At 45.3% G+C, this 57153-nt stretch carries 57 protein-coding genes (1 of these 57 only partly in view); 31 read left to right on the top strand and 26 right to left on the bottom strand.

Annotation, left to right across the window (positions count from 1 at the left end; genetic code table 11):
• Positions 1 to 382, bottom strand: the 5' portion of a protein-coding gene (locus JWV37_RS03140) for an RrF2 family transcriptional regulator (protein WP_205458202.1). 23 nt of this gene lie to the left of the window's left edge; 382 of the gene's 405 nt are visible here — the first part of the coding sequence; its start codon is at positions 380 to 382; its stop codon lies beyond the left edge, outside the window.
• Positions 383 to 564: 182 nt separating this feature from the next.
• On the opposite strand from JWV37_RS03140, the gene rpsO reads away from it, so the two are divergent.
• The 8 genes from rpsO to JWV37_RS03105 all read left to right on the top strand — a co-directional run bounded on the left by rpsO (position 565) and on the right by JWV37_RS03105 (position 8532).
• On the top strand, positions 565 to 837 hold the full coding sequence (gene rpsO / locus JWV37_RS03135) for a 30S ribosomal protein S15 (protein WP_205458201.1): 273 nt from the start codon (positions 565 to 567) through the stop codon (positions 835 to 837).
• A 232-nt stretch (positions 838 to 1069) separates the two neighbouring features.
• The gene (locus JWV37_RS03130; protein ID WP_205458200.1) at positions 1070 to 1318 is read left to right on the top strand and encodes a helix-turn-helix domain-containing protein; all 249 of its coding nucleotides are present in this window, start codon (positions 1070 to 1072) and stop codon (positions 1316 to 1318) included.
• The gene (locus JWV37_RS12790) at positions 1315 to 1446 is read left to right on the top strand and encodes a hypothetical protein (RefSeq protein ID WP_275898336.1); all 132 of its coding nucleotides are present in this window, start codon (positions 1315 to 1317) and stop codon (positions 1444 to 1446) included. Before JWV37_RS03130 ends, JWV37_RS12790 begins: the two co-directional genes overlap by 4 nt.
• A gap of 202 nt (positions 1447 to 1648) precedes the next feature.
• On the top strand, positions 1649 to 2446 hold the full coding sequence (locus JWV37_RS03125; protein ID WP_205458199.1) for an HrcA family transcriptional regulator: 798 nt from the start codon (positions 1649 to 1651) through the stop codon (positions 2444 to 2446).
• Complete coding sequence (gene grpE / locus JWV37_RS03120) at positions 2443 to 2997, top strand: nucleotide exchange factor GrpE (protein ID WP_205458198.1); 555 nt, start codon at positions 2443 to 2445, stop codon at positions 2995 to 2997. Before JWV37_RS03125 ends, grpE begins: the two co-directional genes overlap by 4 nt.
• A 201-nt stretch (positions 2998 to 3198) precedes the next feature.
• On the top strand, positions 3199 to 5082 hold the full coding sequence (gene dnaK / locus JWV37_RS03115; RefSeq protein WP_205458197.1) for a molecular chaperone DnaK: 1884 nt from the start codon (positions 3199 to 3201) through the stop codon (positions 5080 to 5082).
• 136 nt (positions 5083 to 5218) lie between these two features.
• A complete protein-coding gene (locus JWV37_RS03110; protein WP_205458196.1) occupies positions 5219 to 5884 on the top strand; it encodes a nitroreductase family protein in 666 nt (221 codons plus the stop codon).
• Positions 5885 to 5970: 86 nt separating this feature from the next.
• On the top strand, positions 5971 to 8532 hold the full coding sequence (locus tag JWV37_RS03105; RefSeq protein WP_205458195.1) for a bifunctional diguanylate cyclase/phosphodiesterase: 2562 nt from the start codon (positions 5971 to 5973) through the stop codon (positions 8530 to 8532).
• A 45-nt stretch (positions 8533 to 8577) separates the two neighbouring features.
• On the opposite strand, the gene ppk2 is transcribed toward JWV37_RS03105, so the two are convergent.
• Complete coding sequence (ppk2, locus tag JWV37_RS03100) at positions 8578 to 9477, bottom strand: polyphosphate kinase 2 (protein ID WP_369407644.1); 900 nt, start codon at positions 9475 to 9477, stop codon at positions 8578 to 8580.
• A gap of 115 nt (positions 9478 to 9592) precedes the next feature.
• Positions 9593 to 12436 (bottom strand): FAD-binding and (Fe-S)-binding domain-containing protein, encoded by a 2844-nt coding sequence (locus tag JWV37_RS03095; RefSeq protein ID WP_205458194.1) that lies wholly within the window; start codon positions 12434 to 12436, stop codon positions 9593 to 9595.
• 223 nt (positions 12437 to 12659) lie between these two features.
• Between JWV37_RS03095 and dsbD the strand changes: the two genes are divergently transcribed.
• From dsbD to JWV37_RS03080, 3 genes are read left to right on the top strand one after another with little or no spacing between them, the layout of a single operon-like run.
• Positions 12660 to 14363 carry a protein-disulfide reductase DsbD gene (gene dsbD / locus JWV37_RS03090; protein WP_205458193.1) on the top strand — a complete coding sequence of 568 codons (1704 nt, stop codon included), beginning with the start codon at positions 12660 to 12662 and terminating at the stop codon, positions 14361 to 14363.
• A 13-nt stretch (positions 14364 to 14376) separates the two neighbouring features.
• Positions 14377 to 14664 carry a hypothetical protein gene (locus JWV37_RS03085; RefSeq protein ID WP_205458192.1) on the top strand — a complete coding sequence of 96 codons (288 nt, stop codon included), beginning with the start codon at positions 14377 to 14379 and terminating at the stop codon, positions 14662 to 14664.
• A gap of 24 nt (positions 14665 to 14688) precedes the next feature.
• Positions 14689 to 15459 (top strand): inositol monophosphatase family protein, encoded by a 771-nt coding sequence (locus tag JWV37_RS03080; protein WP_240331989.1) that lies wholly within the window; start codon positions 14689 to 14691, stop codon positions 15457 to 15459.
• A gap of 18 nt (positions 15460 to 15477) precedes the next feature.
• Here JWV37_RS03080 and JWV37_RS03075 read toward each other — a convergent pair whose 3' ends face one another.
• The 13 genes from JWV37_RS03075 to JWV37_RS03015 all read right to left on the bottom strand — a co-directional run bounded on the left by JWV37_RS03075 (position 15478) and on the right by JWV37_RS03015 (position 26852).
• Complete coding sequence (locus tag JWV37_RS03075; protein ID WP_205458191.1) at positions 15478 to 15840, bottom strand: nitrous oxide-stimulated promoter family protein; 363 nt, start codon at positions 15838 to 15840, stop codon at positions 15478 to 15480.
• Positions 15837 to 16328 (bottom strand): hypothetical protein, encoded by a 492-nt coding sequence (locus JWV37_RS03070; RefSeq protein WP_205458190.1) that lies wholly within the window; start codon positions 16326 to 16328, stop codon positions 15837 to 15839. The genes JWV37_RS03075 and JWV37_RS03070 overlap by 4 nt, the downstream gene beginning before the upstream one ends.
• 1 nt (position 16329) lies before the next feature.
• Positions 16330 to 16905, bottom strand: a complete 576-nt coding sequence (locus JWV37_RS03065; protein WP_205458189.1) for a flavin reductase family protein — start codon at positions 16903 to 16905, stop codon at positions 16330 to 16332.
• A gap of 33 nt (positions 16906 to 16938) precedes the next feature.
• Positions 16939 to 17700 (bottom strand): amino acid ABC transporter permease, encoded by a 762-nt coding sequence (locus tag JWV37_RS03060; protein ID WP_240331988.1) that lies wholly within the window; start codon positions 17698 to 17700, stop codon positions 16939 to 16941.
• Positions 17701 to 17739: 39 nt separating this feature from the next.
• Positions 17740 to 18510 (bottom strand): transporter substrate-binding domain-containing protein, encoded by a 771-nt coding sequence (locus JWV37_RS03055; RefSeq protein ID WP_205458188.1) that lies wholly within the window; start codon positions 18508 to 18510, stop codon positions 17740 to 17742.
• Positions 18511 to 18545: 35 nt separating this feature from the next.
• Positions 18546 to 19265, bottom strand: coding sequence for a 3-deoxy-manno-octulosonate cytidylyltransferase (gene kdsB, locus JWV37_RS03050; protein WP_205458187.1), 720 nt, complete (start codon positions 19263 to 19265; stop codon positions 18546 to 18548).
• A gap of 3 nt (positions 19266 to 19268) precedes the next feature.
• Complete coding sequence (thrC, locus tag JWV37_RS03045) at positions 19269 to 20744, bottom strand: threonine synthase (protein WP_205458186.1); 1476 nt, start codon at positions 20742 to 20744, stop codon at positions 19269 to 19271.
• The gene (gene cutA, locus JWV37_RS03040; RefSeq protein ID WP_205458185.1) at positions 20741 to 21064 is read right to left on the bottom strand and encodes a divalent-cation tolerance protein CutA; all 324 of its coding nucleotides are present in this window, start codon (positions 21062 to 21064) and stop codon (positions 20741 to 20743) included. Before cutA ends, thrC begins: the two co-directional genes overlap by 4 nt.
• On the bottom strand, positions 21061 to 21912 hold the full coding sequence (gene argB / locus JWV37_RS03035) for an acetylglutamate kinase (RefSeq protein WP_205458184.1): 852 nt from the start codon (positions 21910 to 21912) through the stop codon (positions 21061 to 21063). The genes cutA and argB overlap by 4 nt, the downstream gene beginning before the upstream one ends.
• 82 nt (positions 21913 to 21994) lie before the next feature.
• Positions 21995 to 23914: an HD domain-containing phosphohydrolase gene (locus JWV37_RS03030; protein ID WP_205458183.1), complete on the bottom strand. Its 1920-nt coding sequence runs from the start codon at positions 23912 to 23914 to the stop codon at positions 21995 to 21997.
• A gap of 51 nt (positions 23915 to 23965) precedes the next feature.
• Positions 23966 to 24922, bottom strand: coding sequence for a tetraacyldisaccharide 4'-kinase (locus tag JWV37_RS03025; RefSeq protein ID WP_240331987.1), 957 nt, complete (start codon positions 24920 to 24922; stop codon positions 23966 to 23968).
• Entirely contained in the window at positions 24903 to 26036 is a 1134-nt protein-coding gene (locus JWV37_RS03020; RefSeq protein ID WP_205458182.1) for a DegT/DnrJ/EryC1/StrS family aminotransferase, read from the bottom strand. Before JWV37_RS03020 ends, JWV37_RS03025 begins: the two co-directional genes overlap by 20 nt.
• Before the next feature lie 12 nt (positions 26037 to 26048).
• Positions 26049 to 26852, bottom strand: coding sequence for an NAD+ synthase (locus JWV37_RS03015; RefSeq protein ID WP_205458181.1), 804 nt, complete (start codon positions 26850 to 26852; stop codon positions 26049 to 26051).
• A 152-nt stretch (positions 26853 to 27004) separates the two neighbouring features.
• On the opposite strand from JWV37_RS03015, the gene JWV37_RS03010 reads away from it, so the two are divergent.
• Positions 27005 to 27598: an MBL fold metallo-hydrolase gene (locus JWV37_RS03010; RefSeq protein WP_205458180.1), complete on the top strand. Its 594-nt coding sequence runs from the start codon at positions 27005 to 27007 to the stop codon at positions 27596 to 27598.
• Here the strand turns inward: JWV37_RS03010 and JWV37_RS03005 are convergent.
• From JWV37_RS03005 to JWV37_RS02995, 3 genes are read right to left on the bottom strand one after another with little or no spacing between them, the layout of a single operon-like run.
• A complete protein-coding gene (locus tag JWV37_RS03005; protein ID WP_205458179.1) occupies positions 27595 to 28119 on the bottom strand; it encodes a hotdog domain-containing protein in 525 nt (174 codons plus the stop codon). The two genes, JWV37_RS03010 and JWV37_RS03005, sit on opposite strands and share 4 nt — an antisense overlap.
• Before the next feature lie 37 nt (positions 28120 to 28156).
• Positions 28157 to 29056, bottom strand: a complete 900-nt coding sequence (cmoB, locus tag JWV37_RS03000) for a tRNA 5-methoxyuridine(34)/uridine 5-oxyacetic acid(34) synthase CmoB (RefSeq protein ID WP_205458178.1) — start codon at positions 29054 to 29056, stop codon at positions 28157 to 28159.
• Entirely contained in the window at positions 29053 to 29247 is a 195-nt protein-coding gene (locus JWV37_RS02995; protein WP_205458177.1) for a hypothetical protein, read from the bottom strand. Before JWV37_RS02995 ends, cmoB begins: the two co-directional genes overlap by 4 nt.
• Before the next feature lie 49 nt (positions 29248 to 29296).
• Between JWV37_RS02995 and JWV37_RS02990 the strand changes: the two genes are divergently transcribed.
• From JWV37_RS02990 to JWV37_RS02980, 3 genes are read left to right on the top strand one after another with little or no spacing between them, the layout of a single operon-like run.
• Positions 29297 to 30595 carry a M20/M25/M40 family metallo-hydrolase gene (locus JWV37_RS02990; RefSeq protein WP_369407643.1) on the top strand — a complete coding sequence of 433 codons (1299 nt, stop codon included), beginning with the start codon at positions 29297 to 29299 and terminating at the stop codon, positions 30593 to 30595.
• The gene (locus JWV37_RS02985) at positions 30582 to 31145 is read left to right on the top strand and encodes a thioredoxin family protein (protein WP_205458176.1); all 564 of its coding nucleotides are present in this window, start codon (positions 30582 to 30584) and stop codon (positions 31143 to 31145) included. The genes JWV37_RS02990 and JWV37_RS02985 overlap by 14 nt, the downstream gene beginning before the upstream one ends.
• A 3-nt stretch (positions 31146 to 31148) precedes the next feature.
• A complete protein-coding gene (locus JWV37_RS02980; RefSeq protein WP_205458175.1) occupies positions 31149 to 31859 on the top strand; it encodes a response regulator in 711 nt (236 codons plus the stop codon).
• A gap of 2 nt (positions 31860 to 31861) precedes the next feature.
• Here JWV37_RS02980 and JWV37_RS02975 read toward each other — a convergent pair whose 3' ends face one another.
• Positions 31862 to 33229 (bottom strand): sensor histidine kinase, encoded by a 1368-nt coding sequence (locus JWV37_RS02975; protein ID WP_205458174.1) that lies wholly within the window; start codon positions 33227 to 33229, stop codon positions 31862 to 31864.
• Complete coding sequence (nth, locus tag JWV37_RS02970) at positions 33229 to 33876, bottom strand: endonuclease III (RefSeq protein ID WP_205458173.1); 648 nt, start codon at positions 33874 to 33876, stop codon at positions 33229 to 33231. Before nth ends, JWV37_RS02975 begins: the two co-directional genes overlap by 1 nt.
• Positions 33877 to 33985: 109 nt before the next feature.
• Between nth and JWV37_RS02965 the strand changes: the two genes are divergently transcribed.
• The 7 genes from JWV37_RS02965 to JWV37_RS02935 all read left to right on the top strand — a co-directional run bounded on the left by JWV37_RS02965 (position 33986) and on the right by JWV37_RS02935 (position 39849).
• Entirely contained in the window at positions 33986 to 34801 is an 816-nt protein-coding gene (locus tag JWV37_RS02965) for a peptidylprolyl isomerase (RefSeq protein WP_205458172.1), read from the top strand.
• Between the two features lie 17 nt (positions 34802 to 34818).
• Positions 34819 to 35889 (top strand): class II fructose-bisphosphate aldolase, encoded by a 1071-nt coding sequence (gene fbaA, locus JWV37_RS02960; RefSeq protein ID WP_205458171.1) that lies wholly within the window; start codon positions 34819 to 34821, stop codon positions 35887 to 35889.
• A 33-nt stretch (positions 35890 to 35922) separates the two neighbouring features.
• Positions 35923 to 36621, top strand: coding sequence for a DUF445 domain-containing protein (locus JWV37_RS02955; RefSeq protein WP_205458170.1), 699 nt, complete (start codon positions 35923 to 35925; stop codon positions 36619 to 36621).
• Between the two features lie 203 nt (positions 36622 to 36824).
• Positions 36825 to 38084, top strand: a complete 1260-nt coding sequence (locus JWV37_RS02950; RefSeq protein WP_205458169.1) for a MotA/TolQ/ExbB proton channel family protein — start codon at positions 36825 to 36827, stop codon at positions 38082 to 38084.
• Positions 38084 to 39259, top strand: coding sequence for an OmpA family protein (locus JWV37_RS02945; protein ID WP_205458168.1), 1176 nt, complete (start codon positions 38084 to 38086; stop codon positions 39257 to 39259). Before JWV37_RS02950 ends, JWV37_RS02945 begins: the two co-directional genes overlap by 1 nt.
• Positions 39259 to 39648, top strand: coding sequence for a flagellar assembly protein FliW (fliW, locus tag JWV37_RS02940; protein ID WP_205458167.1), 390 nt, complete (start codon positions 39259 to 39261; stop codon positions 39646 to 39648). The genes JWV37_RS02945 and fliW overlap by 1 nt, the downstream gene beginning before the upstream one ends.
• Positions 39649 to 39849 (top strand): tautomerase family protein, encoded by a 201-nt coding sequence (locus JWV37_RS02935; RefSeq protein WP_205458166.1) that lies wholly within the window; start codon positions 39649 to 39651, stop codon positions 39847 to 39849.
• Here the strand turns inward: JWV37_RS02935 and JWV37_RS02930 are convergent.
• The 4 genes from JWV37_RS02930 to JWV37_RS02915 are packed head-to-tail and all read right to left on the bottom strand — an operon-like array spanning position 39846 to position 44280.
• Entirely contained in the window at positions 39846 to 41300 is a 1455-nt protein-coding gene (locus tag JWV37_RS02930) for a TrkH family potassium uptake protein (protein ID WP_205458165.1), read from the bottom strand. The genes JWV37_RS02935 and JWV37_RS02930 overlap by 4 nt on opposite strands.
• A complete protein-coding gene (locus JWV37_RS02925) occupies positions 41282 to 42595 on the bottom strand; it encodes an NAD-binding protein (protein WP_205458164.1) in 1314 nt (437 codons plus the stop codon). The genes JWV37_RS02930 and JWV37_RS02925 overlap by 19 nt, the downstream gene beginning before the upstream one ends.
• 9 nt (positions 42596 to 42604) lie before the next feature.
• Positions 42605 to 43279 (bottom strand): response regulator transcription factor, encoded by a 675-nt coding sequence (locus JWV37_RS02920; RefSeq protein ID WP_205458163.1) that lies wholly within the window; start codon positions 43277 to 43279, stop codon positions 42605 to 42607.
• The gene (locus tag JWV37_RS02915) at positions 43276 to 44280 is read right to left on the bottom strand and encodes a sensor histidine kinase (RefSeq protein WP_205458162.1); all 1005 of its coding nucleotides are present in this window, start codon (positions 44278 to 44280) and stop codon (positions 43276 to 43278) included. The genes JWV37_RS02920 and JWV37_RS02915 overlap by 4 nt, the downstream gene beginning before the upstream one ends.
• Before the next feature lie 246 nt (positions 44281 to 44526).
• Between JWV37_RS02915 and hisD the strand changes: the two genes are divergently transcribed.
• Both hisD and JWV37_RS02905 read left to right on the top strand, forming a co-directional pair.
• Positions 44527 to 45816 (top strand): histidinol dehydrogenase, encoded by a 1290-nt coding sequence (hisD, locus tag JWV37_RS02910; protein ID WP_205458161.1) that lies wholly within the window; start codon positions 44527 to 44529, stop codon positions 45814 to 45816.
• Positions 45817 to 45941: 125 nt separating this feature from the next.
• Entirely contained in the window at positions 45942 to 47747 is a 1806-nt protein-coding gene (locus JWV37_RS02905) for a diguanylate cyclase (protein ID WP_205458160.1), read from the top strand.
• Here JWV37_RS02905 and tgt read toward each other — a convergent pair.
• A complete protein-coding gene (tgt, locus tag JWV37_RS02900; protein ID WP_205458159.1) occupies positions 47744 to 48862 on the bottom strand; it encodes a tRNA guanosine(34) transglycosylase Tgt in 1119 nt (372 codons plus the stop codon). The two genes, JWV37_RS02905 and tgt, sit on opposite strands and share 4 nt — an antisense overlap.
• 33 nt (positions 48863 to 48895) lie before the next feature.
• Between tgt and JWV37_RS02895 the strand changes: the two genes are divergently transcribed.
• From JWV37_RS02895 to JWV37_RS02865, 7 genes are all read left to right on the top strand, one after another.
• Positions 48896 to 50308: a COG3400 family protein gene (locus JWV37_RS02895; RefSeq protein ID WP_205458158.1), complete on the top strand. Its 1413-nt coding sequence runs from the start codon at positions 48896 to 48898 to the stop codon at positions 50306 to 50308.
• 57 nt (positions 50309 to 50365) lie between these two features.
• Positions 50366 to 51412, top strand: a complete 1047-nt coding sequence (gene aroB / locus JWV37_RS02890) for a 3-dehydroquinate synthase (protein ID WP_205458157.1) — start codon at positions 50366 to 50368, stop codon at positions 51410 to 51412.
• Positions 51409 to 53016 carry a mechanosensitive ion channel domain-containing protein gene (locus JWV37_RS02885; protein WP_205458156.1) on the top strand — a complete coding sequence of 536 codons (1608 nt, stop codon included), beginning with the start codon at positions 51409 to 51411 and terminating at the stop codon, positions 53014 to 53016. The genes aroB and JWV37_RS02885 overlap by 4 nt, the downstream gene beginning before the upstream one ends.
• Positions 53016 to 54260: a tRNA (N(6)-L-threonylcarbamoyladenosine(37)-C(2))-methylthiotransferase MtaB gene (mtaB, locus tag JWV37_RS02880; RefSeq protein WP_205458155.1), complete on the top strand. Its 1245-nt coding sequence runs from the start codon at positions 53016 to 53018 to the stop codon at positions 54258 to 54260. The genes JWV37_RS02885 and mtaB overlap by 1 nt, the downstream gene beginning before the upstream one ends.
• A complete protein-coding gene (locus JWV37_RS02875) occupies positions 54244 to 55908 on the top strand; it encodes an AAA family ATPase (protein ID WP_240331986.1) in 1665 nt (554 codons plus the stop codon). The genes mtaB and JWV37_RS02875 overlap by 17 nt, the downstream gene beginning before the upstream one ends.
• 163 nt (positions 55909 to 56071) lie before the next feature.
• Positions 56072 to 56977, top strand: a complete 906-nt coding sequence (locus JWV37_RS02870; protein ID WP_240331985.1) for a Fic family protein — start codon at positions 56072 to 56074, stop codon at positions 56975 to 56977.
• Positions 56974 to 57153: hypothetical protein (locus tag JWV37_RS02865; RefSeq protein ID WP_205458153.1), on the top strand; the 180-nt coding region annotated here is incomplete at its 3' end. The genes JWV37_RS02870 and JWV37_RS02865, both read left to right, overlap by 4 nt.

The following is a 57153-nucleotide window of genomic DNA, read 5'->3' as shown; positions in this document are numbered from 1 at the left end:
GCGTCATGGTATCTAAAAAGTCATCAATTTTTGTTTGGAGCTTATTAAGAAAGGGCCAAATCTTACAAAATTCAGCACGGTTGTTGGGACAGTGACCTGGAGAGGGAGAGCATTCAAAGACATTCATAGCGCGCTTTTCGGCACATTCAATGATGTGTTTGATGGTCATTTTTCTGGCTTCTGGGGTAAGTAAGAACCCGCCGTGCGCCCCTTTGAAGGAGCGAAGCACGCCTTCTTTGGCAAGGCTTTGGAGGATTTTTGCCAAAAAACTTTTAGAAATGCCCAGTTGGGTCGAGAGGGTGTCTACATCTTGTGGCGTCTCTTTTTGGGAGATAGCAATCAAGGAGAGCAGGGCGTATTCACTCGCTTTGGTTAATAGCATCAGGACTCCTAGTGGATCTGCAAATAAGAGTATAATAGTACTAAATCTACACTGCACTTTCGTTTAAAGAAGCGACCTAATGTAAGGTTTTGAGAGAAAAGAGAGGCTAAGAAATACTTCAGCAGTTTTTTGGTTTATTTGGATAGAATACCGCTCCAAATATTACCAATCAGGAGGTCATTATGGCTTTGGATTCGGCGAAAAAACAAGAAATTGTTGCTAAGTTTGCCAAAAAAGAGGGAGATACCGGTTCTCCAGCGGTTCAAATTGCACTCATTACTGAGCGCATCAAGTATTTGACAGAACACTTAAAAGTAAGCAAAAAAGATCACTCTTCACGCTTAGGACTTTTGAAACTTGTTGGTCAGCGCAAGCGCCTCATGAAATACCTTAAACGTAAAGATTATGCAACTTTTACGACAGTGATTGCTGAGTTGGGACTTCGAGACAAATAATTTCAGGCGGCCTTTTGCCGCCCCTTCTTCTTTTTTTACCTTCCCTTACCTTCTTCTTTCATATTTTTTCCCTATCCATATAAGCCTAATATAAAAATTTTATACGTTTTTCTGCATGAAAGATATGTTTTTTTACTTTTTTTGTTGTAATTATTGCTTTATTCTGGTAGTATTTTACTTTTAGAGTGAAAGATTTGTGGTATTTAATTCAATCTAGGCTATAATCTCCACCATGAAAACGAGCGACATTTTCAATTTGCTTCACAATGCGGTGGAGTCGAAACATTTTGGCAAAAAGATTTCTCAGAAAAAGATGGCCGAGCGACTTGGGGTTTCCATGCGCACCTATCAAGACTGGAGACTTGGCAACTCGGACCCGCAAGCCGCTAAGGCTGTGTTTGAATTGCTGTGCGAGCTAGAAGATGAAGATGCCTTGCATTTAATTCGACGCATTCGTCGAGGACTAAAGGAAAAGGAATGACCCGCTTAACCAACCAAGAGCGCCAAGGACTTGACGACCTTTTCTCCTGCTTGTGTTCCAAGCCAACCCCTTTTTACCTCCGTGTGTTTTACAAACTTCGTTCGTTTTTTCTCTCTCCTTACATGTAAGGATTTTTTGCTTACATGTAGAGCCTCCTCTAGTCCTTTTTTCTAACTTTCGTTGAAAATTCCTTCCCGCGCAACACTCCTTCCAAAGATTGAGTCTATTAGACTAAAGAATCTTTATTTAAAGCATTGCATATAAACTCTTGACATCTATTCACTCAATGCTGTATAATACACCTAGCAATCAGAAAGGAAGAGTGCTAATATGCCACGAGTAAGTAAGCGCGATTTAATCCTTGACTCCATTATCAAAGCCTATTTGGAAGAGAATCTTCCGATTGGTTCTTCTGAACTTGGCTTGCGTATGCCAGGAGACATTCCCGCCTCAACCATTCGTGTCTATTTTAAAAAACTCTCCCAAGAAGGCGTACTCACCCAGTTACATGTAAGTGGGGGACGCGTGCCTACGGATGTTGCGATGAGGCAGTATTGGGAAGAACGCTTGCGTTTTGACCGACCACTCAAACTTGGCGACAAGCTTGCCCCTGCAGTGGATGCCTTTGGCTTATACTGCCTTGTGCTCTCAGCGGTGCCTTTAGCACTCCAAGAGATTGTGAATATTGAAAACCGCTATTTATTGTTAGTTTTAGGCGGCGAAGAGATAGTGTTGGGGTATTCAAGTCCCCTGGAGCGTTTTTTGACGAGCCTCATAGGCGCAACGCCAAAAGACCTTGAGAGCATTGGCACTCAGGTTGGCTTGCATGAACTACGCGACAAAGCAGCGCGTGTCAAAGAGGCAAAAGTGCTGTTTAAACGAGGAGAAATGAGCGTGTATGAAATGGCAAAAGCTGAGGAAAACCCGACCATGTTTCGCCTCTTTTTAGACCCTGGATTTCCAGATGCGCTCACCGAGGGACTTTTTTTTGAAGATTTGGTGCCAGAGGGGTACGTCGCCATGAAACACAAAGCGATTTACCAAGGTGAAGATGCGCATGTGTTTTGTTTGGGCGGCTTGTATGCCGACTATGAACGGTTTTTTATAATGACAAAGGAGGATGCGTGAGTAAAAAAAATGCAACCGATACGCCACAGGAAGAGACGCCTGTGTGTGAGCAACCACTAGAAGAAGAAAATGTCCAAGAGGTGTTAGAAACGCCCTCTTGTGAGGAAGAAGTGGTGGCACTAAAAGAGCAAGTGAGCGTTCTTGAAGACCGCTACCTTCGCGCGAATGCCGAGTTTGAAAACTTGCGCAAGCGCCTTGAAAAAGAGAAGTATCAGGCCATCGCTTATGCACACGAGCAGTTTGCGCGAGACCTTTTGCCTGTTATCGACGCCCTAGAGATCGCGGCAAATACGGGCAGTCAAGGCGACGAAGCGGCTGGCAAGATTCAAGAGGGCATTGCGCTAACGATTGAACAGTTTAAAAAATGTTTTGAAAAACACGGCGTGAGTGCAGTGAATGGCGAAGGGGAATTTGACCCCAATGTCCACGAAGCGGTCATGCAAGTAGAAAGTGAAGAACACGAGAGCGGTCAGATTGTTCAAATGTTTCAAAAAGGATATACCATTAAAGACCGCGTTTTACGGCCTGCGATGGTGAGTATTTCAAAGTAAAAATCAAAGCACCAAGGGTGCGCGGGCTCTGCGCCGAGCAGAACTCAGCGTTAGCGTAGTTTTTGGAGCTTTGCTTCAAAAGCGTATTAAAAGTAAAAGCAAGGGTGCGCGGGCTCTGCGCCGAGCAGAACTCAGCGTTAGCGTAGTTTTTGGAGCTTTGCTTCAAAAGCGTATTAAAAAATTAACTAAAAGGAAAAAACAATGGGAAAAGTAATCGGAATCGACCTTGGAACCACTAACTCATGTGTTGCAGTCTATGAGCGTGGCGAGAGCAAGGTTATTAGCAACAAAGAAGGCAAAAACACAACACCCTCAGTGGTAGCATTTACCGACAAAGGTGAGGTACTCGTAGGCGACACCGCCAAGCGTCAAGCAGTCACAAACCCTGAGAAAACTATCTACTCTATCAAGCGCATTATGGGGTTGATGAGTAACGAAGATGCGGCAGTGGAAGCGAAGAAACGCTTGCCTTACCACGTGGTTGACCGCAATGGCGCCTGCGCTATTGAGATTGCGGGCAAAGTGTATACGCCCCAAGAAATCAGCGCAAAAGTACTCATGAAACTCAAAGAAGACGCGGAAGCGTTTTTGGGCGAGAGCGTCACCGACGCGGTTATCACCGTGCCTGCGTACTTCAACGATGCGCAACGTAAAGCGACCAAAGAAGCAGGAACCATCGCGGGACTTAATGTGCTTCGTATCATCAATGAGCCAACAGCGGCGGCACTTTCTTACGGACTTGACAAAAAAGAAGCCGAAAAAATCGTTGTCTACGACTTGGGCGGCGGGACTTTTGACGTGACCGTGCTAGAAACTGGCGATAACGTGGTCGAAGTTTTAGCTACTGGCGGTAACGCATTTTTGGGTGGGGACGATTTTGACAACCGCCTCATCGACTGGCTTATCAAAGAGTTTAAAGAAGCCAATGGCATCGACCTTAAAAACGACGTGATGGCACTCCAACGCCTCAAAGAAGCGGCAGAAAACGCGAAAAAAGAACTTTCAAGTGCGAGCGAAACGGAGATTAACCTACCGTTTATCACCGCGGATGCAAGCGGCCCAAAACACTTGGTCAAGAAACTTACCCGCTCCAAGTTTGAAGGGATGATTGAAGATTTAGTGCAAGAGACTATCGACAAAATCAACGCGGTTGTCAAAGATGCCGATTTGACTAAAAATGAGATTCAAGAGATTGTTATGGTGGGTGGTTCTACCCGCGTGCCTTTGGTGCAAGAGCGCGTAAAAGCGGCTTTTAGCAAAGACCTTAACAAGTCTGTGAACCCTGATGAAGTAGTCGCCATTGGTGCGGGGATTCAAGGTGCGGTTATTAAAGGCGACGTGAAAGACGTGTTGCTTTTGGACGTTACGCCTCTGAGCCTTGGCATCGAGACCTTGGGTGGCGTGTTGACCCGTGTTATCGAAAAAGGCACGACCATCCCTGTGAAAAAGACCCAAACGTTCTCTACTGCTGAAGATAACCAGCCTGCGGTGACCATCCACGTGCTTCAAGGGGAGCGTGAGTTTGCCAAAGACAACAAGTCTTTGGGACAGTTTAACCTAGAGGGCATCCCGCCAGCACCACGTGGTGTGCCACAAATCGAAGTGGTTTTTGACATTGACGCTAACGGTATCTTGACTGTATCGGCCAGCGACAAAGCTACCGGCAAAGCGCAGGAGATTAAGATCACGGGTAGCTCAGGGCTTGATGAAGCGGAAATTGAAAAAATGGTCAAAGACGCAGAAATGCACAAAGAGGAAGACAAAAAACGCAAAGAAGCGGTTGAGACACGCAACCAAGCTGACGCGCTAGCACACCAAACGGAAAAATCCTTAGGTGAGATTGGCGAAGCCATCAGTGCCGAGGATAAAGCAGCCATCCAAGGTGCGCTTGATGCCCTTAAAGAAACGCTTAAAAACGAAAACGCGACCAAAGAAGAGATCGACGCGAAGGTTAAAACACTCACAGAAGCCAGCCACAAGCTTGCCGAAGCGATGTATAAAAAAGACCAAAACCCTAACGCTGAAGCTTCCAAGAAAGAAGCCAAGAAAAAAGACGACGACGTCATCGACGCCGAAGTCGAGTAATGCTCCACGCTTACATGTAAGGAAATCCCTTACATGTAAGCCTTCCTTTAACCTACTCCTGTTTTGTTCAAATTTTACAAACATGCTATGCTTCCAAATATCAAAATAGCCTGCAAACTAATTCAAAGGAGTATTTATGCACGTCCACGAAGCAATCAAGAAACGTAAATCTATTCGAGCATTTTTAGATAAAGAGGTTCCTTTGGAGCTTGTTGGGCGTATTTTAGAGCATGCAAAACAGACCCCTTCTAGTACCAACATGCAGCCTTGGAGCGTGTGTGTGGTTGCAGGAGAGGCAAAAAAAAAGCTAGACCAAGCACTGCTTGGTGCCTTTGATGCAGGTGTGCAGCCAAGCCCTGATTACCTTTATTATCCCAAAGAGTGGGCTGAGCCTTATAAGGGCCGTCGTATTACAATTGGGGCGCAAATGTATGATATTTTGGGCATCAAAAGAGAAGATAAGGCAGCACGTATCAAACAGTGGCGTGCAAACTTTGAAGCTTTTGGGGCGCCTGTGGTGTTGTATTTTTTCATGGATAAAATCCTCAAGGGGGGTTCTTGGCTCGATTATGGGATGTTTTTGCAATCTGTCATGCTCTTGTGCGTGGAAGAGGGGCTAGGGTCTTGTTCCATGGGCTCTTTGGCAGAATATCCAGACATTGTGCGAAAAGAGCTGGGTGTGGAAAGCGAAAAAATTTTACTGTGCGGGATGGCAATTGGTTATCCAGATACACGTGCACCCATTAACTCTCTTGAGACTCAAAGAGAGCCTTGGAGTGCTTTTACAACTGTTTACATGTAACGTATTTTCCAACCGAGCATAAATCCACCTTATGAAAAAAGCAATTTAAAAGCAGCTGTGGTACTATAGTGCTTTTAGGAGTGGGTATGAAACAGCCTGTGAGTCTTATTCGCCTTTTAAGCCTTCAGATTTTAACACTTTTTGTGGTGTTGGCTGTGGGTAGTGGTGTATTGGTTGTTTATGGCCTGAATGAAACGTTTAAAAAAGAGAGCGCTAATCTGAAAACGACCCTCTTGAATGAGCAAAAGGCTTTGCTTCAAGAGGAGGTTTATCGGGCATTGGATTATGTTCGTGTGGAGCATTCTCGCATTATCCGCTTTGCCAAAGAGGAGCTTTTGCGCGAAAGCTTGCAACTTCATTCCATGATTGAGTCCGCCTATTTTTCCCTTGACCGCGAAACCCTTCGGGCAGGCTATGTTGATGCTTTTTTACTTCAAATTGTTCGTGCCTACAATACCCACTCCTTTGTTGAGTTTGCCATTACTTCTACTGAAGGGGTGGGAATTTTTCACCCAAAAGACTTACATTATGAAGGAAATGATTTGCGTGATTTGCGCGATCATCAACAAACGCGCGTTGTGAATGAAGAGCTTGGTATGATTGCTATAAGCGATGGAGGGTATCTTTCGACGTTTTGGAAAGACGGGGAAGAAGTGCGTCAAAAAATTACGTTTATTAAGCGGTTTGATGTAAAAAATTGGTATTTTACCGCCAGTATCTATTTGGATGAATTTTCCAAAAAAATTGATAAAAACCTTTTTGAGCACCTCTCTAGCCGCCGTTTTGGCGGAAGAGAAGAGGGGCATTTTTTCATCAATTCGTTTGAGGGAGACTTGATTATTTCCAATGGAAAGGTGTTTAATCCAAGGCCAAACGTCTGGGATATGGCCGATGCAAACGGCATTAAAGTAGTCCAAGAAAACAGCCGCATTGCTCAAGAAAATGAGGCAGGAGGTTTTGCTACTTATGCGTGGGAAGATGAAAATGGAAAACTGTTTTCAAAAGTTTCCTTTGTGGCTAAAATCCCCCATCGCGATATGTTTATCGGAGCAGAAGTGAATTTGGATTATATCGATGCGATTATTGCAAAACAACGCACCTTACTAGAGAATCAAATTACTGAACGCATTATGATGATTATTGCAATTTTTATTCTTGCTGTTATTGTTCTTTTGCTTTTTGTGGCATATTTGGCTAGGCGCACCAAAACCAACATTCAGCTTTTTTTCAATACTTTTAAAAATGCAGCCAACGAACAAGTGGAAATTCCTGAAAATGCTTTAAGTTTTAGTGAGTTTCAACTCCTTGCAGATGGTGCCAATAGGCTTATTGGTAAACTCAAGAGGCAACAGCAAGAAGCCTATTATAGTGCCAGTCATGACTATCTCACAGGACTTCCTAATCGCCTTTTGTTTTACGATCGTCTGGAATTGGCGATTGGCAATGCAAAACGTGCACAAGATAAAATTGCAATCGTGTTTATGGATTTGGACCACTTTAAGCGCATTAATGACACCTTGGGTCATGATATAGGAGACGAAGTGCTAGTTCAAGTTTCCAAGCGTCTTAGTAAGGTCATTCGAGAAACAGATACGCTTGCACGTATTGGGGGTGATGAATTTGTATTTATTTTAACCAATATTCCCAAGGATGAAATCGTACATGAAATGATTAACCGTATGATTCGCGTGGTCAATAAACCTTTACATGTAAAGAAGCAAACCATTAGAGTCGGGTGCAGCTTAGGAATTGCTTTTTATCCAGAAGATGGCACCGATAGCGACACCCTTTATAAAAATGCTGACATTGCTATGTACGAAGCCAAGAGCAAAGGACGCAATAATTTTCAGTGCTTTAATGCCAAGATGGAAGCAAGTTTGCACGGTTTGCTACAACTAGAACAAGAGATTTCAAAAGGGATTAAAGCGGGCGAATTTGAGCTTTATTATCAGCCTAAAATCAAAACAGATAATGGTCTTATCGTTGGTGCAGAAGCCCTGTTGCGGTGGAACCATCCAACACGAGGGGTGCTTTCACCTGATGCGTTTATTGGGGTAGCGGAAGGGTCTTGGCTTATTTACCCTCTTGGTGAGTGGGTTTTAGAGAATGCCTTAAGCCAGCTGTTGCGATGGCAAAAACGTGGTTGGAATCTTACGGTCGCTATTAATCTATCGGTCAAACAAATCGAAAATCCACATTTTATTGATGCAGTTGGAGCGTCGCTTCGGCGTTTTGGTGTTTCTCCGCATTTGGTGGAATTTGAAATTACAGAGAGTTTTTCAGCAGAAAATGAGCAAAACATCCAAGCTTTACATCAGCTAAAAGCCTTGGGTGTGCATATTGCCATTGATGATTTTGGAACAGGGTATTCGTCTTTGAGTTACCTCAATAAGCTGCCCATCGACACCATCAAGATTGACCGCTCTTTCATAACCCATATGCTGGAGCACGAAGATCGCTTGGCGTTGGTAAAAGTTATTTTGCAAACAGCTAAAATTTTAAACTTGCAAACAGTTGCCGAGGGTGTGGAATCAAAAGAGGAGTTGGAGATGCTTCAGTATTTAGGATGCTGTTGTTTTCAGGGGTTTTATTTTTCAAAGCCCGTTCCATTGCCCCGTTTTAATTCATTGGTGCTTGGCAATCAGTAGCCGTGAAGCCTTTTGAGTTCACGGCATATTGTGTAAAAAAAGAAGTTATTCAACAGACTCATCATTTGGTTTAAACTTAAAGTTTTTTTCCATAGAAATAGCCTCGTCGCGCCCATAGACAATGATTTCATTGTCGGGTAAAAGCTTTTGAGCATCGATTTTGTTTGGGTAATCCACATGGGTGAGGATGTATTTCATAAGATTGATGCGCGCTTTTTTCTTGTCGTTGCTTTTAACAACAGTCCACGGGGCGACTTCAGTGTGGGTGTAGTTTAGCATCATGTATTTGGACAAAGAATATTCATCCCATTTTATCTGAGAGTATTTGTCTACTTCAGAAAACTTGTATTGTTTGAGTGGATCTGTTTCGCGGGCTTTAAAGCGTTTGGCTTGCTCGTCTTTGCTTACCGAAAAGTAAAATTTAAAAATTTGAATCCCAGAACTTGCTAGCATGCCCTCAAATGTGGGTGCATCTTTCAAAAAAGCATGGTGTTCTCGCTCGGTGCAAAATCCCATCACAGGTTCCACCATGGCACGGTTATACCAACTGCGGTCAAAAAGTACAATTTCGCCTGCGCTTGGCAAGTGTTCTACGTAGCGCTGAAAATACCATTGGGTCCGCTCTACGTCTGAGGGCTTTTCAAGCGCTACAATCCGAGCCCCCCTTGGATTAAGATGTTCGGTGACGCGTTTGATAGTGCCGCCTTTTCCTGCTGCGTCGCGCCCTTCAAAAATCATGAGCACTTTTAGGCCGGCTGCTTTGACGTGGTATTGGAACTTTAAAAGTTCCACTTGAAGCATGCGCAGCTCTTTGCCGTATTTTTCATCACCACTGCCTTCTCTTCTGTCGAGTTTTTCAGTAACGCAGGATTGGTCATTGTCCTTTGATGCCTCTTTTTTCTCTTTTTTTCCCATGGCAAGCCCTTTGTGAGGAATTTGACTCATCATACCTTTTAAGGGATGAATTTTCCTTAAAAATAACCAATTTTGATGTTTGTTTGTCTCTACGGTGGAAATTAGTACACCACTCGCCCAAAGAAAGGCGAGCGGTATGAAGCGTTTAGCCTACGCAGCGGTCTACTAGGTAGAAGAGGTTTCGGTAGGGAAGTTCACTGGCTTCAGTAAGACCTATTTCGCAAGGTTTTCCAGTAGAAAAGGCAAGCTTTGTTCCTGCTGGAATATAAGGCTTAAGGTGGCGGAGTGCTGCTTTGTTGAGCTCTGGATAGTTCCATCCTCTGTCTCCCGCCCAACCGCAACATCCTACATCTTCAGGGATGGTGACTTTGGAGCTGCATATTTTGGCAATGTTTTCTAGTTTGCTAAAGAGGCCTGCTTTTCGCGTGCTACAAATAGCATGAACAAGAATGGGTTCGTCAATTTGCTTGATGGGAAGTTTTTCAAGTAAAAAGTCATGAATAAATTCAACAGGGTCATACATTGTTAGCCCAGTTTCAAAGTACGTACGTGTTGTTTTGGTGCACGAGCTCATGTCGCACACGATAGGGTATTTGCCATTTTCGCTTGCTTTGTTGAGCTCTGCTTCAAGTTCTCTAGATTTTTGCAACCCTTGTTCAACGTAGCCTTTACTTGAAAATGCCATACCACAACAAAGAGGCTTGAGGTTTTGAGGGATGATGACCTCATACCCTGCTTTTTCTAAAAGTCCGATGATTATTTCATCCACCTCTTTTTCTCCCTTAGATGGCTTTGGATTTCCCATGGTTCGATTGAGACATGAAGAGAAATAAACGACTTTGTCTTCTCGTCCAAACTGTTTACGTGTATCTTTGAAAGCATGTCCGCCAGGAAGGCTTGCTGACCAACGCGGAAGCTTTCCACCACTTAGCTTTGAGACACCTGCACTCATTGCGTTGACAAGACTGTGAGGAATGATATCTGTGGCCACTTTAACAACGCTAAGAACGGCACGGCCCCCACCCAATACGCCTGCATAGTTGTTAGCGATAAAGGTTGCATTTCTTCTGTATGCAGGGGTAAGCAGTTCTGTTCTCCTTTGTTTTATCAAGGCACCTGTATCTATACCGACAGGACAAGCTAGGGAGCATAATGAGCATGTTGCGCAAGTTTCAACATTGGGGTATATCATCAATTTTTTGAACGCCTCGTAGCCTTCCATGTCATTTCTATTTTTTAAGGTTTGTGCGTAGCGAGTGGTCGTAATTCTCTGTCTTGGTGTAGTCGTCAAGGTGTTGGAAGGGCAGAATGGTTCACAAAAACCGCACTCAATACACTTGTCAATAAGGTCATTGGTAATGGGTAATGCTTTAAAGTTTTTAAGGTGCCCTTTGGGGTCTTTGTTGATGATGACATCGGGATTAATGATGCCTTTTGGATCAAAAATGTCTTTTATCTCTTTCATAACCTCATACGCATCTGTTCCCCACTCAAGCTCTACAAATGGAGCCATGTTGCGTCCTGTGCCGTGCTCCGCTTTGAGGCTTCCGTGAAATTTTGTAGCAACAGAATCAGCCACATCTTGTAGCATATTTCCAAATCGCTCGACTTCTGCAGGATCACTCATGTCTGGCGTAAGGATAAAGTGCACGTTTCCATCAAGAACGTGACCATAAATAACCGCATTCATGTAGCCATTATTTTTGAGGATTTCTTGCAACTCCAAGATGCCATCTGTGAGAGTGTGCATAGGGTAAGCAACATCTTCAATGATACACGCTGTTCCTTTGGGCCTGTTTGAGCCTACTGTGGTAAAAATACCTTTTCTAATGTGCCAGAATTTACCGTATTCTGCGGGGTCTTTTGTGAACTGGATAGGCAACTCCGGTTCAATGCCTTTAATTGCCTCCATGACGATTTCAATATTTTTATCTAGGGTTTCTTCATCTTTTTCTTTGATTTGGACAAGAAGTGCTGTTGCGCCCTCGCTGAGGGTTTTCAAAAATGCGGGCATGCCCTCATTGTCTTCAACGCAACGTAATGCTTCGCGGTCCATTAGTTCCGCTTCATCTAACTCTGAATCACACTCTTTGGTACGCGAGTTGCAGCGTGTGCGCATGAGGCCAACAGCATCTAGAGCGTCTTTCATACTTTTAAAAATCATCAGTGCGCTTGCTTTGTGCTTTTTGTCAACGATGGTTCTAAAGGTAACTTCTTTAATAAAACCCAGTGTTCCCTCGCTACCAACCAGCAAGTGTTGAATGATTTCAATGGGGTCATCAAAGTCAACCAAAGAGTTTAGTCCGTAACCACAGGTATTTTTGATTTTAAATTTTCTAATAATCTTTTCGCGCAAGGCTTTGTTGTCGTTCACTTTTTTGGCCAAGGCACTTATTTTTTCAATCATCCCTTTGTGACTTTTCTTAAACGACTCAATGCTCTCAGGAGAGCCCGTGTCAAGTTCTGTGCCGTCTTCAAAGATAATTTTCATGTATTGCAAGGTGGTGTAAGAGTTTTCAAGCGTACCGCAACTCATCCCGCTGGCATTGTTGGCTACAGTGCCACCAATCATGGCAGAGTTAATACTTGCCGCATCTGGACCAATGATTCTTCCAAATGGCGCTAAAAAAGCATTAGCTTTTGTAGCGATAACAGCAGGCTCCATGGTGATGAGTGAGCCATCGTCGTTGGTACTCATTTTGTTCCAGTCCCGCGAGGTGGTAATCAGCACAGAGTCAGTAATACACTGGCCGCAAAGACTTGTTCCTGCCGCTCTAAAGACATAAGGTAAGGAAAACATTGAGCATGCTTTCATAATCTTAGCAACTTCTTCGGACTTTGTAGCTTGGACAACAATTTTTGGTATTAGTCGATAAAGTGAGGCATCTGTGCCGTAGGCATAGGTGTAAAAGGGGTCTGTGAATATTCTCTCTTTGGGAATAAACTTTTGCACTTCCTTGTGAAATTCAAGATAAGAACCTGTTAACATGAAGCATCCTTTTTGGAGAGTTTTGATTTTTTAAAAAATACTTACATAGATATTTTAGTTAATTTGTATAACAATAGTATGACAAGCTTGCAACTAAGTTGCATTTCTTGTTTTTGCGATACATGTTTTCCCTAAACACGCCAAAGGTGCCGTTAAATTCTTGAAGTTTAGTGTTGATTTACGTTGCTTGTGTACAATGTCGCCATTAAAACAAAGGACGGTTATGGGTGGTTTGAGAACAGTGTTTGGGGTGTTGTTGATGGTCTCTTTGGCATTTGCGCGCGTGTTGACACCCGAAGAAGCCTTTAATCTTACCCTTACACCCCAAGATGAGGCCCTTGAGGTGCGCATTGTCCTCGGGGAAGACATTTATCTTTACGAGGAAGAATTTAAACTAGAAATCATCGCACCCACTTCTGTTTTACTTAATCCTTTTGTTTCCCTTCCTGTGGCGGTGGAGTACGATGGTTATCAAGTATACAGCTCTTCTTTACATGTAAACATTCCCCTTTCACTCATTCGCGAAAAAATTGGCACGGTGCCTTTTGAGCTGGCGGTCTCATGGCAAGCGTGTTCTAAGATGGGGCTGTGTTATCAGCCTATGCGCCAAGAGTTTCGCTTGGATGCCAAGGGCAAGCTTTCCACGGGACTTTCAGAACATGGAACTATCGCCCAGCGTTTGGCTTCAGGCGGGGCACTGTGGGCCATTGTAAGCTTTTTTGGGTTTGGTCTGTTGCTCTCTTTGACCCCGTGTGTGTTTCCGATGATTCCTATTCTCTCTTCCATTATCGTCTCCCAAGGGGGCGCATCTTTAGGGGCAAAACGGGGCCTTTGGCTCTCGTTTGTGTATGTGTTTGCCATGTCAGTAGCGTACGCAGGAGCGGGGGTGTTAGCTGGTATTTTTGGGGCAAACCTTCAAAGTGCCTTGCAGGCCCCGTGGGTCATTTGGCTTTTTAGCGGGGTGTTTGTGGCCTTGGCTTTTTCTATGTTCGGATTTTATGAATTGCAGCTTCCCAAGAGTATTCAGGGCGCTTTGAGTAAAACCTCGCGCAGTGTTGAAGGCCAAGGGGTCGGTAGTGTAGCGCTTATGGGATTTTTGTCTGCACTTATCGTGGGGCCTTGCGTTGCGGCGCCTTTGGCGGGAGCGCTGTTGTATATTAGCCAAACGGGCGATGCGCTCTTGGGTGGGGTGGCGCTCTTTGTTATGAGTCTTGGCATGGGTGTGCCACTTTTGCTCATCGGCGCTTCTGCAGGACGTTTGTTACCAAAGCCGGGTAAGTGGATGAATGCTACCAAAGCGGTGTTTGGCGTTATGATGCTTGGCGTTGCCATCTGGATGCTAGGGCGCGTGCTTCCTTCTTGGGTGGAGCTGTTGCTTTGGTCAGTGCTTTGTCTGGGGCTAGCGGCGCACCTTTGGAGTGTTGAAAGCGAGAAACCATGGGTCAATACAGTTGTTAGAACTTCTGCTACCGTATTTTTGCTTTACGGGGCTACCCTGTTTGTGGGGAGCTTGGCTAAGGCCAACGACCCTTTAAATCCTTTGGCTCCATTTTTTGGAAGCGGAAGCACCGTTGGTTTGCGTGCTTTTGAGCCAGTGGACAGTATTGGGAGTTTACAAAGACGCATAGAGCAGACAAGCGGAGTAGTGATGGTTGATTTTTACGCAGATTGGTGCGTGAGTTGCAAGGAGCTAGAGAGCATTACCTTTGCAGATGCTAGGGTGCAAGAAGCCTTTAAAAGTATGACACTTTTAAAGGTTGATGTGACTAAAAACACAGCGCAAGACAAGGCATTGTTGGCTAAATTTGGTCTTTTTGGACCTCCGGGGCTTATTTTTTACCGTGATGGCGTAGAGTTGCCACATGCTCAGATTGTCGGATTTAAAACGCCAGAAGCGTTTTTGGAACATTTAAAAACATTACAATGAGGAGAATGGTGCGATGGACGTACTTGTAGCGATAGATGTGGAACATTTAAAAGATGAAAGCGCGTTTGTGGCGCATTTGGAAAAAGAGGGGTTTGAGAGAATCCCTGAGGAAGAAGGCTTTGTGTTTACGGGCGTGAGCTCCACGCCCGTGATGCACACCCGCGCGTATATTTTTGAAGTAATTGGCAAAGCGTTGGCGCTTTCCCCTGCGACTTTTTGTAATCTCGTGTGCCAGATTGGGGAAAACCCTATGGAAAGTTACCGTTTCAATAAGCAAACCAACACCTTTGAAGAAGCGTAAAATTGTTTACATGTAAGGATAATAATGCAACTTGAACCCATTTTAAAAGAGGCGGGCGAACTGCTCAAAGAGGGTTTTTACGGGGCGTTTAAAACCCAGTATAAAGACAAAGCAGATTTGGTTACGGAGTACGATGTACTCATCGAAAAGTTTCTGATGCCCAAACTCAAAGGGGCGTACCCAAATGATGAGATTTTTGGCGAAGAGAGCTACAAGGGAAATACCTTCCCTAAAAGTGGCATCTTTGTTGATCCCATTGACGGTACCACAAACTTCGTGCATCGCTTGCCTCATGTGGGCATTTCTGTGGGCGTGTGGAGGGATGGCAAAGCCGTAGAAGGGGGCGTGTATAATCCTATTTTGGATGAAATGTACTTGGCGCAAAAAGGAAGTGGCGCGTTTTGCAACGGAACCCGCTTACATGTAAGCCAAAGCACTACCCTTCAAGAAGCCCTTCTTGCCACAGGATTTCCCTATACCAAAAATAGCTCCCCTATGGACCTTGGTTTTGTGCTCAACTCCATGACCAACCTCTTGCCTTTGGTGCGGGATTTGCGCCGTTATGGGGCGGCGAGTTTGGACTTGTGCTTGGTTGCTAAAGGAACCTTTGATGGGTTTTATGAGATCAATCTCAAGCCATGGGACGTGGCAGCGGGGATTGTGATGGTGGAAGAAGCAGGCGGCAAAGTCACTACCCATGAAGGGGGCGCGTATGACATGAACGACCGCACGATCATTGCAAGCAACGGCGCTATCCATGAGGCTTTGGTTAATGAGATTGGGTTTTACGAGTAGTCTTTTTGTAAAACGTGTTTAGGGCTTTGTGGAAGCTCTCGTAAAAAGTTTTTTGATTTTTAAAAGCCCCAGTTTCATGCCGCTGTGCCGCATGATGCGCGCCAAAAGCTTCCAGTGCGGTTTGTCGTAGCAGGGTGCGGGGCATTTGCGGCAACTGGGCTTTTCTTCGTGGGGACAGGCTTGTAGGCGGGCAAGGGAGTACTCAAGGGTTTCTTTACAGGATACACACAAGGACGCTTCTACCTCGCCTAGGGGTTTTTCGCGGTATGTTAAAGGCCAGACGTGGTGGGTTTTGGGCGCGTCGTGGTGTTTGTCCTCGCAATACAGTGCGATAAACTTCAGCACCGTTGCCGCGTCGGTGGCAAATTTTTCCTCTTTCATCGTCTCTCCCATGTATATTGTGAGTCGCCAGATACGGGCGCGTAAAAGATTCCCTCGGGGTTTCGCCACGCATCAAGGACTACCCCTTGGGCAATGTCACATCCTTTGCATGTCACCACCACAGCACTGTGTTCTTCCCAGTAGGAGCCCAGATTTGCCACCACGATCACGCTCTCAACACTCTCAAGCTCCAAACTGCGGACATGGGCAAAAAGGTCGTGGGCGTAATGCCAACACAACCCCCGCTCCTTGAAGCCAAGGTTCACCCAAAGGTTATGAAGCCTTGGGGAGGCGGTGGCGCCATAGCGGGCTTTGAGTGTATGGGTGTAGGTGTGTGCTTCGTGGGCTAGGCGCGCCGCTTCGTCTTCTTTGACCCTAGGGATGGCTTGCAATGTTTTTTCCAAAGAAGCCTCAGGAAGTGAAGGGGCGTGGTGACACCCGCTTAAAAGGAAGAGTGCCAGAAAAATCCCCAAAAGGGATTGATACACCTCAAGCTTCTTGGTACGTGGGGTCGATGAGGTAGTATTTGCCCATGCGACCAAGAGCTTCCACGGTTACATGTAATCCCGCATCAATTATCCCATCTTCATAATAGGCCCCTTCAAGATTGACAAACACCGGTGTCGTGACGCTGCCCTGGATGGGGTAAGTTTCGCGAAGGGTGACAAAAAATGCGGCCTGAATCCCTTGAACGATGGGCGGAAAATCTTCTCTAATGCGTTCCGTAGGAATAGAAAAATGGGCACATTCGCTCACAGACTTTGGTAAGGGCTGGGCGCTTTTGCTCATAAAATCTGCGTGGGTTTTGTTGGCGATGCAAATCGTCGCTTTTTTGGTCTTAAGCAAGTTGGCAAGGGTGTCTTTAGGCGAGCCGTCTTCCTTTTGTCCGATGGAAACCACCGCCACAGGAGGTTTAGACGTCATGGGTGCAAAGTAGCTAAAGGGAGCAAGGTTTACAACACCTTCATCCTCGGTCACAATCCACGCAATGGGGCGAGGAAAAATGGAGTAGCTGACGAGTTTGTAAATATCATTGGCCGAAAGGGTCGAAAAATCAAGTTGCATGGAAGTTCCTTTACATGTAAATATGCAAGTGTATCAATCCTTTAAACGTTTTTCAAGACGCGAAGCAAAAAGAGAAATGGGGTAGGTGAGTGCTAAGTATCCGATGGCTAAGGGAATGTAGCTCTCTAGGGTGGAGTAAGTGTAGGCGTTGACTTCTTGGGCGTTCATGGTGAATTCGCTGATGGAGATGATGGAGAGTAAGGAAGAATCTTTGATGATGGAAGCAAACTGCCCTGTGAGCGGGGGCAAGATGCGTTTTAGGGCTTGGGGAAAGAGAATGTAGCGGTAGGTTTGAAAAGGTGAAAATCCAAGGCTTTTGGCACTTTCGTATTGCTCAACTCCGACACTTTGAAGCCCTGCACGGATGATTTCAGTGACATACGCTCCTGCAAAAAGCGCAAGGATGACGGTGCCTACGATGTAGCGATTGTCAAAGCCAAGGTTGTTGGCAAAGACGTAAAAAAAGATAAGAATTTGTACTAAAAGGGGTGTGCCTCGGATGAGCTCGACGTAAAAGCGACTAAAAAAACGCAAGAGAATGATTTTCGAACCCTGCCCGTAGGCGAAGAAAATCCCCAAAAAAATGCTTAACACAAGAGCGTTTAGGGAGATGATGATGGTCATGATAAAGCCATCAATAAACTTTTGGCGGTAGCCCCAAACGCCTGACCATTCAAAGGTGTAAAGGGAGTTTTGAAACATAAACGCCCCCAACGCCCCCACGCCAAGCACCAGCAAAAAGGCGTTAAGCCAGTAGGCGGGGCGCGGAAGTATGGAGGTTTCTTTGTACTCCAAAGGGTCGATGAAAAAGCGTTTAAACCTGATAACTAACCCCTAAAAGAAAAAAGGAATGCCAAGGCCGTCAAAGGTTTCGCGGGCTTTGGAAAGATGCGTACGTGAAAAGGCATCAAAGGTGCCATCTTTCTTGGCTTTGGTAATGAATGTATCTACTTGGGCTTTGAGCTCAGTGTCACTTTGGCGCAAGGCAACGCCCCAGTATTCGGGGGTTTCTTGAAAGGGTTTCAAGAGGGCAACGGTTGCTTCTTGGTGGCGATCCCAGTTGCGGTAAATGGTGAGTTGGTCGTACAAAAACCCATCGGCTTTTTGTTGGATGACTTCCAGTATGGCGGCATTTTCACGGTCAAAGACCAAGAGTTGCGCGCTAGGAAGGTTTGCAGCAGCGTAAATATGCCCTGTGGTGCCTTTTTTGACCGCCACACGCTTGCCTTTTTGGTTCAAGTCTTCAATGCCTTGCACGCCCGCTTTGGGGTGGGTGAGGATGGCAAGGTTAGATTGGGCGTAAGGAACAGAAAAAGCGATGCTTTTTTTACGCTCTTCGGTGATGGTCATGGAGGAGATGATGAGGTCTACTTTACCCGTACGCAGTGAGGGAATCAGCCCATCCCACGCGATGTTTTCGATGACCAGCTCCCGTCCAAGTTCTTTGGCTAAAGCTTTGGCGAAATCCACGCTCACGCCACTAGGTGTGCCATCAGTCTGGCTCATTTCAAAGGGCGGGTAGGCTAGCTCCATGCCCACTTTAAGAGGTGGCGCAGCAAAAAGAAAAGAGGCCGTGGTGAGCAGTGCAATCAAAAGTTGCTTCATGGTGTCTCCTTAAAAAAGATGAAAGTAGTATACCGCTACTTACTGGGAAATAGCTTTAATGCCTTCTCTAAGTCTTTTGGGGTATCGATACCAAAACTTTGCGAGACAACCTCTACCATAGCAATGGTGCGTCCGTGGTAGAGGGCGCGGAGTTGTTCGAGTTTTTCGATGTGTTCAAGTGGCGCGGGCGGCAACGCGCAAAAAGCACGCAATGTGGCACGCGTGAAACCATAAAGCCCTAGGTGTCCCCAGTAGGGCGCGCCTGCTTTGTCGCGGTCATAGGGGATGGGAGAGCGGGAGAAATAAAGGGCCTCGTTGACGTGACTTAGCACAACTTTTACCAGATTTGGGTCGGCGGCTTCTTGGGCGGTGATAGCCTTGTGACAGCTTGCCATGGCCCACGGAAGATGGGCTATGGCGTGAACTCTTTTTTGTAAAAGTGCGATAATTTCTGGCTCAATAAAAGGCTCATCTCCCTGCACGTTTATAACCACTTCTTCTTCATTTAATCCTAGCAGGGTGGCTGCTTCGTTGATGCGGTCGGTGCCGCTTTGGTGGGACGAGGCGGTGAGCACCGCCTCAAAACCGTAACTCTTAGCAAGGTTTACCACCTGTGGGTCATCAGCGGCAATGGCAACGCGGTCAACGCTTTGCACCCGTTTTGCGGTAGCAATAACCATAGGCACGCCATGAATGGGGGCGAGGATTTTTTCAGGAAAACGTGTAGAAGCAAGCCGTGCAGGGATGATAATCATGGCTTATTCCTCTAAAAAATCCAAAATCGTCCCTTGGATAGCTTCTTGGGTGACGACCTCAGGGTGCATAATGGGTGCTTGAAATAAGGCGCCAATGGAGGAGGGAATCTTTACATGTAAAGCGTTAGAAACCCCTTCTAAGGCCACTTTGTCTGGATGGGTACGTGGGCTTTGTTGCAGGGCGCTAAAAAGTGTAGGGGCAAATTTCGTCCACTCGGCGGTCGAGCAAAGAATGTTTTTAAGGGGTTTAAGGTTTAGTGTGCGCACTTTGAGGCATGTGGCGGTGTGTGGGTCAAGCACGTAGCCTTTAAGGGCAACCTCACGCAGGGTTTCTTTGGCAAAAGCATCATCGCAAAATGTCGCCTCAAAATGGCTTTGCAAGAGGGTGAGTTCCTCTGGGCTAAGGCGATAGCATTTTTGGTTTTGTAAGGCTTCCATCAGCTCGCGGGTGCGCGCAGGGCCAAAAAGGTCAAACAACAGCCGCTCCACGTTGGAGGAGACAAGGATGTCCATAGCTGGCGAGGTGGTTTGGAATAAAGTGCGTTCTCTCACGTCATACACACCCGTAGTGATGAGGTCGGTGAGGATGTTGTTGATGTTAGAAGTAATAAGGATTTTCTCTACAGGCAAGCCCATTTTTTTAGCATAATAGGCTCCTAAAGCGTTGCCAAAATTTCCACTAGGGATGGTGAGGTAGATGGATTCCCCCGCTTTTATATGCCCACTTTTTAGAAGTTGCACGTAGCCAAAAATGTGGTAAATGATTTGAAAAATAATGCGTCCAAAGTTGACAGAATTGGCCGCGCTAAGTTTGATGTTTTTTGCTTGAAGTTGCGCGATAAATTCTGCAGAGCCAAGCAAGCTTTTTAGCGCGCGTTGCGCGTCATCGAAGTTGCCTTTAATGCCTAATACTTTGAGGTTTTTGCCACCCGCAGTAACCATTTGAAGGCGCTGAACATCGCTGGTTCCCCCTTCTGGATAAAGGCATACGACTTGAATATTGGGTTTGTCGCTAAAGGTATCTAAGGTCGCTGGGCCTGTGTCACCACTGGTGGCGGCTAGGATGAGATAGCGTTCATTGCGCGCTTTGGCAAGATGAGAGAGCAAGTGGCCAAAAGGTTGCAACGCCATGTCTTTAAAGGCACGCGTTGGGCCGTGGTAAAGTTCGCTTACAAAAAACGTCTCATCTAGCTTGGCAAGTGGAGCAGGGTTAGAAGGGTCATCAAAGTGGCCATAAAGTCCAACGGCTTCGCTAAGCACCTCTTTGGGAAGGTCAACCCCAAAGCGCTCTAAAATATCTAAGGTCAGCTCTTGGTAAGAAAGGGTTACGGCTTTGGTAAAAAAAGCTGCATCAAGCAAGGGAAAGTGTTCAGGTGCATACAAGCCTCCAAAGCTCGCACTTGGAGAGAGAATTGCCTGAGAAAAATCAACATGAACAGGCTTAAAGCCATCGTTTCCACGGGTTTCAATAAGTTTCATACGGTTTCCTTTGTCACTGAATCAATCCATTGTAGGTAGGGGGTGTGCCCATGAGAAATATCAAACGCAATAATTTCGGGCACGTCATAAGGATGCAAAGCATATAGGGTTGTTTTGAGTGTTTCAAAAAGTGCTTGTTTGGTTTTGATGAGCAATAATACCTCGTTCTCTTCTTGAATTTTGCCTTCCCACATAAAAACCGAAGTAAGGCCCTTTTGAAAACTAATACACGCAGCAAGGTTTTGGCCTATTAAGTTATGAGCAATGATTTTTGCTGTTTCTTCATTGGGAACCGTGGAAAGGACAAGCAGCGCACTCATTGGCTAAATACCGTTCCCACGCCCTCATCGGTGAAGAGTTCAAGCAAGATGGAATGTTCCACGCGACCATCGATGATGTGGGCATGCTTGACGCCACCACTTACCGCTTCCATGCATGCACTCACCTTGGGGAGCATGCCGCCATAAAGGGTGCCATCGGCTTTTAAGGCTTCTACCTCTTCTGCTGTTAGCGAGGAGAGAAGGTGGCCTTCTTTGTCAAGGATGCCAGGGGTGTCTGTTAAAAAAAGCACTTTCTCAGCTTTAAGACTCACAGCAATTTTACTGGCGGCCAAGTCGGCGTTGATGTTGTAGCCTGGATGTTCCGTGGTGCCTCCTGAGCCAATAGGTGCAATCACAGGGATGAATTTTTCGTTCATGAGGTTTTCAAGAACAGTGTGGTCAACGTCGGTAATTTCACCCACGAGGCCGTATTTTCCATTTTCTAGCGGTGTGGCTTTGAGGAAATTGGCGTCTTTTCCGCTGATGCCAATGGCTTTAGCCCCATGGTGGTTCAAAAGGGTGGTGATCTCTTTGTTGATGCTACCGCTAAGGACCATCTCTACCACTTCCATTACTTTTTCGTCTGTCACGCGCATGCCATCTACAAATTCCGTGCCAAGCTGTAATTTGTCTAGCAGTTCATTAATGCGTTTTCCGCCACCGTGTACCACTACGGGACGAATGCCCACAAGGTAAAGAAGGACTAAATCTTGGGCAAATTTTTCTTTGAGGTCGGGGTTGATTTGGGCTGCTCCACCGTACTTAATCACAATGGTTTTTTTGGTAAATTTTTTGATGTAGGGCAAAGCCGTGATGATGGTTTTGGCCGTCTGAATTTTGCGTTGCAAGGGCGACTCCTTGGGGTGAAAAAGAGCCTATTTTAGCAAAAAAAGACTAAAAAAAGACTAATTGTCCTTACATGTAAAGGATTTAAATACCCCTAGAAAGCGCTTTTTCTAGCTCATGAGCACTGGTGATGTGTTTTTTCTTGAGGTCGATATACCGCACTGATAAATCAATATTACCCTGCTTAAGGGGCTCAAAGCCATCGAATGTTTGGGCTGAAAGTTCGAGACACTCAGGAAGTAAGATGATAAAATCGTCCCCGTATACCCTAAAAAGTAACGCATCGGGAAGCGTTTGTTTTAAAAAAGTAGCAAAGGCACGCAACAAGGCGTCACCTTTGGCCCAGCCAAAGCGATGATTATAGTCGTTCATGCCTTTGATGAACACAAGATTCAAACAGCGGTAACGTGCTTCTTGGGCTTTGTGGTGCATAAGAATATCAAAGTAAATGCCATTGTAGAGCCCCGTAAGAGAATCTTTAAAAAAGTAGGCAAACCGCTCTGCTTCAGCACCACTAGAAAAATCAATGACATTTTGTTCGTAAGCGTGAATCTCAGTCAACTCTGAAAAAACCTCAGCAGCATAAGTAGCAACTACGGGGTCAAATTGCGTTCCTTGCATGGCTTTTATCTCTTCAACTGCCTCGGGAATGGTTTTTTTCGCTTTGTAAATGCGGTTGGTTGTCATTGCATCAAAGGCATCAGCGATAATCATAATGCGTGAAAACAGAGGAATTTCTTTGCCTTTTAGTCCATCAGGATACCCTGAGCCATCAAACCACTCGTGGTGGTGCCGCACGATGGTGGCAAGGGGTCTAAAGCTTTGAATTTTTCCAATCATTTGAGCCCCCACGCTAGCGTGTTGTTTCATGAGCTCGAACTCGGCTTGGCTTAAATTTCCAGGTTTAAGTAAAACGCTTTCTGGGGTAATGATTTTGCCAATGTCATGCACAAGCCCTGCTTTGTAGACCAAATCCTGGTCTTTTTTAGAAAGACCCATGTGTTTTGCTATGGCTTTTGAATATTCTGCAACGCGTCCTGAGTGGCCAGCAGTGTAGGCATCTTTTTCTTCGATAAATTGGGCAAAGGTAATGAGCGTCTCTTCGTTGATTTGCTCTTGTTCTTTTAGGAGTGCTTCTCCTTGGTTTAAAGCAGCGCACAAGATGTAGCCTGCTGCGTAGACAAAAAAGACAAAGGTTTGGAGATGGAGTACATTAAAAGAGAGGGAGTTGTCGGTAGAGCATGTGCCAAAGGGGCACAAAATAACATAAACACCCACTGCAAACAAGACGATGCCATTGATAAAAATAGCCCGTTCACGGTGAAGAATAAGCACAATCAGCAAAGGGATAAGAATAAAGAATTCCACATGGGAGAGCAGTGTTGTGGTTAAAAGATAGTAAGAAAGCATAAAGACAAGAAAAGTATTTCCTAGAAAAGTAAGGTCTAGAAACATAGATTTTTGAGAAAATCGAACTGGTGTGGTTGCGAAAATATAAATCGAACTTAAAAGTAGCATTCCTATAAAGTCTCCTACTAGCCAGCCTATAAATCCTGTGGGAAAAAAGGGAAAATCCATCTGCCCTGTCGCCAAAAGCCACAAATTACCATTAAGGGCTGAGAGGGTGGCACCCATCATGAGTGCTGTGAGATAGCCGGTCGTGAGGTTAATGCGGCTAAAAATAGGTTCAAATAAGATGGGCTTTAGTAATCGGTAGCTCATCACTGGACCTAGTGTGCTTCCTAGCGCAATGCCCAGCGAGAGAAGTGGAGAATTAGAGAGTACCAGAGCGTTTGTCAGGCCTATGACCGCAAAAAGAAACGGCACGGAGCCTCGAAGTTCCTTGGTAAGTATTAGAAAAACAAGTGCCAATCCTACTGGAGGCCAAATGGGAAAAATGTTCGTAGTGTGTTCTAAAAGTCCAAGGTCAAGAAGTAAAAAAGAGGTGGCTGGGTACAAAACAAGTAATGCAAAAAAAGAAAGAATAATGGGCGGTCTAGGCATAATTTCTCTTTGGTTTTTAAGTATGTAATTATTACAATTGTGACAGTATAGCTAATTTTTGGCGGTTTGGGCGCTGTATTGGTGGAGATAGGTTGTGATGCTGTTGTGTAAAGAAGGAGAGACGCTAAGGGTGAGTTCTAATAAGGAGAGAGGAAGGTCGAGTCCTTCAAGTTTAACGGCGTCTTTGTGGGTTACAAGCAAAGAGGTGGCTTGGTGACGCTCTAGTAGGATGCTCAACTCTTTTTTTGTATACATGTAGTGATCAGGAAATGTATAGGAAGCTACCAAGTTTGTAGGTAAAAAAGGATTGAGGCGTTCGGGGTTAGCAATAGCTGTGACAAGCACCATGGCGGAGGTTGGGTTTTCCACATGGACTTTTCGCACAAAATCCTTCCCTTCTTCTATGACAATATCAGCATATCGGTAGGCCCAAAAGGGCTCCCTGTAGGGGCCAGAGGGAAGACAAAAAGGAAGAGGCGGAGGAGGCGTGGGGCGAATAAGGATGTCAAATTTTTTTATGCTTGCTTTTCCGAATCCATCATCCAAGAAGACTGCTTTAGCGCCCAGTTCTTTGGCTTTTAAAATTCCTCTAATGCGATCTTCACTGACTATAACAAGGGCATTTGGGAGCATCTTGGCGTACAGCATGGCTTCGTCGCCACTTTCTTGAACGTTACATGTAATCTTTCCCCAGTGGCTTACAATGCGCATGCCTTTGGAGTGGCGTTTGTAGCCACGTAAAACAATAGCGCTGTGTTTTACAGGGGAGGCAAGGGCAATGGTTAAGGGGGTTTTGCCACTGCCACCTAGTGTTAAATTTCCGATACTAATGATAGGGATACCCATTTCTTTTGGTGTGGAAAAAGCCCGCTTAAGGACAGCAGCCAGAGTATAAAGAAGAGAAAAAGGCAAAAGTAGCCCTGCTAAAAGGTAGCCTCCAAAGCCTGGACGATACATGTAGCGCTCAAGCTTTGTGTAAAGGTACCGGCTAAACCCGCGTGCTAGCAACTTCTTTAACTTGTTTGCAAATGTAGTGCACCTCTTCGTCACTCAATGCCGCATAAATAGGTAATGAGAGAATTTGCTGATAGTTTTGAAGTGCATTGGGAAAATCATTGACACGCAAGGCGTATTTTTGCTTATAGTAAGTAAGCAAGTGTAGGGGAATGAAGTGTAGGGCAGTAAAAATACCACGCTCTTTGAGTTCGCGCGCGAAACTGTCACGGTTTTTGTCTATTTTGATGATGTATTGCGTGTAGACATGATCGCGTTTTTTTACTGGGGTGGTGATGTGTGGGCAGTCTTTGAGTGCGGCATCATACATGGCTGCAATGCTCTGACGGCGTTTGATGAAAGCCTCGGTTTTAGAAAGCTGACCAATGGCATAAGCAGCACTCAATTCATTCATGTCATATTTAACACCAATGTCTACCACATCATACACATAACCTAAGTTGCCATAAGCATCCCAACCATCGTTAACGATGGCATGATTGCGCAATAACATAGCCCGCTTGGCAAGCTCTTCGTCAGAGGTTACCATTATCCCGCCACTGGCAAGAGGGTGGCGCATTTGGGGACTGAAACGAAAGCATGAAATGGTTGAGCCAAAAGAGCCAATTCTTTTACCCTCATACTTGGCGCCAAGGGCTTGGCTAGCATCATCAATAATAGAAACATTGTAGCGGTCTGCCAAGTCGTAAATGCGTCCCATGTCTGCACTTTGGCCGCCCACGTGAGAGACAAAAACCCCTTTGAGTTTTTTGTGGTTATGTTTTTCTAGGGCTGCTTCAAGGGCATTGGGGTCAATCATGTAGTCGTCTTTGTTGATATCTACAAAAATAGGCTCCGCATCAAAATGGCGCACTACTTCAGCTACAGAAGGAAAGGAGTTGACAGAACAGATGATTTTATCGCCACGTTTTAAATCCATCGCACACATGGCAAGGTGCATTGCCGCGGTGCCGTTGTAGGTTGAGATGGCATGAGGGGCACCAATGAATTGTCGCATGTTTTTTTCAAGCGTCTCTACCATCACAGGCTCTTTGAGCTCAAGAATCTCATTGACCAATGTTTTTTCTTTGGCATCGATAGAGGGTTTGTAAAATGGAATTTCTCTCACCTGTTCTCCTTTTTAGTGTTTAATGTCTCTAGGGTATAAAAAATCGTGACCAATGGTACGCTCGCTAAGTTTTGCAACAATGGCTTGGCGACGTTTAAAATGGTTGGCATAAATGCGGTGCAGTAGCATCTCAATGAGCGGTGCTTCAAATCCCCGCGCTAGCAACTCTTCTTCGGTGGCGCGTTCATCCACATAAGCGCGAAAAAAAGCGTCGATGCGGGCGTAGGTGTACCCCAACTCTTCCTCATCACTTTGGCCTTCCCATAGGTCGGCTGAGGGGGGTTTGGAGAGAATAGCAGGGATGACACCCAAATATGCCCCATATTCAAAAATCTCTGTTTTATATAAATCCCCGATGGGGTTAAGGGCGCTTGCAAGGTCGCCGTGCAAGGTGCCATAGCCCAAAAGAAGCTCGCTTTTGTTGCTCGTGCCAAGAACAAGGGCTTGTTCGCGCGCCGAAATATCATACAACACCGCCATGCGCATTCTGGCGGCAAAATTGCCTTGGCGCAAAGGGGAGAGAGATTTGCCTTGATTGTATGCTTGGGTGAGTGGGCCGATAGGGTGGATTTCATAGGGCAAATCAAAGGCCGCGCACAAGGTTTTGGCGTCTTCTAAGCTTTGGGGACTGGAGTGGGTATCTGGCATCATCACGCAGAGCATATTGTCGCCAAAAGCACGTTTAGCCAAGAGGGCAACCACGGCAGAATCGACACCGCCACTAAGGCCAAGTACGACCCGTCTAAGGCCAATTTTGGTGACTTCTTCGGTGAGAAAATGCATCAAGAAAGTAGTGATACGCTCAAATTTTTTCACGTGGGTTTCGTCTTTTTGGGTTAAGATGTCTCAAAGGAGAGAGTATACTAAAAATATTCTTGAGTTGGGCTTTTACATGTAATGGTTTTACTTAAGTTTTTGCCAAAATGGAGTAAAATGCACCTTAGTGTCGCTATAAATAAGGAGACAATGTGCAACTTTTATGTCAACCGATGGGGTCGTATCAAACCAACTGTTATATTGTTGCAAGCCCGCAAGGCGAGTTGATTATTGACCCAGGTATGGGGGCGATTTCATGGGTGAAAGAAAATGTATCAAACCCTTTGGCTATTTTAAATACCCATGGCCATTTTGATCACGTGTGGTCAAACCACGCTTTGCAAACGGAGTTAAATGTGCCATTGTATTGCCCTAAAGAAGATGCGTTTATGTTACAAGATGACCCTTTTGGTCTAGGGATTACGCCCAGTGTGCCCGATGTGCTAGTGGAGGGGGACGCGGTTTTTGAGATTGGCGGGATGAAGGTGCAGTATTGGCATTTTCCAGGCCACACGCCTGGGTGTAGCGCCATTGAAGTTGAAGGGATGCTCTTTACGGGTGATTTTGTGTTCGCGGGCTCCATTGGGCGAGTGGATTTTCCTTTTAGCTCTCCCGAAGCCATGAAAAAAAGCATTGTAAAATTTTTAAAATTTCAAACAGATATGCCCTTGTACCCAGGGCACGGAGAAGCCTCCACTGTGACGCGGGAACAATACACCTTACCCCAATGGGTCATGGCACTTTAGTAGTCGCGTCGTGCGTTTTTGATTTTGGTTTTGAAGATATGTTTTTCTAGGACAACGGCGTGAAAGATGCCCTCGAAGATTTTGATGTCATTAATCTTTCCAGTGACGGTGATTTCACGCTTTCTAGAGTCTTCAAATTTGGCTTTGGCTTCAAATTCTAGTAAATCCCCCACTTTGGCAGGGGCTAAAAAACTTGTTTTTGCGCCGATGACGACAATGTTTTCCTCATTCACTGCAGCCACTGCAGCATAATCTGCTGCAGAAAAAACAAATCCGCTGTGAATAAGCCCAAGTTCATCCACAATCATCTCGTTGGTGGTCAGAAGGTTGACGCGCGCGTAGCCTTTATCAAGAGACATAATGGTCCCACACAAAATGTTTTTAATCCGCTGATGGGTGTTAAGCTCATCAGAAAAGGCATTATTGACGTGAAGCGCAACGGTATCGTCCTCGGCAAAGCTTTCACTAAAATCTTCTTCCACTTCAGGGGTTTGAACGATATTATCATTGGCTTCAGCCATGGATTCTCCTTGTTGATTTGTGCGACATTATCGGCATTTAGCGTAAAAATTTTACATACAGCCGTTTGGGGGCAGGGTAGCCCTCGATGGTTTTAGTGGCGTCATTGGGGTCAAGAAAGTTTTCCAAACTTTCACCCAAAATCCACTCCGTTTTGCGCTGTTCGTTACTGTTTGTGGGGACGATGTCTAAGACTTCCATGCTTCCAAAACCCGCTTTTTCGCCCCAATTTTCCAAGGCTTTGATGGTGGGAATGTGGTAAATGTTGGGGATTTTTGAATAGGATTTGCCAGGACACAGCGCCACAGGTTCATCCCCGTCTATCATAAAGGTATCTAAAAAAAGCTCACCCTCTTTGGTAAGTCCTTTTGCTAAGGCTTTGAGCGCACCCACGGGGTCGCTGCGGTGGTACAAAACACCCAAACACAACAAGGTGTCAAAACGGTGTTCATACAAAGGTAAATGCTCGATGCCAAGGAGCTCGTAGACGATCTGGGTTTGGGCAAAATGGTTGATGAAATCAAATTGGGTTTTGTATAAGGGCGAGGGATCAAACCCCACAAGCAATTTCGGGTTTTTTTCCAACAGGCGAAACAGATAATAACCGTTGTTACACCCAATGTCTCCGACGATTTTTCCCTCTAGGTTGAGGTGAGGGGCAAGCAAGTTGTATTTCATAAAGCTTTGCCATTCTGTGTCAATGAGGGTGCCAAAAAGGTTAAAGGGCCCTTTGCGCCACGGGCGTAATTCCCACGCGACACGGGAAATCTCTTCTTTTGTTTGCGGGCAAAACGTAGGGTTTTTGAGGGTGAAAATATCGTTACATGTAAAGGTGCTACCACCGGGGTCTGGAAGGGTAGCAAGCAAGTCGCGCAAGGGCGCAATGTTTTTCCACGTAAGCCATGCTTGGCGCTCTTTTCGAAGCGCGTCGAGGGTCATTGGCGAAGCTTTTTAGGGTTGAGATCGCTAAAATCAACAAGGTTGTCATCGCACGTTTTACGGTACACGCCCATTGAGTCATAATACTCTTTGCAGTCGTTATAATAACGTGTGGAAACACCACGGTCGTTGAGGTATAAGCACCCTTGGAAGGTAAGGGCGAAGAGGATGAGTATTAATGCCTTTTTCATGGAAGAAATAGTAGCATATTGTTTTTAAAGTTTACGTAAAGGAAGCCGTGTGCCATCGGACGTTTTAGCGCATTTTAGCACCTTGTGTGCCATCCCTCATTGCAGTTTCGACACAGAAGCGATGCGTGCTCATCTCGTGCAAGAAGCAAAAGCCTGTGGTGCTTCCGTGCGCGTGGATAAAGCAGGCAATATTTTGGCGCAAAAAGGCTCGCCCAAGGTATGTTTGCAAGCCCATTATGACATGGTGTGCATGGGCAGTGCGCCTCGCATTTTACTCCAAGAAGAAGCGGGGTATTTGTGCGCCAAAGGGTCTTCTTTGGGAGCAGATAATGGCATGGGTGTGGCAATGATGCTCTCTTTGCTCCACACTCAAGACCACCTAGAATGTCTCTTTACAAACAACGAAGAAGTGGGGCTTTTGGGTGCAAATGGGTTGGAAATGCAGATTCAAAGCCCTTGTTTGCTTAACCTTGACAGTGAAGAGGAGGGCAAAGTGTTTGTGGGGTGTGCCGGAGGCGTGGACATCATCGGCACATGCTCCCCTGAGTTTACCAAAGCCCCTGCGGGTTGGGCACTGTATGAAATTTGTGTTTCGGGCTTGCGCGGTGGGCATTCGGGGATTCAGATTCATGAAAATATCCCCAACGCCATTGTGCTGCTCGTCCACGCTTTAGCAGAACAAGAATGCGCGCTTGTGCACCTAGAGGGCGGAGAGCGGATTAACTCTATTCCCACAGCAGCACGCGCGGTTGTAATGATGCCAAAACCCTTTACATGTAAAGAGCCTTTTTTTACATGTAAAGCACTTGCGCAACGGTGTGAAAAGGTTGTGGCGAATTCTGATACAATACTCAAAACACTTTGTGCGTTTTCGCAAGGTGTGCGTGGTTGGGATGTAGCCTTGGCGATTCCAAGTCAAAGCATTAACCTTTCGCTCCTTTCTTTCTCTGAAGGCTCTTTGCGCGTAGAGTTTTTTGCGCGTGCCATGAGCACAGAAGGGTTAGATGCACTCAAGAAAGAGACAAAGGCGCTTTTGGAGCTTGGGGGTTTTAGTGTGGCATTTAAGGATGAAACTCTTCCATGGAACCCTCACATTGGGCCATTTGCTTTACTGGTAAAAGAAGAAGCGGCGGCCGTTTGGGGAAAAGCCGAGTTTGCAGGAATTCATGCAGGATTAGAGTGTGGCGTGTTGCTTTCAAAGCACGATGCACCGCTTGAGGTGTGTTCTCTTGGGCCGCAAATTGAGGCGCCTCACACAGTAAAAGAGCGGTGTTTGGTGGCTTCTGTACACCGTGTGGTCGAGATTGTTGAAAGAATTGTAACAAGGAAAACCTATGGCACTGATTGAATCTGCTCTTGTAGAGCTTGGAACACCGCTACAGCATTTTGCCCTTGAAGACCCTAATGGCAAAGCCTATGGCTCAAAAGAGTTAATGGGGAAAACGGGGTTGTTGATTTATGTGGTCTGTAACCATTGCCCGTACAATCAAGCCCTTTGGGAACGGTTAGTAGAAGTGGCAGAATTTGCTTCTAAAGTAGATGTGGGCGTGGTGGCGATTAACCCTAACATTCACCCCAATTACCCAGAGGATTCGCCTGCGCACATGCTTGATAAAATTACCGAATTTAACCTTCCTTTTCCTTATCTTATTGATCATCGTCAAAAAGTTGCACGCTCTTTGGGTGCTACGTGCACACCCGATATTTTTCTCTTTGATGGCGAGGATAAGTTGTTTTATCATGGTCGAGTAGATGATTATTGGAAGGACGCGAGCAAGGTCAAAAAAGAGGAATTGCGTGACGCCATTACGTTGCTTTTTAGTGGTAAACAGCCACCGCAAGAACAGATGCCCTCCATGGGCTGTTCGATAAAATGGACCGATACTATTACGGGGTAACCAATGAAAAAATCTCCACATATTGTCATTGTTGAAGACGAGGTGATTATTGCACTAGACATGCAGCAGTGCCTAGAGGAGTTTGGGTATGTGGTGGATGATGTGTGCACCAATACGGCAGATGCGTTAAAGAGCATTGAGGCCCATCGTCCTGATGCGGTATTAATGGATATCAAGCTTGAAAACGGTGAAGATGGAACGCAGATTGTGCGTTATATCCAAGAAACTTTAGCCATCCCTGTGGTTTACGTAACGGCGCACAGTGACGAACAAACTCTTAAAAAAGCACAAGTAACTAAGCCCTATGGATACATCATTAAGCCGGTGGATGAGCATCAGCTTAACAGCTCCATCCAAATTGCCTTATTTAAAAGCAAACACGAACTCTCTCCTGCTTCGCGTGTTGTGTGTAAAAATAACCGTATTGTGTTGGCAAAAGGCCATCAGTACGACTTGCTTGAACGGCAAATTTATAAGAATGACATCCCTGTCGTTCTTACCAAAAAAGAACGGTTGTTGGTGGGATTGTTAGTAGACAACATGAACAAAACCATGACCTATGAAACCATTGAACGTCTTGTGTGGGAAGGGAAGCCTGTTAATACAGCCACATTGCGCTCATTGATTCGGCGCGTGCGTGGGAAGTTGGGTGAAGATATTATCGAAAATGTTACCTCAACGGGGTATCGCATTCGTATGCATAAGGCAAAATAGGACTATTTTTTAAACGTGATAGTGTAGCGCAAGCCCCCTTCGTTTTGCACCTTTACTTTGCCTTTGAGTTGGTACTTAGTCAGTTCGTGCACCAGCGAAAGTCCCAGTGAAAAGGACTGTGGGGTGCCCTCTTGGATGCTTTTTCCGCTGTCTTCTATGCGTAATTCAATCATTCCTTCGACCTCTTTCATTGCCACCCAAATGTGCCCTTCCTCTTTTTCCTTAAACGCATGCTTAAAAGCATTGGTAACGAGCTCATTAACAAGCTGACCACAAGTAATGGCTTGGTCAATTTCCAAAAGCAACTCATCACAGCTGACAAAAAAAGTAATACTCTCGCACTCTTCCGAAAAAGTTTTATTGAGGTTTTGAGCCAAAGAGGCGAGGTAATGTTTCATATTGATTTTGTTGAACGTTTTAGATGTGTACAAGTCGGTGTGAATGAGTTCCATGGTTTTGATGCGGTTTTGAAGGTCAACAAAGAGTGATTTGGTTTTAGAATCAGCAATGCGCCGTGATTGCATTCGAATGAGCCCTGCAATGACAGCGAGGTTGTTTTTGACGCGATGATGAACTTCTTTGAGAAGAATTGTTTTTTCTTGATTTGAAATCTCTAGGTTTTTTTGGCTTTCATTTTTTTCTTTGATTTCTGCCTTAAGGGAAAAGGTTTTAGCCTCGATAAGTTCCTCAAAATGTAAATTTAACATTTCTAGCCGTGTTTGTTGCGTTTCATTGGTGCGAACCAATGAGGCAAAGCAGCGCTCAATAAGCAAAGCTTCGTTTGGGGTGTAATGTAAAGAGGCATCTTTTTTGCGTGTTTTTTCAAAAAGAGTTTGTGTAAAAGTGCGTAGAGAACGAGTCCCAAAAAATACACCTCCTAAAAAGAATAACAAAGATACGCCACTGAGAAGAAAAATTTCATACAAGGGTAAAAAAGGTTCAGTAAGTTGAGTATTAATTTTATCTTGGTCTATGATGATACGCACTGTTGTGGGCGGTAAGGTTTCAAGGGTGTGAGTGGCATGCAAGGGAGGTGAAGAAAATGTTTCATTTTCAAGGCTTACATGTAAATACTCACGCCCTTCTTGCGAAAGACCGATGTAAAATATCTCTGGATTTTTAAGTTGTAATCTGCGCAACAAAACAAGGAGTTCATCGTTTTTTTCTAGGTGCATCTGGATAAGCAAAGTGATGTTTTGGATATTTTTTTGGACAATTTGTTGTATGTAGGACGCTTTAAGGTGTTGGTGCTGTGAGGTGTAGTGAAAAATATGAAAGCCTGTAAAGATAAAAACAGTACCAATTCCCAATAGTATGAGGCGAAACGTCAACGAAGTGTGACGAAATAAGGGTGGAGGGAATAAGCCCATCAGGTAGGCTTAAAGGTTTGAGTGGTCTGGCAAAACTCACGCACAAAACATTCGCTCTCGCATTTAGGATTTTTGGCAGTACAGATGTAGCGCCCAAAAAGCACAAAAGCTTGGTGCAGCGTGTGCAACTCTGTTTTAAAAGCATTTACAAGGTCTTGCTCGGTTTTAGCAGGTGTTTTGGCTTGGCTTAGACCAAGGCGATGGGCTACACGAAAGACGTGTGTATCTACTGCCATGACGTTGGCTTTGGTGTATTCAATAAGCACTACGTGAGCAGTTTTTTGCCCAACACCAGCAAGCTTCATGAGACTTTTTTCATCCAATGGGATTTGGCCGCCGTAGTTTTCCATTACACTTTGTGCCATGAGAATGAGGTTTTTTGCTTTGTTATTAAAAAAAGAACAGGTGTTAATCAGTGATGTAACTTTTTCCAAAGAAGCTTGTGCTAAGTCCTCTACAGAAGGAAAAGCATTAAACAAAGCAGGCGTAATGATATTTACACGCTTGTCAGTGCATTGGGCCGAGAGCATGACTGCAACGATTAATTCGTACAAAGAGCGGTAATGCAACTCTGAAACAGCATCGCTATAACGGTCTAAAAAGCGAGATTTTAAGGTGGCTTTAATGGCTTTTGTTGGACGTTTCATGGTGGTCATTATACCAATATTTGAGAACGGTTTACTTCTCTTGGGCATAATCGTCCTTTAATGCCCAGTTGGCTACAATTTGGCAAATTACAACACCCAAGGATAACGTATGAAAAAATGGTTACTCGGTACCTCATTAAGTCTTGTGGCAGCACTTAGTCTACAAGCAGCTGTCTATGCAACTGTCAATGGCGAAGAAGTAACAGACCAAGATATTGCAACACTCATGCAAGCTATGCCTAATCAAGTTTCTTTTCAAACGCTTCCTCAAGAAGCACAACAGCAAGTCATTGGGCAGGCCATTGAGCGTAAGCTTTTGACTGCGCAGGCCAAAAAAGAAGGCATTGAAAAAGACCCTGCCTACTTAGAAGCCCTTGCTCAGGTAAAAAATGAAATTGCTCTTGAAGTTTGGATGAAGAAAATTTATGACACAACCACTGTAAGTGAAGCTAAAATGAAAGAATTTTACACACAAAATAGTGATAAATTCATCACGCCACCACGGGTAAAAGCGCGCCATATTTTGGTGCGAGATGAAGCAACAGCAAAAGCTATTATTGCAGAACTAAAAGACCTAAAAGGGGCAGCATTAAATGAGAAATTTAGTGCCCTAGCCAAGGAGAAATCCACTGATGGTAGCGCACAAGGTGGTGGCGATTTGGGCTGGTTTGCTGCGGGCCAAATGGTAAAACCTTTTAGTGATGCCGCTTTCGCCCTAAAAGCAGGAGAGCTTAGTGCAACACCCGTAAAAACCCAATTTGGTTATCATGTGGTATTGACTGAAGAGAAAAAAGCAAGCGAAAACGTTGGCTTTGAAGAAGCGAAAGGGCAAATTGCTAATGCACTCAAAATGGAAGCTTTTCGTGATGCAGTTTCGGCAAAAGCCAAAGGGCTTCGCCAAGCAGCTGATGTAAAAATGAAATAACGTTATAAGGGACTAAGATGGCAAAGCTTTTGGACATTGTTGGGGCGGGCGTGGTGCACGGAGAAGGGGTGCAAAACCTCTTTAATCATGCAAAACAAGAAGGATTTGCGTTGCCTGCAGTCAATGTGGTGAGTACCCATTCGGTGAACGCCGTGCTTGAAGCAGCCAAGGTTGCAGGGTCTGCCATTATTGTGCAGTTTTCCCATGGTGGCGGTCAGTTTTATGGCGGCAAGGGGATTGATAGCGAAGAAGCGGCGCTTTTAGGAACCATTTCAGGGGCCACTCACGTGCATTTGATGGCCCAGTCTTACGGCGTGCCTGTGATGTTGCACACCGATCACGCTGCACGCAAGTTGTTGCCGTGGATTGATGCACTTTTAGATGCAAGTGAACGCCATTTTGAGCAAACAGGCAAGCCGTTATTTAGTTCACACATGCTTGACCTCTCTGAAGAGCCTTTGGAGGAAAACATTGCCACCTGCGAGCGCTATTTGGCGCGCATGAGCAAGATTGGCATGACTTTGGAGATTGAACTGGGTGTCACGGGCGGCGAAGAAGACGGCGTGGATAACACCCACGTGGACAATGCGCTGTTGTACACCCAGCCCGAAGAGGTGGCGTATGCCTATGAACGGCTTTCAAAAATAAGCGACAAGTTTACGATCGCGGCTTCTTTTGGAAACGTGCATGGGGTGTATAAGCCTGGTAATGTGATCTTGCGGCCAGCTATTTTGGCAAATTCACAAGCGTATATTCAGGAAAAGTTTGGCACAGGTGAAAAACCTGTGAATTTCGTCTTTCACGGCGGGTCTGGCTCAACGCTAGAAGAGATTAAAGAAGCGGTGCGTTATGGGGTTGTAAAGATGAACATTGACACCGATACCCAATGGGCATTTTGGGATGGCGTGCGAGGTTACGTGAAGCAATACCATGCGTATTTGCAAGGTCAAATTGGCAATCCTGAGGGCGAAGACAAGCCCAATAAAAAAATCTACGACCCACGAAAATGGCTTCGTGAGGGCGAAAAAAGCATGGTCAAGCGTTTGCAAGTTGCCTTTAGCGATTTGAACGCACTAAACCGCCTGTAGGGGCGAACCAGCCTTTACATGTAAGGGGTAAAAATGTTCTCAAAAAGTCTTGTGACAAACCTTATTTGCGTAGGGTTTGTCGTTCTTTCTTTTGTTTTTGATGCAAAGCCGTTGTTGATAGCAGGTTTGTTTGGGCTCTCGGGAGCCCTGACGAACCAACTGGCCGTGCACATGCTCTTTGAAAAAGTACCCTTTTTGTACGGTTCTGGTGTCATTTTATTGCGTTTTGAAGCCTTTAAAGAAGCAGTCAAAACCCTCATGATGGAGCAGTTTTTTACCCAAGAACAGCTTGACGCCTTTTTTGCCAACCAAGAAAAACGCATTGACCTCTCGCCACTCATTGAAGGGACGGATTTTTCCCCTACGTTTGACGCGCTTTCTCAAAGCGTGATGGAGTCAAAATTTGGGTCGATGCTTGGAATGTTTGGTGGCGAAAAAGCACTGGATAGCTTGCGCGAACCTTTTTCAAACCGCTTGCGCGAATCCCTTAAAAAACTGGTCTCTAGCGATGCTTTTAGTATTCAAATGCACGAAGCCTTACACCGTTCTTCCCTTGGCGAAGACACCTTGGCGATGGTGGAAGGGATTATCGAAAAGCGCCTCAATGAGCTAACGCCTGTGATGGTTAAAGAGATGGTGCAACGGCTTATCCATGAACATTTGGGATGGCTTGTGGTGTGGGGAGGATTTTTTGGTGCTCTCATCGGATTGCTGAGTTCTTTGGTCCTTTAGCCCACGGTGCGCGGGCTTCTTCGCGAGAGAAACTCAGCGCTAGCGTAGCCCTTAGAGCTTTGCTTTAAAAACGTATCAAAGAAATTCGGAAGACGTTCTAAGCACCAAGGGTGCGCGGGCTCTGCGCCGAGCAGAACTCAGCGTTAGCGTAGCCCTTAGAGCTTTGCTTTAAAGGCGTATCAAAGTAAAAAAAAGGGGGTTTCATGCATACACCCGAGATTTCACTTCCATCACTTTCACTTCAAAAAAACACCACCAACCACTGTTTTTTTACCTACCTCAAAATCATCGCCCTTCCTGCTGTTGTTTACATGTATTTTGTGCTTGGGTATGTGGGCGTGTTGGATTTTCGTGTAGGTGGGCACAGTGTGGTGCTTATTGGGCTTATTTTTGCCGTTGCCTTGGTGTTTGCACGTCATAACGGTGCCTTTGGTGCGTGTTATTTTCGCAAGCGCCAAGAGGAATTTCGCACAGAACTTAAAAGCTACGTACTGAAAAACCTCATGCGCATCGGAGAAAACACCAAGTCAAACGCTTCCTTTGAAGATTTTATCACGGCCTATTCGCAGCGAATTCGCAACGACAATTATGCTTCTGTGGGGGCGGGGATTTTTCCCACCATGGGGATTTTGGGTACGTTTATTTCGATTGCCATGACCATGCCTGATTTTTCATCCCAAACGGCCGATGCTCTTGAGCAAGAGATTAGTTTGTTGCTTACTGGGGTGGGCACGGCTTTTTACGTGTCAATTTATGGGATTTTACTCTCCTTGTGGTGGATTTTCTTTGAAAAGCGTGGGTTGAGCATTTTTGATAAAGACATTGAGGCCATCAAGCGCGAGAGTTTGGATCTTTTTTGGACAAAAGAAGAGATTGAGCAAGCCTATTTAAAAGAAAATTTGCAGCATTTTGAGAAGATTGGGCGCATGTTTGAGCGCCTGAGTTCTAATGACTTTTTTGAACGTCTTGGCAAGAGCATTGAAGAGAAGTTTGAGCTGTTTGATAAAATGCTTTCCCTCGAGGCCCAGTCGGTACGCATGGGAGCGGAGCACTTGAAGTCTGGCATGGAAGCCCTTAGTACCTCTCAGGAAAAACAGCGCGACCTTGGGGTTTTGCATGGGCATATTTTGGAGGCTTTACACCAATTTACTCGCTCAGTAGACGCCTTGCAGGAGGGGCTGTTTAAAGAGCGCGAACGCGCCTTTGGTACTCACGAAGAGAGCGTTAAGGCATTTCATGAAAGCGTGCGTTTACTGGGGAAACAACTTGAACAAAATAGTGCCAACATAGAAGTCTCTATGGATGGGTTTACGCAAGCGCTAGTCTCACTGCTGAAATCCTTTAAAGAAGAAGCCCGCGCCAATGTGCCAAAAAATAGCGAAGTGGAAGCCTTGCGTGAGAATTTACGGATGATTGATGCTGAGACCGAGCAAATCATCAAAAAGCTTGACGGTCTACGGTAATGCGCTTTAAACGTTCCGCTAGCTCAGATCAAAATTTTTGGGTGGCGTATGCGGATTTGATGGCAGGGTTGTTGTTTGTGTTTATCCTCCTTATTGGCGCGATTGTGGTCAAATACGTCTTTATGCAAGGGGATTTGCGCGCCATCAAAACAGACCTAAACGAGCAAAAACGGATTTTGCAACTCAGCGAAGAAGAGCTAGCGCAAAAAAAACGCGACGTGGCTAGCGTAACAGACCAACTCATCGCCACGCGTGCGCAAAATGTGGAGCTTAGTTTCACCAAAGCCCAACTTGAAAAAGCCTTGCGCGACCTGCGCACCCAAGCGGACACTACAGAAGTCTCTCTCGCTGCTGCGCGCGCGTTGTTGGCCGAACAAGGCGAAAAGCTTGAAAAAGCGCGCGAGGGATTGGTACTTTCCGTGCAAGAAGTGGCGGCGTTAAAGTTGCTTTTGCTAGAGGAGGCGCAGGCCAAAGAAGAGGCGCAGGCCAAAGAAGAGGCGCAAGAAGCGTTACATGTAAGCCGTGAAGAGGCGGTAAAATTGACCAATATGATTGCGTTGAAAGAGGGCGAATTGGCCTTGCTTGCTAAGACGTTGCTTGATAAAACCCTAGCCCATCAAAAATTGGTGGAAGATTTGGATCTGACTAAGGCGCGCATCAAAAACCTGACGGGCATTCGCATCGCAGTGATTGCAGAGCTTAAAGAAAAACTAGGCGACAGCATTGACGTGGACGCTGCAAGTGGCGCGATTAGATTGCCTGCTTCTGTTTTGTTTGACGTGGGTTCACATACCCTAAAGCCTGAAGCAGTTGAAACACTTAAAGCCACTCTTTTGCCTTATTTTGAGGTGTTGTTGGGGGATGAGAAGGTTAGGGAGCATTTGGATAGGGTGATTATTGAGGGGCATACAGATTCTGATGGGTCTTACATGTACAACCTTGACCTTTCGCAAAAACGCGCGCTTTCGGTGATGGCGTTTATTTATGGATGGAAAGAGAGTGATGCTGCTTTGTTGCAAAAATACGTGAGCGCAAGCGGGCGTTCTTATAGTGACCTTATTTTCAGTGATGGCGTGGAAAATAAGGAAGCTTCAAGGCGAATTGAGATTAAATTTAGTATTTCAAATAAACAAGCTATGGGTGAGATTGAGACATTTTTAAAGGGAGAATACTGATGGAATACGACGTAAAATCTGAGATTTTAGGTTTTGAAAAAATGAACCGTGCGCGCCTTAGTGTGATTGATGAAACTTTTGCCTCTTTGCGTGATGTGGATAATGAAAATATTTCTTTCACCTTGGCAAACCCTTTTCGCCTTAGGGAATATTCTGTTGATATTCCCCCCTACATTAATGCCTTGCTTGAGATTGATGAGGGAGCAAAAGTGGAAATTTATGCCATTGTGGTGCTTCAAAACCCTCTGGATGAATCCCGTGTTAATTTTTTGGCTCCACTTGTTTTTAATCATGATAATCATACCCTCGCTCAAGCAGTGCTTAGACCCCAAGATTACCCGCAATACGGCATGGCTGAGAGCATTCGATCACTAATAAAGGAGTCATAGATGCCTTATGTGAATATCAAAATTACCGAAGAGGGTGCCACAAAAGAGCAAAAAAAAGAGCTCATCGCCGGCGTTACGAATTTGCTAGTGCGCGTTCTTGGAAAAAATCCTGCCACTACAGTGGTTGTCATTGATGAGGTGCCTTTGGAGAATTGGGGAATTGGGGGTGAGAGTGTGGAAGTGTTGCGGAAGAGGCGCTAAAAACGCCTCCAAAATCCGCTAAAAAAGACAAGAAAGAAAGTGTAAATCTCCAGCCTTCCCGCAATCATTCCAAGAGCTAAAACAAAAGCTTCTGTGTCTGTAAAAAAACCATAATGCTGTGCTGGGCCGACAAGCCCAAACCCTGGTCCCACATTTCCAACACAAGCTATAGCAGCAGAAATACTGGTGAGCGCATCATAGCCTGAGCCAAATAGAAAAATGACAATAAGAGCATTGGTTAAAATAAACAGCATCATAAATCCAAAGGTGGCAGTCACAAGAGAAGGGCTGAGTAGGTTTTTATTCATAAATACTCCAAAGATGGCGTTTGGATGAATAATTTTTTTGATTTCTGCAAATACAACTTTAGAAATAATAATAAAACGCACAACTTTTACACCACCTGAGGTTGACCCCCCATTTCCTCCAATAAGCATGGCAATGAAACATACAGCAACTGCCAATTGTCCCCATGTTTCATAATCTACTGAGGCAAATCCCGTAGTGGTCAATAAAGAGGCGATGTTGAAAAAAGCATGGGTTGATGCCTCAAAAAAAGAAAGCTCAGCAGATGTAATTCCTATGATGGTAAGAATAAAGGCAAGAAAAAAGAAAATAACCCCATACCAACGGGTTTCGTCATAACGATACCCCTCTGTGCTTCCTTGGAGCAATTTAAAGTGTGCTAAAAAATTAATACCTCCCAGTAGCATAAAACAAGTCGTAGTCCACAAGGCTAGCGGGGTGTCAGAAAATGCTCCAAAGGAACTATTTTTAGTTGAAAAACCACCCGTGGAGAGCGTGCAGAAAGCGTGATTCAGTGCATCAAAAAAGCCGAAACCTTGAAGATAGAGCAAAAGAGTGTTTAAGCAGGTAAGGCCAAAATAAATCCCCCAAAGCACCAAGGCCGTATCTTTGATTTTGGGAGTTATTTTTTCTAATTTCACCCCATTGGCTTCAGCCTTAAACAGCGCCAATGAGCCACTAGGGTTAATCAGTGAAAAAAGCCCAACACCCAGCACTAAAATTCCCATGCCACCAAGCCATTGCATTAGGGAGCGCAACATCAAAAGGCTGTAGGGGAGTGCTTCAATATCAGTAAAAACAGTCGCTCCAGTGGTGGTGAACCCACTAATGGCTTCAAAGAAAGCCTGCATGGGGCGTATGTCACCATAAAGCCACAAAGGAACACCCCCTGCGATTCCTGCAAGTAGCCAGATGAGGTTAACACCCAAAATACCTTCCTTGAGGCTCAAAGTAAAGATGTGTGCACGTACGGTAAGAAAAAGAGCCCCATGTAGCCCAAGAAAACATCCAACAAAGACTCCAAACTTCCAAACACTCTCACCATAATAAATACCAACCCCAACAGGTAAAAGTAAAAACACCCCCAAGGCCAACCCTGTGATGCTTAATAGCTTGGCAATATTGTTTACAGAATGTTTATCCATGTGCGGACCCCCTCTTCGTGAGTGCGTTTGGCAAAGACAAGAAGCACAAAAGAGCTTTCTTGGTCAAGGGTTTGCAAATCAGTACTAAGGCAATTGTTTTGCATATATAAAATTAACGCTTCTGGATGCGGGTTCTTTGACAATGAAAAAGGAACTTTTTCAAAACGACGCACAAAAGAAAGAGCACTCCCGCCGCAAAAATGCCGTTCTTCTACCATGGCGTTTGAGTTTATGATTTCCAAGATGGCGTAAAATGCGTTCATTTTTGGACCTCGCAGAGCAATGATACCCAAAGAATGCATGAGTCGATAGTGCTCAATGTCGTTATTAACAGCAATAACGCGCCTAATCCCAAGCTCTTTTGCTTCAATGCATTTAACGATATTTTCATTATCGTTAGCAGTAGCAGCAATAAGGATGTCAGCGCTTGCAAGGCCCTCTTCTTGGTAAAGACGGTAATCTCCATATTTGCTGTTAATGACCGTTGCATTTGTTTGTAATAGGTGGGAGGCTTGAGCGCAAAGTTCTAGATCTTTTTCAATAAGCTTGACCATCATGCCACTCTCAATGAGTGCTTTGGCGATTTCAATTCCTAGTGTATTGGCTCCAAAGATAACCCCGCATTTGTTTTTTTGTGGCAATGTGTTTTGAAGTTTTTCTCCAAGGGCTTGGATGGCTTCAGGTGTTCCAAAACAAAAAACTACATCATTGGGTTGGAGTGATTCTTGAGCATTTGGGATAAAAAAGTCTCCATTGCGATCAATGCCAGTGATGTGAAGTTTGTCGGAAATAAAAGTAGCAATGGGTGATGGCGTGCTATTGTTTTGTTCAACGCGAATACTGATGAGTTTTTGAGAGAAATGTTTAAAGCATTTGACATTGTTGGCAAAAGGATTTAAAGCAATAGATTTTATAGATTCGGCAACCATGCTAAAAGGAAAAACTGCATCCGTAATGCCTATCTTTGAGGCGATAGAGCTTTTGGCGAAAAATTGATTTTTTAGACGAATGATTTTGCGCTTAACAAAGATTTTTTCATCGGCAATAAGCGAACAAACAAGGTTGATTTCATCAGAATCTGTGACAGCGATAAAAAAATCGTACGTTTTTCCCTTTAACGGCTCATAGCTTTTTGGGTCTTCCACGTTTGCATAAAGAGCAAGGGCGTCTATGCTTTCGTTGAGTCTAGCAAGGGCTTCTTCATTTTGATCCATAATAATAACATCATGTTTTTGGCTCAAAGTGCGAGCAAGGCGAAAGCCAACTCTTCCTGCTCCGGCAATAATAATTGTCATATAGTACTCCTAAGCTTGAAAAAATCGATACCCAATGCTTGATTCTGTTTGAATATACACAGGGCGCGTTGTGTCGACTTCGATTTTTTTGCGTAATGAATTGATGTAGGTGCGAAGGTATTGGGTTTGATTTTGGTAGCCAACACCCCACACCTCTTTTAAAATACGTTTATGGGTTAACACTTGATTGGGATACTGCATAAAAAATCGTAGTAGGGAAAATTCTGTTGGGGTAAGCTTGATGAAATGTCCCTCTTTGGTGAGAGAGTGGGTTTTGGTGTCTAGGATTAACTCTCCGGCTGTATAGAGGACTTTTTCCAAAGGGGCGTCGCTAATCCTTCTTCTAGCAGAGCGTATACGGGCAAATAGCTCCTTGCTAGAAAATGGCTTAGTAATATAATCATCCGCCCCTAGGTCCAAGCTAGCGATAATTTCCGCTTCGTCATGCCTTGCCGAAAGGATGATAACAGGAGTATCTAGTTCTTTTCGGATGGTTTGAATTAAACCTTTTCCATCCCCATCGGGCAAACCAAGGTCTAAAATAATGGCCCAAAAGGGGTGGGCGTGCAAAAGGCGTAGGGCGGCATTTTTGGAAGGCGCAACCAACACTTTTTTGTTTTCTTGCTCAAAGTAGCGCGTAAGCAGTGTGGCAATAGCGCGGTCATCTTCAATGACAAGAATCATACGGTCTCCTTGAAAAGATGTGGAGGATGTTTGAGGATGGGAAGGGTAATGTAAAAAGAGATACCTTCTTTTTGAGGAAAGGCTTCTATTTTTCCTTTGTGGGCCTGTGCTATTTTTTTACAAATAAACAAACCAATGCCATTTCCTTTGATGTCGGCATCTGTCTCTAGGCGCTGAAAAATATCAAAAATATTTTCAATTTCATCAATGGCTATGGGTGATGAGCGGTTAAAAAAACGGATGTAAAAAGCGCTGGGCGTGTGGGAAATTTTAATATGAATTGCTTGGTTGGGAGTGGAGTATTTAAAAGCATTATCTAAAAGATTGACAAACAAGCGCACAAGAAGCCCTTGGTCGCCCCAGTAAAGAGGCAAATCATGGGGAACAGAGAGTTTTAGCTCCTCTTCTTTGTGACGAAACTCTTGTAAAGCAACGCCCAAGCTGTCCTCTAGGTCACACCAATCCATCCTAAGCGCAGATTCTCCCTCTTGAAGGCGTGCATTATCAAGAAGGCTGGCAACCAATCGATTCATTTGTTCGCCAGAAGCTCGAATTTCTTCTAGGATTTCTTGTTGAGCATCAGCAGGCAATTTGGATTGTTCTAAAAGGAGCGTTGTATTGCCAAGAATAGAAGAGAGTGGGGTTTTGAGGTCATGAGAGAGTGCATTAAGAAGGATTTCCTTGATTTTGCTTGATTGAATTTTTTTTGCTTGGAAGGTCACCAATCCACCTACAATAAAAAAAATAAGAAAAGTCCAAATATGAAAAAAGTCATAAACGGTAAAACTGAATAAGGGAGGCACATAGAGAATGTTAAATAAAATTACAACAACCAAAGAGGCTAAACATGTGGCTATGATTTTAGCACGGAGCGCAACAACAAGAACAGGAATAAGGTGCAATAAGGCGATATTAATCAGTTCCAAATAAGAACGAAAAAGATGACTAAAGAGTGTGACACAGCCAAGGACTATGATAAAAATCAGATAATGCCGACTCATGCTAAAAAAGGCTGTGTAGAATTTTTAGTGCGATAAGGCCTATAAGAACAGCTAGAAAAATATCTTCCGCAACATAAAGCAGAAGTGTTGAGAGGGTGTCCATAGTGTCCCCTTTTTTGGTTTGCTTGCAATGATTATACTCCCAAAGGTGTCAAAAAAATATCAAAATTTAATGAGTAATGCGGTTAAACCGTTCTACATGTAAACTCTGCTACAATCCCCAAAAGTACCATTTTAGGATAAAGCATGCACTGTATCTATACACATGAAAGCACTTTTGACAAACAGTTTCAGGCCCTTTTGGGACGCGGCAAGATGGACATGCGCACGGTAACGCCCGTGGTGCAAACTATCATCGAAGAGATTCAAACGCGGGGTGATGAAGCCCTTGGTGAGCACATTGCACGCTTTGACAAATGGCAACCTAGCGCGCCTAGCCACATGCGCATTGACACAAACGCCATGAAAGAGGCCTACGAAGCACTAGAAGCACCCCTTAAAAGTGCTTTACATGTAGCGTATGAGCGCATTCGCACTTACCACCAAAAACAGCTTCCCAAATCGTGGATGACGTATGAAGAAAACGGCACTGTGTTGGGGCAAAAAGTCACCGCGGTAGATAGGGCGGGGCTGTACATTCCTGGGGGGAAAGCGGCTTATCCAAGTTCGCTTCTCATGAACGCTATTCCTGCGCTTGTGGCGGGCGTGAAGGAGATTGTGGTATGCACACCCGCACCCCATAATGAGCTCAATCACCTCTTGCTTGCGGCCTTGCATTTGTGCGGGATTACCCATGCGTACAAGGTGGGTGGGGCGAGCGCCATCGCGGCCATGGCGTATGGCACAGGTACGATTCCCAAGGTTGATGTCATCACGGGACCGGGCAATATTTTCGTAGCAACGGCGAAAAAAATGGTCTACGGGGATGTGAATATCGACATGATAGCAGGCCCTAGTGAGATTGGTATTTTGGCAGACAGCACGGCTAACCCGCGCCTTGTGGCGATTGATTTGCTCTCCCAAGCGGAGCATGATGAAATGGCAAGTTCCATTCTCATTACCCCAGACGAAGCCCTAGCTAAAGCGGTGATTAAAGAAATAGAAGCCTATTTACCCCGCCTTAGCCGTGAGACCATTGCCCGTGAGTCCATTCACAAACGTGGGGCATTTATCGTGACGCGCGACATGGACGAAGCGGTGGCGCTCATGAATGAAATCGCCCCAGAACACTTGGAGGTGATGACGCTCAATCCCTTTGATTTACTTCCAAAGATTCGCCATGCGGGGGCGATTTTTATGGGACACCACACGCCTGAGCCCATCGGCGATTACATTGCTGGGCCTAACCACACTCTCCCCACAGGAGGCACGGCGCGGTTTTATTCGCCTTTAAATGTCGAAAATTTTATGAAAAAATCTTCCATCATTTCCATGAGTAAAGCTGGGCTTGACGCCATTGGCCCTTCTTGTGCATTGCTGGCAAACTGCGAAGGATTAACTGCCCATGAGGCTTCTTTGAGGGAGCGTTTGAAGTAATAAAGAGCTTTACATGTAAAAAACCTTTACATGTAAAGCTAATAGTAATTTATTTGGTAGTTCTTAAGGTTTATCTGACGTTTTTTTGATTATACTTTTGTCACTCTTGTGCCAAAGGTCATCCCATGCGCTTCTCTTCGTTTTGGAAACAGTTTGTTCAGCTGCTCACATTTGTTAATCTTTCTATTCGCAGGAAGTTTACGTTTTTTGGTGTTGGTACGTTGTTTTGGTTTGTGATTATCGGCATTTTAGCCGTGGGCTCGTTGACTTTTGTGCATTTTCGCTATTCACAAGTTTCCAATACAGCCTTGCCTAGTTTGCGCCTTGCCTTGACTCTGGAGCCATTAATGCGTGCCAGTGTTGAAGGGTTGGGCGAAGGACAGCGTGATAAAACATTGGCAAACTTACACCAAATGCATCAGCATGTATCTATTGCACTCATGAAAACCTCAGATGCTTTAGGGGAGGGCAATGTGTTTGAAGTCTTAAACCGCGCCCTTGCCAGAGAAGACGAACGGGGGATGGCACTTCTTAGAACGCTTTTAGGACAACTTCAAGAGGCGAGTGAAGCTTCATCTGATCCAGAAGTATTGCGTGCATCACTTTTAAAAACCGAGGCTACTTTGGGGGCTTTTTTAGACCACACCAATACCCAATTTGCTTTGTATGAACAACAAATTAACAACACAATTCGCACAGCTATTAACACGATTGCATTGGCAATTCTCATTGCTTCTGCGCTACTTTTTATTTTTACTCGCTGGTTGACCCACGCTTTTGCAAAGCCTATTTCTCAGATTACTGATCAAATTCATGCCATTGGCATTGGAGAGGTGGACCTAGGAAAGAAAATGCAAGTAACCTCAGCCGATGAGATTGGCGCCCTTTCCCGAGAGTTCAATGCCCTCGTGGACACGATTTATGGCGTGACAGTGTTTAAAAAAGTCATCGAAGAAGACAGTTCCTTGGAGATGGTCTATACCCGTTTGGCGGAAGTGTTTGAGCAGCAAGCGGGCATGAAAGCGTGCCGCATCTTTGACATCAACACTGCAAAAAACACCATGCGTTTAGTGGAACCTGCCCTTGGGGGCGAAGAAGCCATGCTGTGCAACCTTGAAATCTTGCACGATGCGTGCTTGTGCCGGGCAAAAAAGACGGGTCACACCATCTCTTCCTTTGAGTTTGAAGGCGTGTGTCGCCAGTTTATGGGAACCCAAACCCACCACCATGTGTGCGTTCCGTTGGTGGCGGGCGGGCGTTCAAGCGGCGTGGTGCAGTTTGTCTTTTCAAAAGCAGAAGAGGGCGATGGGGCGCAGATTCAAACGCAACTTTTCAAGGCGCAAACCTACATCAAACACTCCCTTTCGGTGATTGAAACCAAGCAACTCATGAACACGCTGAGGGAGTCTTCGCTAGTAGATAGCCTGACAGGCTTGTATAATCGACGTTTTTTACAAGACCATTCGACGCAAATTATTTCAGGTGTGTTGCGCCGCCAAAAACAAATCGCTCTATTGATGTGTGACATGGATTATTTTAAACAAGTCAACGACGAACATGGCCATGATGTGGGCGACACGCTCCTCAAAGACACTTCACATATCTTGCAAAATGCCATTCGTGAATCAGACGTGGTGATTCGTTTTGGTGGCGAAGAATTTTTGATTTTACTGGTGGATGTGGAAGCGAATGAAGGGATGGAAATAGCAGAAAAGATTCGTAAAAAAGTCGAAGAGGCGAGCTTTAAAATCCCTACAGGCATTTTGAAAAAAACCATAAGCGTGGGCGTGTGCGAGTTCCCTCAGGACACAGACGGCTTTTGGCATGCCATCAAGTTTGCGGATGTGGCGTTGTACCAAGCCAAAACGCAAGGGCGCAACCGCTGTGTACGTTTTACAGCGCAGATGTGGAACCAAGCGGGAGGATTTTAAGCCCGCTTGGCGTAAAACTCCCGATAAAACCCTTCAAATTTCCCTACCAAAATGGCCTGACGCATTTGCTTCATGAGGCCTAGATAATAGTGTAGGTTATGCAAGGAAGCAAGGCGAAAAAAGGTCAATTCGCGCGCGCGGTACAAGTGGCTTAGATAACTGCGCGAATACCGCTTACATGTAAAGCAATCACACGCAGGGTCGATGGGCAACTCGTCGGTTTGAAACCGCGCGGCTTTGATGTTGAGTTTCCCAAAACTGGTAAAAAGCGTACCGTTTCGCGCGTTTCGCGTGGGCATCACGCAATCAAACATATCTACCCCACGTTTGACGTTTTCGACCAAATCTTCAGGGGTTCCAACACCCATGAGGTAGCGGGGTTTGTGGGTGGGCATGAGGGGCGTGGTGAGTTCTACCGTGTCGTACATGGCTTGGTTGGGTTCCCCGACGCTTAAGCCTCCGATAGCAAAGCCATCAAAGTCCATCTCGCACAACTGAGTGGCACTAATACGCCGAAACTCGGGGTCGGTACCTCCTTGGATGATGGCAAAAATGTTTTGCTCTTGCGCCTTTCCTTGGGCTTGGTTGGCGCGGTGATAAAGGATGGAGCGTTTTGCCCATTGGGTAGTGCGCTCGATGGAAAGAGCGATGCGCTCCTTCGTCGCAGGAAGCGCGACGAGGTCGTCTAAAATCATCATAATGTCGGAGCCCAGATTGCCTTGGATGTCCAACACTTTTTCAGGGGTGAAGTAGTGGGTGGAGCCATCAATGTGGCTTTTAAAGGTGATGCCATCCTTGTCGGCTTTGGAGATGTCACTGAGGCTAAAGGCTTGAAACCCGCCACTGTCGGTCAAAAAACTACGGTCATACTGGGTAAAGCCATGCAAACCGCCCATGGTGTGAACAACCTCGTCGCCGGGGCGCAAATAAAGATGATACGTGTTGCCTAGGATAATCTTGGCGTCTAGGATGTCGGTCATGTCGTGGGCGTCAAGACTTTTGACACTTCCTACGGTGCCAACAGGCATAAAAACAGGAGTTTGGATGGTGCTGTGCGCCGTAGTGAGGGTGCCAGCGCGGGCGTGCCCGTCGGTTGCTTCTAAGTCAAAGTGCATTTTGGTATACTATCCTTTTTTTATGGAGCAGCAATGAAGAAGATTTTGATTATTGCCGATGGCATTCTAGCGAAACATTTTTTAGAAAGAGTTATGGCACACAAGGGGAGTGAGAACCACTACACCGTCGTAACATACCGTAAAAAAACCCTACCGCAAATGCCAAAAATCCCTGAAAATTTTAAATTTTTAGACTTTGATCCCACTAGTGAGTCCAAACTCTCCTTGGTGCTGCATAAAGAATTTGCGCAGATTATGATTTTGGTGAGCAGGGAGCTTGATGCCTTGGCCTCTTACCACAACATTCGCAAAATCGATCCAAAAGCGCAAATTGTCCTCATGGACCGCTGGGGTGTTGTTTTGGAGGATGAGAATTTACTTATGATTGATTCGCGGGAAGTGTTGGCATCGCGCTTTTCAGACTACCTTCCCAACATGCCCGTTATTGCGCAAAATGTAGGCCTTGGTGCAGGGGAAATTATGGAAATCCAAATCCCCATTGGCAGTGCTTATGTTTACCGTCATATTGCCAGTATCCAGCAAAAAAAGTGGCGCATTGTAGCAATTTATCGCAATAATGCTCTGATTTTAGCCCGTCCAACTCTAATGATACAACCCAATGATGTGATGCTTGCCATTGGTGATCCTGTGGTGCTCATCAATGTGTTTAAAAGCGTCAAGCAAGAGATTGGACAATTCCCTTCACCTTTTGGCAACAATATTTATTGCCTTATCGATATGCTTCGCATGGACGAAGCGCAGATGAGTAGCATTTTAAATGACACGATGCTATTGCACTCAAAAATAAACAGCAAAAAGCTACATGTAAAGCTTATTAACCCTAGACCTTGCGACATGCTAGATAAACTCAAAACCCTTCCCAATAGTCACATTAACGTAACGATGGACTATTTTGCCACAACACCAGCGGCGGTTATGTTGCGAGATGTTGGGGCGTATGATGTGGGGCTCGTGGTAACAAGTAGCGCTTATTTTAAAACCTATAAACGTTTGTTTTACCGGACAAAACTTCCCGTGTTCAAGATTGGAAAATGGGGGTTTTCGAGCCTCAAAACGGGAGCAATTTTAGCTAGCGACAGTGAAGAGGTTGAAAAAGAGTCCTCGGTGATTTTAGATATTTCTTCTCAGTTAAATTTGGATGTGACGCTATACCATTACGACCCTGAAAAAAAGAGTCCACGTAGCAGTTTGGTAGAACACTTTGAAAACCTTTCTAAGCTTTTTGATAAAGATGTGGAGGTGATTCAAGACGATGAAATCAATCCTATTATTCGCCTCCAAAACCGCCAGGACTTATTGCAGTTTGTGCCTTTTTATGAAAAGATTGTAAACCATTCGCCTTTCGCGATCTTTTCGACAGACCTAGAGCAGCTTTCCCATCGCCTCAACAACAGTTACCAACTCTTCATTCCCACCAGTTCATAGCCCTTTTTAAGGGCTATTGGGTTAAAATTAATCTAAAACCGCACAAAGACGCACACCATGAAAATAGCCGTTGATTTCTCTCCTGCCCAAAGCCATAATTATGCCGTACATATCGATGCTCTAGAGCGCCTTAGTTTTTCCGGTAAAGTTGCCATTGTGACCAATCCTAAAGTAGCGGGCTTGCACCTTAAAACTTTGCTTGGACACATTGAAGCCAAAGAGCTTTATATCATCACCGTGCCCGATGGTGAAACACACAAAACCCTAGCCAATGTGGAATACATCATAGAAAATTTACTCAATCATCGTTTTGACCGCAATGCTACGCTTATTGCATTTGGTGGAGGCGTGGTGGGTGACATGGTTGGTTTTGCCGCGGCAATTTTTCAGCGCGGGATTAAGTTTATCCAAATCCCCACAACCCTTCTTTCTCAAGTAGATGCGAGTGTGGGCGGTAAAACGGGGGTCAATAATCGCTTTGGCAAAAACCTCGTGGGCGCCTTTCATCAGCCCAGTGCTGTGTATTGTGAGAGTGCTTTTTTGGCGACGCTTCCTTCTCGTGAGTTTGGTGCAGGCGTGGCCGAGATAATTAAAATGGCAGTGACTTTTGATGCGGAATTTTTTGCCTTCCTTGAGAAAAATAACCTTCACGAAACTTCACACTTACAAAATGCGGTGGCACGAAGCATTGCCATTAAGGCCAACGTGGTGGCCCAAGATGAGCGCGAGGCGGGTGTACGCGCAGTGCTTAATTACGGGCATACTTTTGGCCATGTTATTGAAAATGAAACAGGTTACGGGCGATTTTTACACGGTGAAGCAGTGGCTATTGGGATGCGCATGGCCAATGCTCTTGCGCGAAAACTCGGCTACATTGGCGACGAAGAGGAAGAACGTATTAGCACACTACTTCGGTCTTACGGTTTGCATTTTTCTTACCCTGTAGCAAATCCAGAAGCTTTTTATCAAGCTTTCTTTTTGGATAAAAAAAGCCTTGATGCGACCATTGCATTTATTTTGCCAAAGGGCATCGGTAACTATACCATCGTAAAAGATGCGCCAAAAGAGACAGTGCTAGAAGTCTTGCAGGAGTTTGACCGATGAGGCGTCTTTTTGGGGCGTGGTGTCTGGGGTTTGTGCTCCTTTTTGCCGAAACCAACACAACTGTTGTGCCAGAACCCGTAAATGAGGAACAAATAGCCCTAATAGCCTCCTTGAACTCCCAAGTTGAAGCTATTGAAAAGGAGCTCCAAAACAACATTTGGCTGACACGGTACAGTAACTTTGTCGCACATCAGTCGCTGAGTGACGCGTTGGCAAAAGTGGAAAAAGAGCTTGCCGTGCTCAAAACCAAACGCGACCGCGCGTCTATCGAGCGCGTTGAAATCCTTTCTAAAAGACAAGAAACCCTTGAAAAACAAGTGGAGCTGCTCCTAGAGTTTCGTCGTTCGCCTTTTGCGGAGATGATTCGTCCACCAGAGATGGCAGAAGTTCCTAAAGTAGGTAACCCGATTGCGATTATTTCGGGGTTTTCGTTCATCAAGCAATTGCGCTCTCAAAAAGATGAATTTGCACAGCGTTTGGCAGGCTTGGAGGCGTTGATTGTGCGTCTTGAGGAGCAAGCGAGCATGCTTGAAGAGCTTTTAGTGCTTGACCCACAAAAAGAATACGAAGAAAAATTAAAAATTGTTCAACAGGAAATTACCGAATTCAAAGCCGCAAAAGACATTTCCAGCACAACGTTTACGGTGTATGAAAAGCGTGTAGAAGAGTCCTTGACTCGGGTGAGCGCGGAGATTAAACAGCAAATGAAGCGTGCGATGAATATTGGAATTTTTATTCTAGTGGTTATCGCACTTTCGTTTTTTTTAAAGTTGGTTGCTAAGCGTTACATTAAAGACAACGAGCGCTACTACACGGCCAACAAAGCCATTAACTTTATCAACTTCACTCTCATTGTACTCATTTTACTTTTTGCGTACATCGAAAACGTAACGTACCTTGTGACGGTGGTGGGTTTTGCTTCGGCAGGTTTGGCGATTGCTATGAAAGACATGTTTATGAGTCTTTTGGGATGGATTGTCATCACCTTTGGAGGGAGTTTTCATGTGGGGGATCGCATCAAAGTCCAAAAAGACGGACTGCCTTATGTGGGGGATATCATCGACATTTCGCTTTTGCGCATTACCATTTTAGAAGACATCACGCTCACAACTTACTTGGAAAATAGGCGTTCGGGCAGGGTGGTTTTCATCCCCAATAACTACATCTTTACCACGCTTATCTCTAACTACACCCATATGACGATTAAAACCGTGTGGGATGGCATCGACGTGACCATTACCTTTACGTCTAATCACAAAAAAGCCATGTATCTCATCAAAAACATCGTCAAAAAATACTCCAAGGGCTACACAGATATCGCACGAAAACAGCTCAACATGCTGCGCGACCAGTACAGCCTCAAAAACACCAACGTTGAACCGCGCATCTACTCCTTTTTAGAGCCGCACGGCTTGACTATTAGTGTGTGGTACATGACCAACTCTTACGCGGCACTGGCGTTGCGCAGTACACTCAGCGCAGATATTGTGGATGCGATTAACCAAGAAGATGACATTACCATCGCCTTCCCAACACAGACGATTAACCTCAACGACACCCGCAAACCCATGCCGCTAGATATTAACAAGGATGTTTTGTTTTAATGAAAAAAGTGTTTTTTAAAACCTTCGGATGCCGCACGAACATTTATGACACCGAAGTGATGGCTTCTAGCCTTGGCGCCTTTGAACGGGTGATGAGCGAGGCGGAAGCGGACATTGTGGTGGTGAACTCTTGTACGGTCACGAACGGCGCAGACGTGGGCGCCAGAGGCTACGTGAACCAACAAAACAGGTTAGGTAAAAAAGTCGTCCTTGCAGGATGTGGGGCGCTTAGTAAAGGCCAAGAGTTATTTGACAAGGGCTTAGTATTTGGGGTGCTTGGGCATTCAGAGCGCGAAAACATCCAAAGCTTGCTTTCTCGCCCTGCGCCTTTTTTTGAAGCGGGAGATTTAACGAGCATTGACCAAAAGATTGTCAGTGAGTATGAGGGGAAAACCAAGGCTTTTGTGAAGATTCAAGAGGGGTGCGATTTTCGCTGTAGCTATTGCATCATCCCTTTGGTGCGGGGAAATGCGCGCTCTCAAGAAGAAGAAGTCATCCTCTCGCAAGTCAAAACTTTGGCAAAAAACGGTTACGGCGAAGTGGTGCTTACGGGTACGAACATCGGCAGTTACGGTAAGGACAAGGGGAGTTCGCTGGGGCGTTTGGTGGGGAAAATCGGCGCGGTTTCGGGCATCCGCCGTGTCCGCCTTGGGAGCATTGAGCCTGTACAGATTGATGCGAGTTTTCGGGAGATTTTGAGTGAGCCGTGGTTGGAGCGGCATTTACATGTAGCGCTTCAGCACACTTCGCCCCAGATGCTGCGCCTCATGCGACGGCGCAATACCATCGAAAAAGACACAGAGTTATTTTGGGAACTTCGAGAATATGGGTTTGCACTAGGGACGGATTTTATCACCGGACATCCGGGTGAAACGCCCCAAGTCTGGGAAGATGCGTACCGTCGTTTGGAAGCCCTTCCGCTGACGCACCTGCACTGTTTTACCTACAGCAAACGCGACGGCACACCCTCGTCAACCATGAAACCTCAAATCGCAGGGGACATCGCCAAAGAACGCCTCAAGCAAGTCACCGCGCTCATCGAAGCTAAAAACTTTGCCTTTCGTAAGGCGCACGAGGGCGTGACGCTAGAAGTCTTAGTGGAAGAAAAAGAGGGAAATGTTTGTACAGGATACGACCAGTTTTATAACCGCGTGAAGATTTATACCTCTAAAGATTTGACGAAAGAATGGGTAAGCTTGACCAGACACGAAGCAAAGGAGACACATAATGAAGCCATTTTTTAAGTCTCAAAAACTCGCTATCGCCGTGATGGCGTTGTGTGTTGTTGTGGGGCTTTTGCTCTTTGGGTATCTGCGCAACCGACCTGAAGCTATTGACCTTAAGATGTACGAAACCCTGCTTAGCACCAACGCCATCGAAAAAGCAAGAATCGAAAAAGACGAAGTGGTGTTTTACACCAAAACGGGCTACTACAGCATCGTCAAAGACGGTGTGGTGATTGATGAACTCCTTAAGCACGTGCCTGTTGAGGTGAAAAAAGACAATCCGCTGTTGTATGACTTGGTGTTGTTTGGGATTATGTTTGCGGGGTTGATTGCCTTGCTTTCTTACGGCAAACGCTACAAGGAAAACCAAGACCAACAGCAAACCCAACAACAACGCAACCATGCCTTTGAGCTTGAAACGCTCATGCCCGCGCGCATCACCCCTGTGGCTTCAACGGTGAGTTTTAAAGACGTAGCGGGGATTGAGGGGGTGAAAGAGGAGCTTTCGGAAATCGTAGATTTTTTAAAGTACCCTAGCAAATACCGTTCATTTGGGATAACGCTTCCTAAAGGCGTGTTACTTGTGGGGCCTCCAGGGGTGGGAAAAACCATGATAGCCAAAGCCGTGGCGGGTGAGGCAAATGTGCCGTTTTTTTACCAAAGTGGGGCAAGTTTTGTGCAGATTTACGTAGGGATGGGGGCAAAACGGGTGCGCGAGCTGTTTGCTAAGGCCAAGTCCTATGCGCCTTCCATCGTCTTTATCGACGAGATAGACGCAGTGGGTAAGGCGCGTGGCGGGATGCGCAACGACGAGCGCGAAGCGACGCTGAACCAGTTACTAACAGAAATCGATGGGTTTGAAGACAGCTCAGGAGTCATGGTCATCGCCGCGACCAATCGCATCGAGATGATAGACGAGGCGTTGTTGCGTTCAGGACGGTTTGACAGGCGGATTTTCTTGCCGATGCCTGATTTTGAAGACCGCCAGAAGATTTTGCGGACGTACCTTAAGGACAAACCTTCGAGCGTAGACGTGGAAGAAGTGGCGCGCATGAGCGTGGGCTTTAGCGGCGCGGCGTTGGCGACCTTTGTGAACGAAGCGGCCATCAACGCCCTAAGACGCGGCGGGGTGAGCATCGTGCTTGAGGACTTCCAAGCGGTGCGCGACAAGGTGCTTTTAGGTAAGCACAAAGTCATGAGCCTTAGCGAAACCGAAAAGCGCATCCAAGCCTCTTACCAAGCGGCTAAAGCCTTGTGCGCCCACTGGTTTGAAGTGGAATTTGACAAGGTCACGCTCATGAACGACCGCCTCAAAGAAATCGACCGTGAGATAGAGTCAAAAACCCAAATGATGGGGAAAATGAAAGTCTATCTTGCGGGCATGGCGGCTTCTAAAATGCTCTACAATGAACACTACTCTAACTCCAAAGAAGACCTCGCCCGCGCCCGCGAACTGGCCGAAGCCATGGTTAACACCTATGGCATGGGTGCCTCACTCTTCCCCCAAGCCACCGACCTCGCCACACTCCTAGGGGAAGCTAGCAAAGAAGTAGAAAGCTTTTTAGAAGGCATGCGAACCCCACTAGAAGCCATCACCGAACGCCTCTTGGCTAAAGAAAGCGTCACCAAGGAAGAGATAGGCACCATCATGCGGGAGTGTTTTTAGGGGCTTACATGTAAAGGTTTGCAGTATTTTAGCGTGAAAGGTGGGTAATGACACGTAGTCAGGAGTATTTGGAACCGCAACGGGAGATTGACAGATGAACTACAAGCCACCCTATACCATAACGAGCAAAATAGCAAATCTTATTGCAAGAATAAGTGAAAAGATGGGGAGGATAGAAGTAAACCTAAACGAACTTATTACGCTAAAACTTCGTAGAATCAACCGCATTAAAACATTGGCAGGAACCTTGGAGATAGAGGGTAATTTTTTAGGTGAAGAGAAAATTACTGCAATATTAGAGGGTAAAAGAGTTTTAGGTACGTTTCAGGAGATTACAGAAGTCGAGGGGGCAATCAGGGCGTATAAAGAGTTTGAAAACTACGACCACAAAAATATGAACGACTTACTAAAAGCCCATAAGTTGCTCATGCAAGGAGTGTTAAAAACACCGGGAGTCTTTAGGGCGGTAAATGTTGCCGTGGGCGGTAAAGACGGAGTAGCGCACGTAGCTCCCCCTTGTGGCAAAGTGCCGATTTTGATGAGTAACCTGTTTGAGTGGCTTCAAAATACTGACGAACATCCTCTTATAAAAAGTAGCGTGTTTCACTACGAGTTTGAGTTTATTCATCCCTTTAGTGATGGCAATGGAAGAATCGGTAGGCTATGGCAAAGTGTGATTTTATATAGCTGGAAAGAAGCTTTTTTGGCTGTGCCAGTTGAGAGTGTGGTAAGGGATTATCAAGAGAGATATTATGAAGCGATAGAGGCTTCAAGTGCGCTTGGAGAGAGTACTCCATTTGTGGAGTTTATGCTTGAGGTTATTTTGAAAAGCATCGAAAGTTCGGTGATTAGTTCGGAAAAAAGTTCGGTAAATACGGATGAGGCAATTCTTTTGTATCTTCAGAAAAATCCAAAAGCAACCATAAAAATGTTAGCAACAGAATTACAACTTACCACAAGAGCCATAGAAAAACAACTCGCAAATCTTAAAAAAGAAAACAGACTCCAAAGAATTGGGAGTGCCAGAAAGGGTGAGTGGGCGGTGATGGCAGAAGGGAGTCATAGATGAATTTAGATAAATATTTGAAAATTTCACAAAAATATTATGACAATATTTTTGATAAAGTTCAACATACTAATGTGGTAGATGGTATTGATGTTAATTTACACTTTAAATATATTAAATTTGATCCAAATGGTAATCCAAAAATTGATTTATTGGTACAAACATTGATTGGCTACTTT

Origin of the sequence: Sulfurospirillum tamanense (assembly GCF_016937535.1) — a bacterium.
In the GTDB taxonomy this organism is placed as follows: Bacteria; Campylobacterota; Campylobacteria; order Campylobacterales; family Campylobacteraceae; genus Sulfurospirillum_B; species Sulfurospirillum_B tamanense.
This window is presented reverse-complemented; position numbering and strand designations above follow the sequence as displayed.

Coding starts and splice junctions, on each gene's coding strand:
- JWV37_RS02915 (WP_205458162.1), bottom strand. CDS start 44,280: ATGAGTCGGCATTATCTGATTTTTATCATAGTCCTTGGCTGTGTCACA.
- aroB (WP_205458157.1), top strand. CDS start 50,366: ATGAAAATAGCCGTTGATTTCTCTCCTGCCCAAAGCCATAATTATGCC.
- JWV37_RS12790 (WP_275898336.1), top strand. CDS start 1,315: ATGACCCGCTTAACCAACCAAGAGCGCCAAGGACTTGACGACCTTTTC.
- JWV37_RS02980 (WP_205458175.1), top strand. CDS start 31,149: ATGAAAAAATCTCCACATATTGTCATTGTTGAAGACGAGGTGATTATT.
- JWV37_RS02870 (WP_240331985.1), top strand. CDS start 56,072: ATGGGGAGGATAGAAGTAAACCTAAACGAACTTATTACGCTAAAACTT.
- dnaK (WP_205458197.1), top strand. CDS start 3,199: ATGGGAAAAGTAATCGGAATCGACCTTGGAACCACTAACTCATGTGTT.
- ppk2 (WP_369407644.1), bottom strand. CDS start 9,477: ATGAGTCAAATTCCTCACAAAGGGCTTGCCATGGGAAAAAAAGAGAAA.
- hisD (WP_205458161.1), top strand. CDS start 44,527: ATGCACTGTATCTATACACATGAAAGCACTTTTGACAAACAGTTTCAG.
- kdsB (WP_205458187.1), bottom strand. CDS start 19,265: ATGATTATCATCCCTGCACGGCTTGCTTCTACACGTTTTCCTGAAAAA.
- JWV37_RS03095 (WP_205458194.1), bottom strand. CDS start 12,436: ATGTTAACAGGTTCTTATCTTGAATTTCACAAGGAAGTGCAAAAGTTT.
- JWV37_RS03030 (WP_205458183.1), bottom strand. CDS start 23,914: ATGCCTAGACCGCCCATTATTCTTTCTTTTTTTGCATTACTTGTTTTG.
- JWV37_RS03085 (WP_205458192.1), top strand. CDS start 14,377: ATGGACGTACTTGTAGCGATAGATGTGGAACATTTAAAAGATGAAAGC.
- JWV37_RS03065 (WP_205458189.1), bottom strand. CDS start 16,905: ATGCAACTTGATTTTTCGACCCTTTCGGCCAATGATATTTACAAACTC.
- JWV37_RS03125 (WP_205458199.1), top strand. CDS start 1,649: ATGCCACGAGTAAGTAAGCGCGATTTAATCCTTGACTCCATTATCAAA.
- JWV37_RS02995 (WP_205458177.1), bottom strand. CDS start 29,247: ATGAAAAAGGCATTAATACTCATCCTCTTCGCCCTTACCTTCCAAGGG.
- dsbD (WP_205458193.1), top strand. CDS start 12,660: ATGGGTGGTTTGAGAACAGTGTTTGGGGTGTTGTTGATGGTCTCTTTG.
- fbaA (WP_205458171.1), top strand. CDS start 34,819: ATGGCAAAGCTTTTGGACATTGTTGGGGCGGGCGTGGTGCACGGAGAA.
- JWV37_RS02895 (WP_205458158.1), top strand. CDS start 48,896: ATGAAGAAGATTTTGATTATTGCCGATGGCATTCTAGCGAAACATTTT.
- JWV37_RS03130 (WP_205458200.1), top strand. CDS start 1,070: ATGAAAACGAGCGACATTTTCAATTTGCTTCACAATGCGGTGGAGTCG.
- JWV37_RS02920 (WP_205458163.1), bottom strand. CDS start 43,279: ATGATTCTTGTCATTGAAGATGACCGCGCTATTGCCACACTGCTTACG.
- JWV37_RS02905 (WP_205458160.1), top strand. CDS start 45,942: ATGCGCTTCTCTTCGTTTTGGAAACAGTTTGTTCAGCTGCTCACATTT.
- JWV37_RS02925 (WP_205458164.1), bottom strand. CDS start 42,595: ATGACAATTATTATTGCCGGAGCAGGAAGAGTTGGCTTTCGCCTTGCT.
- JWV37_RS03110 (WP_205458196.1), top strand. CDS start 5,219: ATGCACGTCCACGAAGCAATCAAGAAACGTAAATCTATTCGAGCATTT.
- tgt (WP_205458159.1), bottom strand. CDS start 48,862: ATGCACTTTGACTTAGAAGCAACCGACGGGCACGCCCGCGCTGGCACC.
- JWV37_RS02985 (WP_205458176.1), top strand. CDS start 30,582: ATGGCACTGATTGAATCTGCTCTTGTAGAGCTTGGAACACCGCTACAG.
- nth (WP_205458173.1), bottom strand. CDS start 33,876: ATGAAACGTCCAACAAAAGCCATTAAAGCCACCTTAAAATCTCGCTTT.
- cmoB (WP_205458178.1), bottom strand. CDS start 29,056: ATGACCCTCGACGCGCTTCGAAAAGAGCGCCAAGCATGGCTTACGTGG.
- JWV37_RS03005 (WP_205458179.1), bottom strand. CDS start 28,119: ATGGCTGAAGCCAATGATAATATCGTTCAAACCCCTGAAGTGGAAGAA.
- JWV37_RS02875 (WP_240331986.1), top strand. CDS start 54,244: ATGAAGCCATTTTTTAAGTCTCAAAAACTCGCTATCGCCGTGATGGCG.
- JWV37_RS03055 (WP_205458188.1), bottom strand. CDS start 18,510: ATGAAGCAACTTTTGATTGCACTGCTCACCACGGCCTCTTTTCTTTTT.
- JWV37_RS02950 (WP_205458169.1), top strand. CDS start 36,825: ATGCATACACCCGAGATTTCACTTCCATCACTTTCACTTCAAAAAAAC.
- JWV37_RS02965 (WP_205458172.1), top strand. CDS start 33,986: ATGAAAAAATGGTTACTCGGTACCTCATTAAGTCTTGTGGCAGCACTT.
- JWV37_RS02945 (WP_205458168.1), top strand. CDS start 38,084: ATGCGCTTTAAACGTTCCGCTAGCTCAGATCAAAATTTTTGGGTGGCG.
- thrC (WP_205458186.1), bottom strand. CDS start 20,744: ATGAAACTTATTGAAACCCGTGGAAACGATGGCTTTAAGCCTGTTCAT.
- fliW (WP_205458167.1), top strand. CDS start 39,259: ATGGAATACGACGTAAAATCTGAGATTTTAGGTTTTGAAAAAATGAAC.
- JWV37_RS02975 (WP_205458174.1), bottom strand. CDS start 33,229: ATGGGCTTATTCCCTCCACCCTTATTTCGTCACACTTCGTTGACGTTT.
- JWV37_RS03075 (WP_205458191.1), bottom strand. CDS start 15,840: ATGAAAGAGGAAAAATTTGCCACCGACGCGGCAACGGTGCTGAAGTTT.
- JWV37_RS03105 (WP_205458195.1), top strand. CDS start 5,971: ATGAAACAGCCTGTGAGTCTTATTCGCCTTTTAAGCCTTCAGATTTTA.
- JWV37_RS02885 (WP_205458156.1), top strand. CDS start 51,409: ATGAGGCGTCTTTTTGGGGCGTGGTGTCTGGGGTTTGTGCTCCTTTTT.
- cutA (WP_205458185.1), bottom strand. CDS start 21,064: ATGAGTGCGCTGCTTGTCCTTTCCACGGTTCCCAATGAAGAAACAGCA.
- mtaB (WP_205458155.1), top strand. CDS start 53,016: ATGAAAAAAGTGTTTTTTAAAACCTTCGGATGCCGCACGAACATTTAT.
- JWV37_RS03080 (WP_240331989.1), top strand. CDS start 14,689: ATGCAACTTGAACCCATTTTAAAAGAGGCGGGCGAACTGCTCAAAGAG.
- rpsO (WP_205458201.1), top strand. CDS start 565: ATGGCTTTGGATTCGGCGAAAAAACAAGAAATTGTTGCTAAGTTTGCC.
- JWV37_RS02955 (WP_205458170.1), top strand. CDS start 35,923: ATGTTCTCAAAAAGTCTTGTGACAAACCTTATTTGCGTAGGGTTTGTC.
- JWV37_RS02935 (WP_205458166.1), top strand. CDS start 39,649: ATGCCTTATGTGAATATCAAAATTACCGAAGAGGGTGCCACAAAAGAG.
- JWV37_RS02930 (WP_205458165.1), bottom strand. CDS start 41,300: ATGGATAAACATTCTGTAAACAATATTGCCAAGCTATTAAGCATCACA.